Here is a 44,501-nt window from a genome sequence, read left to right as displayed (position 1 = left end):
TGTATTCCTTCAATGGTAACAATCATGGAGATTAGTGTTTACAAAAAAGCGCAGAAGGCTTCCTTTGAGAAACACCTTCTGCGCCTTTTGTTTTACATTGCGATCCAGCCCAGAGCATTTGCCACAGAGCTGATCAGGATAATAGCCGCAAAGATGGGGCACAGATACTGGATCATGAAGTTGAAGATCTTTTTGCGGCGGAAGGGCTTGCCGTCCAGCGTCACCTCTTCTTCGATCTTCTGTACGCCGATCACGCGGGACACCAGCAGGCAGATAGCAATGGCTGCAATGGGCATCATGACAGAGTTGGTGAGGAAATCGAAGAAATCCAGAAACTGCATTCCGAACACCGTCACGCCCGCCAGCGGGCCATAGCCCAGTGCCGAAAGGCTGCCCAGCGCCACCATGATCAGGCCGATCAGTGCCGTTGCGCGCTCGCGGCTCCAGCCCAGCTCGTCCTCAAAGGTGGAGACAGCGCTCTCGGTCAGGGCAATGGAGCTGGTCACGGCTGCAAACAGCACCAGCAAAAAGAACAGGATGCCCACCACATGGCCAAAGCCCATGCTCTCGAACACCTTGGGAATGGTAATGAACATCAGCGCCGGACCGGCCTGCAGGGTGTCCGGGTCGCCGCCGGAGAAGGAGAACACCGCCGGAATGATCATCAGGCCCGCCATAATGGCAATGGCCGTGTCAAACACTTCCACGTTCTCGGTGGATTCCTCAATGGAGACATCCTTTTTCATATAGGAGCCAAAGGTGACCAGAATGCCCATAGCGATGGACAGCGAATAGAACATCTGGCCCATGGCCGTGACCACCGTCATCCAGGAAAAGTTTGCCACGTTCGGCACCAGAAAATACTTCACACCTTCCAACGCACCCGGGCGCGTGACCGAATAGCCCGCAATGACCACCGAAAGCACCACCAGCACCGGCATCATCACCTTGGAAACACGCTCCACGCCGTTACGCACACCTGCAAAGATGATGGCCAGCGTAAAGACCGTGAAGATCAGAAAGCACACCTCTGCCGACAGTCCGCTGGAAATGAAATTGGAAAAGTAGCCGTCCTGCGAAAGCTCACTGCCATGGCCGCTGATATACTCCGACAGATAGCGGATGACCCAGCCGCCGATGACCGAATAGTACGGCACGATCAGAATGGGAATGACCGCATTGATCCAGCCGCCGAACCGCAGGCCGCCCTTTTTGCCAAAGGCTCCAAAGGCACCCACCGGGCTTTTGTGGGTCATGCGGCCCAGTGCCGTTTCGGCCACGATCATCGTGTAGCCAAAGGTGGCGGCCAGCACGATGTACACCAGCAGAAAAATGCCGCCGCCGTATTTCGCGGCGAGGTACGGAAACCGCCAGATGTTGCCCAGACCCACCGAAGCGCCTGCGGCCGACAGCACAAAGCCGATCTTGCCGGAAAAGGCGCTGCGCTTTTGTTTTTGCGTATCCATGATTTAATTCCTCTTTTCCTATATTCCTGTACATAAGTGGTCTTAGTGTACCATATCTGTCCGTCAAATACAACGGTCCCGCCTGTTTGCGTGCAAAAAAAAACAAACAGCGCCCCGCAAGGGAGCGCTGCCTGTTTTTATAAGAGGTATACGCGTTGCTCTCAGAAGATGCTGTAGCCCAGCAGCTGCGGCAGGGCGGTGGTAAGCGGGCCCCACAGGCTGATGGAGATCAAAACGATCACGTTGCAGATCACGTAGGGCGCTGCGCCCTTGAAGATCTCAATGATGGGCATACGGTTGATCTTATTGCAGGCGTTCAGGCACATGCCGACCGGCGGGGTGACCAGACCGATGGCCAGACCGGTGATCATCATGGCACCGAACTGCAGCGGCGAGAAGCCGTACTGCACCATGACCGGCAGCAGGATGGGAGTGAGCAGCAGGATGGCCGGGCTGACGTCGATGAAGGTGCCGATCATCAGGATCAGCACATCGAAGATCAGCGCAATGGCCCATGCGGGCATGTTCAGGGACATGAAGAAGGCACCCACCGTCTGCGGCACCTTCTGCATGGTCAGCACCCATGTGAAGATGGTGGTGAAGCCGATGATGAGCATGATGGAGGAAGAAGAGATCAGGGTCTTTTTCAAAGCCTCCCAGACACCCTTCCATGTCAGCTCCTTGTAGACGAAGAAGCCCACCAGCATGGAATACAGCACGGCCACACCGGCACTTTCGGATGCAGTGCACACGCCGAAGGAAACGCAGATGATGATGAACAGCGGCATGATGAGGGCAGGGATGCCGGAAAGCAGGCTCTTGGCGGCGCGCTTGCCGTCAAACTTGACCTTTTCCGGATGCCAGCCCTTCTTGGCGCTGATGATGTACACCAGCACCAGCTGGGTCAGACCGATCAGGATGCCGGGCACGGCACCTGCCACGAACAGCGCACCCACCGATGCACCGGAGATCATGGAGTAAACGATCATGGGTGTGGAGGGCGGGATGATCATGCCCATGGTAGAGGATGCCACCGTGATACCGGCAGAAGCTTCCGGCGGGTAGCCTTCCTTCTCCATGGCGGGGATCAGGATGGAACCCAGAGCCGAGGTATCGGCCACAGAGGAACCGGAAATGCCGCCAAAGATCATGGAAGCCACAATGTTCACTTCGCCCAGACCGCCGCGGATGGGCCGCAGCAGTTCCATGCAGAAGTTAATAATGCGCTGGGTGATGCCACCGGTGTTCATCAGTTCGCCAGCCAGCATGAACAGCGGCATGGCGATCATCAGCTCACTGTAGGCACCGTTCCACACGCGCTGCGGCAGCATGGTAATAAAGGTAGGTGCATAGATCAGGATGTAGGTCACACAGGAAGCGCCGATGGCGAAAGCCAGCGGGATGCCCAGCGCGGCAAAGAAGATCAGCAGCACCAGAAGAATGAGCATTGCCATAGTTGTGTATTCTCCCCTTTCCGCTTATGCGTCGTCACGGCTCAGCGCCTGATTCTTGGGCGCAAAGTAGGAAATGTCGGCCTTGTAAAGGGTGATGATCTTGATCACGACGCAGATGGCACAGATGATGCCGCACACCGGCATGATGCCGTACATATACATCATGGGGATCTCCATGCCCTGACTGATCTGCTTACCGGCAACGCCCACATACTTGAAGCCCTGATAGGTGAACACCAGCACCACGGCCAGCACGATGAGGTAATTGACGATAGCCAGCCAGCGCTTGCGGGCAGGCTTGACACCGTCGTAAAGGATGTCGATCATGACGTGCTCGTCCTTGATCACGTTGATGCCCATGCCCCAGAAGGTGGTAAAGGCAAACAGGGTGGTGTTGAACTCTGCCAGCTGCTTCCAGCTCAGGGAGAAGCAGTAGCGCGCAATAACGGTAAAGATCACAAGAGCCGCCAGCAGTGCCATGGCGATCACGCCGATGGTAAAATACACGTCGAACAGCTTTTTCCCGAATTTTTTAAGGTTTTCGATGGTGCTCAGCCCCTTTCGGTTATTTTACAACTTTTTCCATCGGCCTGTTACAGCAGAGGGCAGCCCGCAGGCTGCCCTCTCGCCTTTACCGTAACATGGCCGTTTTTGCCTTTGGTCGTTTCTGCTTATGCCTTTGCGACGATATCCTGCATCTCCTTGATCTCGTCGGCGGTGCAGATACCCTCGGTGACACACTGGTCGTACACGGACTGCACAGCGGTCTGGAAGGCCTTCAGCTCATCGGCAGAGGGCTCGTAGACTTCGCAGCCGGAATCCACGATGGTCTGCTTTGCGGCGCTGGAGTTCTTGTCGATCAGCTCGTCGTTGTACTCGCCCATCTTGGTGGCGCACTCGGTAATGATATCGCGGTACTCCTCGGGCAGGCTGTTCCACCATGCTGCGTTCACATAGAAGGGGTCCGGATGGAACTGGTAGTTGACCTCGGTGAAGTACTTCTGCACTTCATAGAACTTCATGCCCTCCACGTTGACCCAGGGGTTCTCCTGACCGTCTGCAACGCCGGTCTTCAGGCCCATGTACAGGTCGGAGTACGGGATGGTGGTGGTGGTAGCACCCATTGCCTGGAAGGTCATGTCAATGGTCTTCATGCCGTTGGTGCGCATCTTCAGGCCCTTCAGGTCTGCGGGAGCCTTGATGGGGTGCTTGGAGTTGGAGAACTGGCGGTAGCCGCCTGCATCGCACAGGTTAATGATGACAGTGCCCGTCTCGCCCTCGGCCTCAGCGCACACCTTCTGTGCCAGATCGCTCTGCAGCAGAGCCGTGACCTGCGCACGGGTGTTGGTCAGGAAGGGCAGGGTGAACATCAGCAGACGGGGGCTGAAGTCGAACTGACCGCCGCGCATGCCCTGCACGGTGCCGGCCACGACCTGCTCCAGCATCTCCTTCTCGGTGCCCAGCTGGCCGTTGCCGTAAACTTCGATCTTCACATGGCCGTTGGTGGCCTCTGCCACATCGGCGGCAAACTGCTCCATGGAAACAAAGCGGGGGTTGCCCTCGGGCTGTGCATGACCCACGGTCATGGTGAAGTCGCCCAGAGAAGCAAACTTGTCCTCACCGGCTGCAGCAGCGCTGGCTGCGGTGCTGGTGGATGCTGCGCCGGAAGCAGCCGGAGTGGATGCACCGGAACCGCCGCAGGCTGCCAGAGCACCTGCAGCTGCCATTGCACCAGATACCTTCAGGAAATTGCGACGAGAGATCTTTTTCATAATCTTCCTCCTTGTTTCAGGGGCACCGTTTTGCCTCATACGCCAGCAAAGTTTTTAGCGATCCCCTGTATACAGCATTTTCATTGCACGCTAATCGTAACAGAAAATTCACATCCGCACAAGAGCCAAACTTCACCAACTTCGCAAAGTTTCTTTGTGCATAACTAACAATCTTATCCGTTTCTCGTGGAAACTGTTACAATCCGATGACACAATTCCGTTCATTTTCATCTGATATATCAATTTTTTGTCAAAAATGATAAATTTCGGAGCTTTTCCTATACTTGTATACAGGCTCTTGTATACTTCATCCTCATGCGTTGACAATCTCTTTTGGGCAGGCTAAAATAGAACTATCTTATCATCAACTGTATAAATGGAGTGTGAGCACATGGCTGAACAGCTGCATCCGGAGGACATCTACCAGACGCTGGAATATGAGATCGTTACGCTGAAGATCAAGCCCGGAGAGACCATCAGCGAAAATCAGCTGTGCAAACGGTTCGGCATTTCGCGCACACCGGTGCGCACTGCTCTGCAGCGGCTGGAGCAGAATGGCTTTGTGCAGATCATTCCCTGCAAGGGCACCATCGTCACCCCCATTGATCTGGATATCGTGGATCAGATCGTGTACCAGCGCACCGCTGTGGAAAGCATGGTGCTGCGCGATTTCATTCAGGTCTGTTCGCCCAAAGAGTACATCGAAATCAAGCACAAATATGACCTACTGGAAGAGATGGCCCAGACCATGACCGACCCGGACAATGTGGATATCAATGCCTTCCTGACGCTGGATTTGGAAATGCACGCCATCTGGTTTTGCAGCATGAACAAGTGGTACATCTGGCAGAACCTGACAAAGCCGCAGCCGGATTATTCCCGCTTTACCCGTCTGGATGTGGTGCGGGCCAACAATGTGCCGGATGTGCTGAGCGAGCACCGGGAAATTTTGCGGGTGATCCGGGAAAAAGATCTGGATGCCATTGAACCGCTGATCCGGCAGCACCTGTACGGCGGCCTGCGCCGCATGGGCACCCAGCTGTACGCAGAAAAGTACAGATCCTATTTTACCGGCATCTGAACCAATGAAAAACAGGCGCATCCGCCAGCCCTTCGGCCTTTGGATGCGCCTGTTTCGTTTTTTTGTATGATTTACTGCTTGTGGTACTTGCGGTCCTCTTCCTCGTAAACAGGGTCACAGGTCAGGTACATTCCCAGCCGGTTCAAGGTGCTGGTATCCACACCTGAGAGCAGCACGGTGGAGTGCACATCGCAGCCCTTGAGGTTGGGCAGCTGATGCATGGCCGCTGCAGCCTGCTCGTTGGAAGCAGCCGAGCTGGAAAGTGCGATCAGGATCTCGTCGGTGTGCAGGCGGGGATTCTTGCCGCCCAGATAGTTGGTCTTGAGGGTCTGGATGGGCTCAATGGAAGCTGCGCTCACAAGGTCGGTCTCCTGCGGGATGCCGGCCAGCACCTTGAGAGCATTCATCAGAGCAGATGCTGCTGCACCCAGCAGCGGACCGGTCTTGCCGGTAACAACGGTGCCGTCCGGCAGCTCAATGGCGGCAGCAGGGGCCCCGCCGGTGCTCTCGCTGCGGGCATGAGCCTGCTTTTCCACTTCGCGCTGGCCCACGGTCAGGTCGGCCTGATTCATCAGCAGTTCCAGCTTGTAGCGCTCGGTCTCCTTGACCGTGCCGGTGATCTTCTGCTCACACAGGCACTTGAAGTAGCGGCGCAGAATCTCCTTGCGGGAGGCTTCGCGGCAGACCGCATCGTCCACGATGCAGTTGCCTGCCATGTTCACGCCCATGTCCGTGGGGGACTTATACGGGCTTTTGCCAGCGATCAGCTCAAACATGGCGTTCACCACCGGGAAGATCTCAATATCGCGGTTGTAGTTGACGGTGGTCACGCCGTAGGCTTCCAGATGGAACGGGTCGATCATGTTCACATCGTTCAGGTCGGCTGTAGCGGCCTCGTAGGCCAGATTCACCGGGTGCTTGAGGGGAATGTTCCAGATGGGGAAGGTCTCGAACTTGGCGTAACCGGCCTTCACGCCGCGCTTGTACTCGTGGTACAGCTGGGAAAGGCAGGTGGCCATTTTGCCGCTTCCGGGGCCGGGGGCCGTGATGACCACCAGCGGGCGCTGGGTCTCGATGTAATCGTTCTTGCCGTAGCCCTCGTCGCTGACGATGCGGGCCACATCGTTGGGATAGCCGGGAATTTTGTAGTGGCGGAAGGTGCGGATGCCCAGACCGTTCAGCCGCTTTTCAAAGGCCTCCACCTCCGGTGCAGCGGCGTACTTGGTCACGCACACGCTGCCCACATACAGGCCTACTTCCTGGAAGGCATCGATCAGGCGCAGCACATCCAGATCGTAGGTGATGCCGTAGTCGCCGCGGATCTTGTTGCTGATGATGTCCTCGGCGCTGATAACGATGACCACCTCGGCCTGATCCTTCAGCTGCAGCAGCATCTGCAGCTTGGAATCGGGCTGGAAGCCCGGCAGTACGCGGGACGCGTGGTAATCATCGAACAGCTTGCCGCCGAATTCCAGATAGAGCTTGTTGTCGAACTTCTTGATGCGCTCACGGATGTGCTCCGACTGCATCGAGAGATATTTGTCGTTGTCAAATCCAATTTTCATCGTTCGTTTCCTTTTTCCTCTTTGCTGTGCCCGGCACACCGCACCGGAACTTTTCCATAACAGAAACAGTATACCACACTCAAAAACCGGGTGCAATCCAAAAGGGCGGCTGCAAAGCTTTTTCCAGCAAATGCGGTGTTTCGCGCTGTTCTTTGCTGCATTTTTTGTGAAAATGGTTCTTGCCGCGTTTTTGACAGCGGGTGTATCATGTTATATCTGATGGCTCATGCTTGGCAAAGTACACACCAGCGTCTACAATGAAGACAGGAAAAGGCACTGCCCGCAAACGGCAGACCTCTTACCGGCAATTAAATTTCAAAAGAAAAGTAACCGCTTGGATTGGAAGTCGTGGGCGGTTACTTTTTCTTTTTATCCTTCTGACCCTTCGCGCGATCCTGCGTAATACAGCAAGCCCCCGGGTCTCCCCGGGGGCTTGCTGCGGCTTTATGAAGTATCTCGAATATGGAAGGAATGGCGTTTATTCTGCGTCGGTACGGTTTTTCTTGAGCAGGCTCAGGATCACAGCACCCAGCACGCTGCCCACAGCCAGCGCCACACAGTACAGAGCGGTATGGTCCACGACTGGGAACACGAAGATGCCGCCGTGCGGTGCACGCAGAGCGCAGCCGAAGGTCATGGAGAGCGCACCGGCCACCGCTGCGCCGGCCACGCAGCTGGGCAGGACGCGCAGCGGATCTGCTGCTGCATAAGGGATCGCGCCCTCGGTGACGAAGCACAGGCCCATGACGTAGTTCACGATGCCGTTGCGGCGCTCGTCGGCAGTCCACTTCTTGGGGCAGAAGGTGGTGGACAGAGCGATGGCGATGGGAGGAACCATGCCGCCCACCATGACAGCGGCCATCACCTCATAGTTGCCGGAGGCAAGGGCTGCCGTGCCAAAGACGTAAGCTGCTTTGTTGAACGGGCCGCCCATATCAATGCTCATCATACCGGCCACGATGGCACCCAGCAGCACCTTGGAGGTGCCGCCCATGGCGTTCAGGCAATCGGTCATGGCAGTGTTGATCATGCCCATGACCGGGTTGATGCCGCACATCACCGCGCCGAGGATGAGCATACCGCCCAGCGGATAGATGAGCATGGGACGGATGCCATTCAGGCTGGCAGGCAGCTTTTCGGTGATCTTTTTCAGCAGCTCGACGATGTAGCCTGCAGCAAAACCGGCCAGCAGTGCAGCAAGGAAGCCGCCGGAAACACCGGTGGTCTCACCCGCTGCAATGCCCGCAAAGTTGGTGCCGTTCATGGCCAGCACACCGCCCACAAAACCGACCGCCAGACCCGGACGGTCCGCGATGGACATGGCGATGAAGGCAGACAGGATGGGCAGCATGTAACCGAAGGCTGCGCTGCCCACCGTCTTAAAGAAGGCAGCGACCGGGGTGTTCATGCCAAAGTTGGAGGGATCGATGGTGTAATCGTCCAGCAGGAACGCCAGTGCGATCATGATGCCGCCGCCCACCACGAAGGGCAGCATGTGGGAAACACCGTTCATCAGGTTCTTGTACAGAGTGCGGCCAAAACTGTCCTTGCCGGAAGCATCCTCGGCGGCCTGTGCGCCGCCCTCGGCGTGGTAAACAGGCACCTCGCCGTGCACGATCTTCTTGATGAGCTCCTCCGGCTTGTGGATGCCATCGTCCACCCGGGTGAACAGCACCGGCTTGCCGTCGAAGCGGGCGGTCTCCACCTTCTTTTCTGCTGCCACGATGATGCCGTCGCAGTTTGCGATCTCTTCTCTGGTGAGGATGTTCTTTGCTCCATCCGAGCCATTGGTCTCCACCTTGGTGGGCAGACCCAGCTTGTCACCGGCCTTGGTCAGGGCTTCCGCTGCCATATAGGTGTGGGCGATGCCGTTGACGCAGGCGGTGACGGCCAGAATGCGGTAACCGCTCTGGGGGATCTCCTGCTGGGTGAAGCTCTCTGCGCCGAACTGAGCCTCCTCCTGTGCATCAATGCAGTCAAGGAACTCTGCAGGGGTCTTTGCGGCCTTCAGCTTTTCTACAAAGTCCTCGTTCATCAGCATCTGCATCATACGGGCCAGCATGTCCACATGCAGGCTGCCGTTTTCCGGAGCCGCAATGGCAAACAGCAGGTCGGTGGTACCGTCGTCCTCGGCATTGTACTGCACAGGGCTGCTCAGCCGCAGCGCCGCCAGACTGGGCCGGGTGACTACATTGGTCTTGGCATGGGGCACCGTGATGCCGTTGTCCACATAGGTGGAGCCCTCCGCCTCACGGGCATAAAGGGCCTTTTTGTAGGCTTCCTTGTCCGTGATGTTGCCATGGGTGGCCTGCAGCTCCACCAGACGGCTGATGATCTGCTCCTGATCGGTCAGAGCCTCATCCAGTGCGATGGACTGCGCGGTGAATAATTCCGTAATACGCATGATTTTTCTCCCTTTGTTCTTATCTCTTAGCGTCCTCGCCCTCTCAGTCCGCTTCGCGTCCAGCTCTCCCAAAGGGAGAGCCTCTGGCGAAACCGGAAACTTTGCATGGACTGCCAAAGCCTCTCCCTTTGGGAGAGGTGGCATTGCACCAGCAATGACGGAGAGGGCGAGCCATCTATCCTTTCAAATTTCCTTCATCAGTTCGTCGATTTTTTCTTTGGTGGCAAGACCCAGACTGAACGCGGTGGCGCTGCCGCAGGCTGTGCCCAGACGCAGTGCAAAGGAATAGCTCCGGGTCTGCATCCAGCCAGCCACAAAGCCGGCCACCATGCTGTCGCCTGCGCCCACGCTGTTTACGACCTTGCCCTTGGGGCAGCCGATGCGGTGCACCTCGCCATTTTCGTCCACCAGCAGGGCACCGTCGCCCGCCATGCTTACCAACACGTTGCAAGCACCCTTTTCCTGCAGGGTGCGGGCCGCAGCAATGATCTCTTCGTCCGTAGTCAGCACCCTGCCCACGATCTCGCCCAGCTCGTGGTTATTGGGCTTGATGAGGAAGGGGTGGTACTGCAGCACGTTCACCAGCAGGTCACGGGTAGCATCCACCACGGCACGCACGCCCCTGCCCTGCAGCTGGGACAGCAGCCGCTCGTAGGTATCCTGCGAAAGGCTTGCCGGGATGCTGCCCGCCAGAATGAGGATATCATCCTCGTTCAGGCTGTCCAGCTTCTTTTCCAGCTCCTGCATGGCGCTCTCCGGAATGTCGGGGCCCGCGCCGTTCAGCTCGGTCTCCTGCCCTGCCTTGATCTTGACATTGATGCGGGTCATGCCCTGTTCCAGATGCACAAAATCGGTCTTTAAACCCTGTGCAGCAAGACCGCGTTCCAGCCATGCGCCGGTCTCACCGGCCACAAAGCCCAGCGCCACGCTCTCGCAGCCCAGCTGTGCCAGCACACCGGACACATTGATGCCCTTGCCGCCCAGCACGCAGTCCTCGCCTTTGGCGCGGTTCACCTCGCCTACTTCCAGCGGTGCATCCAAACGCACCACATAGTCAATGGCCGGGTTGAATGTTACGGTATAAATCATACTTCCGTCTCCTTTACCAGCGTGAATTGTTTGTATTTGGGGTTGGGGCAGCGGTTGGTGAGAATGGCACCGCCCTGCAGGTCGGCAATGACTGCCGGGTAGATGCGGGAAAACTTGGCATCATCCACAAGGAACCAGGCTTCCCGTGCACGGTGCACTGCCGCTGCTTTCACGGCAGCTTCCTCGGGGTCCGGCGTGGTAAAACCGGCATCCAGCGCCACACCGTTGGCACCCATGAACGCCTTGGTAAAATTGTAGCGCTGCAGGCTGGTGACTGTGGGTGCACCCACAATGGCTTCGGTCTCGGGCCGCAGCAGTCCTCCGGGCAGATACACCCGGCAGCCCTTTCGGGCCAGTGCTCGGGCATGGGCCACGCCGTTAGTCACATAGCTGGCTTTGAGGGCATCCCCCGCCAGTGCGCGCACCAGCTCCAGCGTGGTAGAGCCTGCATCGATGAACACAAAATCATCGGCGTTGATGAGCTTTGCCGCCGCCTGCGCGATGCTGCGCTTCTGCTCCACAGCCTGCGACTCCTTGGCCTCCATGGTGGGTTCATCCGCCAGAAAACGGCTGTCCGGCAGGGTGGCACCGCCGTGCACCTTGTTCAGCTTGCCCAGCCGGTCCAGTTCGGTCAGGTCGCGCCGGATGGTGGATTCGCTGGTGTTCAGCGCCTCGCACAGTTCCTGCACCGTCACGGTGCGCTTGCGGTTCAGCTGTTCCATGATCAGGCTGAAGCGTTCTTCTGCCAGCATCGGCATCCTCTCCTTTGGTTTGATCTTATCTTTGACGTTTTATGACCGTTTGTGCGCTGTTTTGGTTGATCGCATCTTTATTATAGCAAATACAGTGCCAAAATCAATCACTTCCAGTCAATTTCGTTCATTTTCGTTCACAAAAATTTGTCTTTAAATTTGTGCAGGGAGCACAAAAGCTGGGATACAAGCATTTTGTGCAAACGAAAAAGCCGCCGTGCGTACCAATCGCACAGCGGCCGGAGAGATGGCTTATTGAGGAATCACTCGGCAGTCCAGTAGAAATCGTCGCCGGGCATTGCGCCGCCCACTGCCTTGGGGTCGGCATCAAACAGCACCTGCAGATAAGCGGATGCGTTGGTCTTGAGTTCGTCGCCGGTCAGGCAGACGATGTTGCAGTTGGGCAGGGCCTTCTTGGCAATGGCAGCCTTGGCCACAACACCCTGCTCCTCGCACAGAGCGGCAGTGCCGTCCAGATCGGTGTTGGCAGCTTCCACGCTCTTGGCGTAATCGGTCAGGAATGCGGCCACAACATCCGGGTGTTCCTCGGCATACTCCTTGCGCACCACGGTCACGCCGGTGATAAGCTGGGTATCCGCGACCTTGTTCCATTCCTCGGTCAGGTCGAGGGCCACACGCAGGGTGTCGTCCTGCAGGCCGGCTGCAGTCACATAGGGCTGGGGCAGAACTGCAATGGCATCCTCGGTATTGGCCATCTGGGCCGTGACCTCAGTGGCCTCGCTGTAGTATTCAATGGTCACGTCCTTGTCCGGGTCGATGCCATTGGCGTTCAGAAGATAGCGCAGCACGTACTCCGGCGTGGTGCCCTTTCCGGTGGACAGGATGGTACGGCCTGCAAGGTCTGCCATGGACTGGATCGTATCGCCGCCTTTTTCCACTACGTACAGCACGCCCAGCGTGTTGACGGCCACAGCCTGAATGCCGCCCTCCGTCTTCTGATACAGGGTGGCGGCCAGATTCGCCGGGATGGCAGCCATGTCCAGCTCGCCCTTCATCAGCAGCGGCACGATCTCATCGGCAGCGCCGTAAAGCTGCAGGTCGTAATCCATGGAAGCGGTGCCATCCTCTTCCATGCTCAGCAGGTTGACAAGGCCCATGGTGGTGGGGCCTTTCAGGCCGGCAATGCGCAGAGCATCGGTGGTGGACAGTTCCTTGGCTTCCTCACTGGAAGCGGCTTCCGAAGCAGCCTCGGAGACAGCTTCGCTGGAAGCTGCACTGGATGCAACAGAGCTGGATGCCGCACCGCCGCAGGCGGCAAGGCTCAGCGCAAGGGCCAGAGCCAGCAGCATGGATGTCAGTTTTTTCATGCGGGGTTCCCTCTTTCCTCACAAGACCGCGCCGTTTTGTGCCTGAAAATTTTGCACAGAACCATGGGTCGGTCTTTTCATATTTTTTACAAGGCAAATTTGCAAAATCATTTGCTTTGCGGGTCTAAGTTTACTATAATAGAGTCAAAAATACCGTTGCGTGTGCAACGGAATTGCAGGAGGGCTGTGGGAAGCCGGATCTTTCCCACGGAATTGTGATGAAAAACTTTCTTCCGCTGTTATGCTCCACCTCTTTATTCAATGGTCTGACCCCTGAAGAGCTGCAGACCCTGCTGGCCCAGCTGGGTTCCGTTATGCGCAGCTACGGCAAAGGCGAAGCGCTTGTTCTGGCGGGCGAACCCAACCGCAGGGTGGGCATCGTGCTGTCCGGTGAGCTGGAAGCCTACCGTCCCGGGCCGCAGGGTGCGCGCATTCCCATCACCCACATGGAACCGGGCGGCGTGTTCGGCGATGTGCTGAGCGGTTCCAGTCTGGCAAGCCCGGTCACGGTGATGGCTTCGGTGCCCTGCGAGGTGCTGCTGATCCCCTACGAGCGGCTGCTGCTTTCGGATGGCAGTCCGGCGCACCAGCAGACATTGCGCAATCTGGTGCGCACCATCAGCGATAAATATTTTTCCCTCTCCCGCCGCATCGACCTGCTGGTGCTCAAAAGCCTGCGGGCCAAAGTGTGCGCCTATCTGCTCAGTGAAGCCGAGCGGGCTGGCAGCCTGACCTTCAGCATCCCGTTCTCCCGCATCCAGCTGGCAGATTACCTGAACTGCGACCGCAGCGCCCTCAGCCGCGAGCTGAGCCAGATGCAGCGGGACGGCCTGCTGGACACCTACAAAAGCAGCTTCAAGCTGCTGGAGCCTGAGGTACTGAAGCAAATGGTGCAGTGACCATTTGAATAGCCGCCGCGTGCGCTTTGGCTGTATTCAGCTTGAATTTTATTTTTATATTTGAGTTTTAGAAAAATCTACGGATTTTCTCAAACTCTTTTTCACTGGAAGGCCGTAACCGTCAGCGGCATCATCTTGTTATTTTTAATATAGGAGTATTTTTAAATATGTCAAAACCGATTTTATGGATCGTGATCCCCTGCTACAACGAGGAGCAGGTGCTGCCCATTACAGCGCCCATGTTTCTGGAAAAGATCAGCGGCCTTGCCGCACAGGGCCTTGTGAGCGAGAAGAGCCGGGTGCTGTTCGTGAACGACGGCTCCAAAGACAAGACATGGGAACTGATCCAGAGTTTTGCCGCACAGGACGAGCACTACATCGGCATTTCCCAGAGCCGCAACCGCGGCCACCAGAACGCCGTGCTGGCAGGCTTGATGGAGGCACTGCACAGCGGCACCTGCGATGTTACCATTTCCATCGACTGCGATGGTCAGGACGACATCAACGCCATGGACGAGATGGTTAAAAAGTATCTGGACGGTGCCGAGGTGGTCTACGGCGTGCGCAGCCGCCGCGATACAGACACCTTCTTCAAGCGCTTCACCGCCGAGGGCTTTTACCATGTGATGAACGCTCTGGGCGCAGACATCGTGTTCAACCACGCAGACTACCGCCTCATCAGCACCCGTGTGCTGGAAAGCTTTGCCGACTACAGGGAAGTGAACATTTTCCTGCGCGGCATGGTGCCGCTGGTTGGCTTCAAGAGCGAGGTAGTCACCTACGAGCGCCACGAACGCCTTGCCGGTGAGAGCCACTATCCGCTGAGCAAGATGCTGGCCCTTGCCTTTGACGGTATCACCAGCCTTTCCAACAAGCCCATCCGCATCATTACCGGGGCGGGCATCGCCGTGAGTCTGGTCGGCTTTATCGGAGTCATCTGGGCCATCGTGTGTGCCGCCATGGGCAGCAGCGTGGCCGGCTGGGCCTCCATCGTGTGCATCGTCTGCTTCATGAGCGGCGTGCAGCTGGTGTGTCTGGGCGTTATCGGCGAATATATCGGTAAGATCTATATGGAGACCAAGGCCCGTCCGCGCTACATCATCAGTGAGCGCACCTGGGCCCCCTATGAAAGGAAGTATCACGGATGAGCAAACAGAGCTGGCGCGGCAGCACCCTGCTGAACCCGGAACCGCCGGTACTGGTGTCCTGCGGCGGGCTGGAAAAGCCCAATCTCATCACCATCGGCTGGACGGGCACCATCTGCACCCAGCCCAGCATGGTGTCCATCAGCGTTCGTCCGGAGCGCTACAGCCACCACCTCATCAAGGAAAGCGGACAGTTTGCCATCAATCTGCCCACCGAAGCGCTGGTGCGTTCGGTGGACTGGTGCGGCGTGAAAAGCGGCCGTGATGTGGATAAATTTGCCGCCTGCGGCCTGCATTCTGCCCCCGGCAGCGTGCTGACCGACTGCCCCATTCTGGAAGAAAGCCCGGTCAATCTGGAATGCAAGGTAACTCAGGTGATTCCGCTGGGCAGCCACGACCTGTTCCTTGCCGAAGTGGTGGCCTGTGATGTGGACGAAAGCCTGCTGGACGAAAACGGCAAGCTGTGTCTCGAAAAGGCAAAGCTCATCGTCTACAGCCACGGTGACTATCTGGCACTGGGCAAAAAGCTGGGCACCTTTGGCTACAGCGTGCGCAAGAAAAAGCCGGTAAGGCGTAAAAAATAATTTACATTTCATCGCTTGACTTTTGCCCAAAACTGCATATACTAAAGATAGGCAATGAGATGAAGGCCTGTTCCGTGGTTACCACGAAAAAACCAAAAGCCCCCCGGTACTGATACTACCGGGGGGCTTCTTGAGTTAGTGCTTACTGCCCTTGAAGAACAGGCTGTCAAGCCACTTGCACAGATAGTAGGCAACTACCTCTGCTCCGACAGTCTGTATAAATGAGATGAAGGCTTCCATTGGTTACCACCTCCTTTCCGCGGTTAGGGGAATGGAGAAGGGCCGCAGGAACAGTATAACATAAAAACCGGTATCGCGCAATTTTGACGCAATACCGGTTTTTGTGCATTTATTCGTGCTTTACGCGCTGGATCTCGCCCAGATCGTAGGGGGTGTTCTGGTAGACGTAGTAGTTCAGCCAGTTCTCATACAGCAGGTGGGCGTGGGCACGCCAGCGGAACAGCGGCGGCTTTGTGGGATCATCGTCTGGGTAGTAATTCACCGGCACATGGATGGGCAGGCCCTTGTCCACATCGCGGCGGTACTCTGAATCCAGCGTATATTTGTCATATTCCGGGTGGCCGGTGACAAAGATCTGCCGTCCGTTCTCGGTGCTCATAAGGAAGGGCCCGGCAGCATCGCTCTCGGCAAGGATGCGCAAAGCCTTACAGTTGTCCACATCCTCGCGGCTGATGCCGGTGTGGCGGCTGTGGGGCGCATAGAACACCTCGTCAAAGCCGCGCACCAAAGGGTTCGACGGGCGGGTGACCCGGTGCTCGAACACGCCGAACATCTTTTCCGGCAGCAGCTGCTTGTGCACGCCGTAGTGGTAGTACAGGCCCGCCTGTGCGCCCCAGCACACATGCAGGGTGGAGTAGACGTTCGTCTCGCTGAAGTCCATGATCTCGCACAGCTCCGGCCAGTAATCCACCTGCTCAAAGTCCATGGTCTCCACCGGTGCGCCGGTGATGATCATGCCGTCGTAGCGGTTGTTCTTCACCTCGTTGAAGTTCTTATAGAACGATTCGAGGTGTGCTGCCGAAACGTGGGTCGCCGCATGGCTGGCCGTCTGCAGCAGGGTCATGTGCACCTGCAGCGGGGTATTTGCCAGCAGACGGGCGATCTGGGTCTCAGTGGTGATCTTGGTGGGCATCAGGTTCAGGATCAGGATCTCCAGCGGGCGGATGTGCTGGGCAAGAGCGCGCTCACGATGCATGACGAAGATATTCTCGTTGTAGAGGGCATCGTAAGCAGGCAAGGTCTTGGGGATGATCAGCGGCATAGTTCGTACTCCTAACGATTTAGAATAGCCTCCGCTGACGCTCTGGCTATCTTCAGCGGAATTTATTTTTTATATTTTGCGTTTGTCGCGCCCTGCGGGGCGCTCCAAACGCGTTTTTACGAGAAGGGCCGGAACCGATAGATGCTGCTGAACTCACCTTTTAGATCTTATCCAGCGCCTGTGCAATATCTGCGATGAGGTCTTCGCTGCTTTCCAGACCGCAGCTCATGCGCACCAGCTCTGCAGGCACACCGGCGGCTTTCAGCTGCTCATCGTTCATCTGGCGGTGGGTGCTGGATGCAGGGTTCAGGCAACAGGTGCGGGCATCGGCCACATGGGTCTCGATGGCTGCCAGCTTCAGGTTCTTCATAAAGATGCTTGCAGCCTCACGGCCGCCGGCCAGACCAAAGCTGACCACGCCGCAGCTGCCGTTCGGCAAGTATTTTTCAGCCAGTGCATGGTACGGGCTGGACTCCAGGCCGCAGTAGTTCACGTAGGCCACCTTGGGATGGCTTTCAAGGAACTCTGCCACGGCCATGCCGTTGGCGCAGTGGCGCTGCATCCGGACATGCAGGCTTTCCAGACCGAGGTTCAGCATGTAGGCGTTCATGGGCGACTGCATGGAGCCAAAGTCACGCATCAGCTGCGCGGTAGCCTTGGTGATAAAGGCACCCTCTTTGCCGAAACGCTCGGCGTAGGTGATGCCGTGGTAGCTGTCGTCCGGGGTGCACAGGCCGGGGAACTTCTCGGCATGGGCCATCCAGTCGAACTTGCCGCCGTCCACGATAGCACCGCCCAGCACCGCGCCATGACCGTCCATGTACTTGGTGGTGGAGTGGGTCACGATATCCGCGCCCCACTCAAAGGGGCGGCAGTTGACCGGCGTGGGAAAGGTGTTGTCCACGATCAGCGGCACTCCGTGGGCGTGAGCAGCCTTGGCAAACTTCTCAATGTCCAGCACGGTCAGGGCCGGGTTTGCGATGGTCTCGCCGAACACCACCTTGGTGTTGGGCTGGAATGCGGCGTTCAATTCTTCCTCGGTGCACAGCGGGTCCACAAAGGTGGCTTCAATGCCCATCTTCTTCATGGTGACGGAGATCAGGTTGAAGGTGCCGCCGTAGATGGTACTGGATGCCACGATGTGGTCGCCTGCTTCGCAGAGATTGAACAGGGCAAAGAAGTTTGCAGCCTGACCGCTGCTGGTCAGCATTGCGGCCGTGCCGCCTTCCAGCTCGCAGATCTTCTTAGCCACAAGGTCGCAGGTGGGGTTCTGCAGACGGGAATAGAAGTAGCCGTCAGCTTCCAGATCGAACAGCTTGCCCATATCCTCGCTGGTGGCATACTTGAAGGTGGTGGACTGAACAATGGGGATCTGGCGGGGTTCGCCGTTGCCGGGGGTGTAACCGCCCTGCACACAGATGGTATCACGATTCATACTACATACTCCTTTACTGGGTTTGTCCATATAGCACAATTCCCCGCAGGAGTGCTGCAGCCTCCGGCGGGGAATTGAAACGTTAAATTTTAGTTCCCGTCCGGGGGCGAAATGAGGAGAGAACTCCTTCCGTCAAAGCCTTTCGGCTTTAGCAATACCGGAAAGTTTTCCTCTTCGCCAGAGGCTCCTTCTCCGAGGGAGCTGGCGCACGAAGTGCGACTGAAGGAGTTACTTCCGCAGCCGCTTATCGCTTCTGGTGGCCCAAGCAGTGCCCAAAGTCTGGAACACCTGAACCATCAGCACCAGCAAAATGACACACACGATCATGATATCGGTCTGGTAGCGGTAATAGCCGTAGGACAAAGCGATCTTGCCCAGACCGCCGCCGCCAATGACACCGGACATGGCCGAGTAGCCCAGAATCGTGGTCAGGGCGGTGGTCATGCTGGAGATCAGGCCGGGCAGGCATTCCGGGATCATCACCTTGGTAATGATCTGGAACGGCGTTGCGCCCATGCTCTGGGCGGCTTCCACCACGCCCTCGTCCAGTTCGCGCAGGCTGGTCTCCACCAGACGTGCCACGAACGGGAAGGCTGCCACCACCAGCGGAACGATGGTGGCTTTGGTACCCACCGTGGTGCCCACGATGGCACGGGTAAGCGGGAATACACAGATCATCAGGATCAGGAACGGAACACTGCGCAGGATGTTGATAACGATGTTGAGAATGTGCATCAGCCAGCCGGGCAGCGGCAGAATGCCGTCCTTATCACCGGCCACGAGCAGCACACCCAGCGGCAGACCCAGTACCAGCGCAAACGCGGTGGAAAGGACCGTCACGTAAAAGGTCTCCCAGATGGCAAAGCCGTAATCTGCAATACTCATTCGCCGGTCACCTCCTCTACCGTAATGCCGGGCTGGGCGCGCATATAGGCCGCAGCCTGCTTTGCCTGCTCCACATCAGCGGGCAGCTTGAGCAGCATGGAGCCGTAGCACTGACCGCTCAGGTCGCGGGTGTCGGCGCTGAGCACCGACACCAGAATGCCTTTTTCTGCGGCAAGGCTTGCCACCAGCGGCTTTGCCGTGGACGAACCGTTGAAGGTGACGCGCACCACATGGTCGTCCGGTGCAAAGCTGGACAGATCCCGTGCGGCGCTGCCGCCGTTGGGTGCCACCAGACGCTTTGCTGCGGGCGTCTTGGGGTTCGAGAAGATCTCCTGCACGGAGCCTTCCTCCACCACAACGCCGCCGTCCAGAATAGCAACGTGATCGCAGATCTCTTCCACAACGCTCATCTGATGGGTGATGACCACCACCGTGATGCCCAGCTTCTTGTTGATGTCCTTGATCAGGGTCAGGATCGCATGGGTGGTGTTGGGGTCCAGTGCGCTGGTGGCTTCATCGCAGAGCAGAACTTTGGGGTCCGTTGCCAGTGCACGGGCAATGGCAATGCGCTGCTTCTGGCCGCCGGACAGCTGTGCCGGGTAGGCGTTAGCCTTATCGGGCAGGCCCACCACTTCCAGCAGCTCTCTGGCGCGCTTTTCGGCATCCGCCTTTTTCACACCGGCCAGCTCCATGGGGAAGCAGATGTTCTTCAGGCAGCTGCGCTGCATCAGCAGATTGAACTGCTGGAAGATCATGGTGATCTCGCGGCGGCGCTCACGCAGCTGGGCTGCGTTTAAAGTCTCCATAGCGGTGCCGTCGATCACAACGCTGCCCTCGGTGGGGCGCTCCAGCAGGTTGATGCAACGCACCAGCGTGGATTTGCCCGCACCGGACATGCCGATGATGCCATAAATGGAACCATCCGGGATGGTGAGGTTGATGTCCTTCAGCGCATTCACCGCGCCGTCCTTCATCTGGAAGGTCTTGGAAAGATGTTTGATCTCGATCACAGAAATTGCTCCTTGCTGTTGAATAAACTCCTTCAGCCAAACCCTTGCGGGTTTGCCAGCTCCCTCATGGAGGGAGCCTGAAACAGAACGGTCAGGCAAAGGCCCCCTTCCCGAGGGGGCTGTCACCGCAAGGTGACTGGGGGAGTTTGCTTAACCCTCGATCGGTGCCAGACTGTCCTGCTTGCCGCCGTAGATGCCCATAGGCTCCACGTGGATGCCGGCAACCGTCACCAGATGGGTGCCGTGCTCTGCATTGAAGTCGTCCAGATACGGCTGATGCTGGAAATAGTTGGTATCGCACTGGCCGTCCTCAACGATGTTGTTGGGAATGATGTAGTCGTCGTACTCCTGAATATCCAGCGTGATGCCCTTTTCGGCCAGAATGTCCTTGCAGATCTCCAGAACCTCGCAGTGAGGAGCCGGAGTAGCAGCGCAGCTGACGGTCTCGCCGTTCAGTGCATCGTAGTCGATAGAGGAGTCATAGCCGTCGGTGGGGTTCTCCACAACGGACACCACAGCACCCTTGTAGTTTTCATCCATGAAGTCCTTCACCTTCTGGCTCTGCAGAGCAGCGGCCAGAGCCTTGATCTTCGGCTCTTCCTGATTGCCGTCCTTGCAGACCAGAATATTGACGTAAGCAGAGGTGCCGTCCTCCATTGCCAGAGCATCGGTCATGGGGTCCAGACCAGCGGAGATGGCGTAGTTGGAGTTGATGACGGCGTAGTCCTCGTCCTGCAGGACGTTGGGCACCTGAGCAGCCTCGACCTCATCGACGGAAACATTCAGAGGGTTCTCCTCGATGTCCTTTGCGGTTGCGGTCAGGCCTGCATCAGCCTTCAGCTTAAAGAAGCCGTTCTTCTCCAGCAGGGTCAGGGCGCGTGCCTCGTTGGTGGTGTCGTTGGGCACAGCCACCTTCACCTTGTCCAGCTTAGCCACAGCAGAAGAAGCTGCGGAAGAAGCAGTGCCGGAAGCAGCAGAAGATGCGGTGGAAGAAGAACCGCCGCATGCGGTCAGGGCAGCTGCAGCAGCTGCAGCTCCGGTAACTTTCAGAAAATCACGACGAGTAATCATAGTTTTGTTCCCTCTCTATTTTCTTATTATAATGTACAGCGGCCCGCACGGCACAGTTCCGTGCTAAGGGCCTTTGACGGATGTATGAAAAAAGCTCCCGTCCTTGACCTTGAGCCAACGCTCAGACAAGGACGGGAGCATAACATACTTCCGTGGTACCACCTTGGTTTACCGCACCCTTGCGGGTACAGCCTCAATGCTGCGGCAGCTTTGCTGCTTACAGCCGGACGCTGTAACGGGCGCATCCCGTTGCAAACTTAGCGCTCATGCACCTCGCCCGCACAGCTCCGAGACCATTTTCAGCTTCCTGTTTCCTGCCCTTTTCCATCGCCCGGGCTTTCTGGTAAGGATCAATGCGAAGGCCTACTCTTCTCTTCACAGCCATTTTTGTGATATTGCATTTATAATAATCCAATCGACCGGATTTGTCAACACCTACAACGAAGTTTTTTAGTAGGAAATTGCGTTTTTTTATCTTGTGCGCCAGCCGCGGACATGGTAGAATAAGACAGCATTATTTATAAAGGGGGTGCGGCAATGAACAGCCGCGAGGTTTTCCCGGATGAAGAACTGCGCCGCCGCATCATGGATTTTATCATGGCGGCGGGCCAGACATTGCTGGAAAACGGTGCCGAGGTGTTCCGGGTGGAGCAGACCATGGAGATCATGGCCCGGTCATTCCACCTGCGGGAGTTCCATGTTTACGTGCTGACCAACGGCATCTTTGCCAGTGCGGGCACCGCCGAGATCAGCGAGGTGCGCAATGTGCCTACCCGCACCACTCATCTGGGCCGGGTGGCGGCAGTGAACGCCCTCTCCCGCGAGATTGCAGAGGGCAGCATGTCGCTGGACGAAGCCGAGAGCCGTCTGGTGCTGGCGCGGCGCATCCCTTTTCCCAAGAACTGGGTGCAGCTGGTCAGCGGCATGTGCGGTGCATTCTGCTTTGCGCTGATTTTCGGCGGCACACTGCGCAGTGCACTGGCGGCGGCACTGGCAGGCTTTCTTGCCAGCGGCTATTTGCTGCTGTGTGAGCAGCACGAGCTGCCCGGCGGCTTTTGCAAGATCAGCTGTGCTGCGCTTATCACGCTGGTGTGCATTCTGGCCTGCCGAGTGCTGGGCACACCGGCCAGTCATTCTATTATTGGTTCGCTGATGATCCTGACCCCCGGCATCGCCTTTACCATGGGCATCCGCGACTTTGTGCACGGAGATTACCTCTCCGGCACCATCCGCATGATCGATGCGCTGCTCATTGCAGCCAGCATTGCCATTGGCACCGGCCTTGTGCTGAGCCTTTATACATTCTTTACGGGGGTGGTCGTGGCATGATGTTGACCAGTACACAAATTGGGGAGCTGGCCGCGCAGTTCTTTATTGCCGGCGCAGGCACCCTGAGTTTTGCCGTTCTGTTCGGCTGTCCGCGCAAAAGCCTGCCCTTCTGCGGGCTGGTGGGTGCCGTGGGCTGGTTCGTCTACGAGCTGGCCGTGATGCTGGGGGCAGACAGTGCCGCAGCCTCCCTGCTGGCGGTGGTTCCCCTCACCCTGCTCACCCGGGTGTTTGCTATCACCCTTAAAATGCCGGTGACGGTGTTCCTGCTGTCCGGCATCTTCCCGCTGGTGCCCGGCGCGGGCATCTACTACACCGCCTACTATTTCATTCAGGGCAACAATGCGCTGGCTCTCTCCAACGGCATCAGCACCTTTAAAGTAGCCGTTGCGCTGGCCATCGGCATCACGCTGGTGCTCAGCGTGCCCATCCCAAAGCGGCACCGGAAACATTAAAAATCATAATTTAAGGGCCGCTGCACATTATTCCCTGCAGCGGCCCCTTCTGTTCTGTGCTATTTTTATTCATCCTCCGCATGTCCCGTTTTCATCTTTCGTCTGCTCCTGTTCCTCTCTCGTCTGCTTCTGTTCCTCTCTTGCCGCCCGCATCAGCCCGGCAAACAAAAAACCCACATTGACCCCCAGAATAAAACCCACGATGCCTGCCGCCAATACCATTGCGCCGCTCCCTTCTTTTACTATATTTTACCATATATCATTCGTCGGATGCAATCGCAGCCTGTCGCAGGAGGCAAGATCACTGCCCAGCGTGCAAGCTTTTTTTGCGCCGGAGCGTTGCAAGACTCTGCCGCATCTGCTATACTTTTGACAGTACTTATACAAAAGAGGTGCTCTTTATGTCTGTTATGGATACTCTTGTCAGCCGCCGCACCTACCGCCGCTTTGCACAGAAAGCTGTTCCGCAGGATGTGGTGGATGATATCGTCGAGGCCGTCCGCCTGTCCTCCTGCGGAGCCAACCGTCAGGCTGTGCGTCTGGTGGTGGTGAACAAGCCCGAGGAGGTGGCAAAGGTGCAGCCGCTGGTCAAGTGGGCTGCCTATCTGCCGCCGGAGCAGGGCACACCCAAAGCCGACGAGCTGCCCACCCTGTATGTGGCCGTAGTGCAGGATACCTCCATCCCCGGCGACCTTGCCACCGATACCGGCATTGCCCTTGCCAACATGACCCTTGCCGCATGGGACAAAGGCGTGGGCAGCTGCATCATGGGCGCGATCAACAAGCCCGCCCTCACCGAACTGCTGGGCATTGAAGAACCGCAGAAGCTGGCATTCATGGTGGCGTTCGGCTACCCGGCCCACAAGGCTCACATTGTGCCGCTGACGGCTGAGACCGGCGTAAAGTATTATCTGGACGAGAACCGGGATTACTGCGTGCCAAAGCGGAGCAAAGAAGAGATCGCAAAATATCTATAATTTGTATATATACATTTCTTCAACGCATTTTTTGTATAATTGTTTTCAATTCGGTTTCAATTGATGAGATTTTTTGCACAAGTATTGACTTTTCAATTTGTACAATCTATACTAAATTCGTTCGCCAGATGTTCGATGAATCGCATCGTTCCGGCGTACCGCAAAAACATACAGTACATTTGAGGAGTGTTTGAATATGAAAAAGATCTCTCGTCGCAGCTTTCTGGCAGCTGCCGGTCTGTCCGTTGCCGCTCTGGCTCTGACTGCCTGCGGTGGTTCTTCCGCAAGCACCGCTTCCTCCGTGGCAAGCTCTGCTGCTTCTTCTGAAGCTGCTTCCACCAGCGCTGCCGCTGGCGAGCTGACCACCGTTGAGGCTGGCAAGCTGACCATGGCTACCAACGCAACCTTCCCTCCGTATGAGATGACCACCGATGCAGGCGAGTTCGAGGGCATCGACATCGAGGCTGCTCAGGCCATCGCTGACAAGCTGGGTCTGGAGCTGCAGATCGATGACATGGACTTTGATGCCGCTCTGCTGAGCGTGCAGCAGGGCAAGGCCGACATCGTTATGGCCGGCGTTACCGTTACCGACGAGCGCAAGGCCGTGATGGACTTCTCCGACAGCTACGCTACCGGCATCCAGTCCGTCATCGTTCCCGAGGGCTCCGACATTGCTTCCCCGGATGATCTGGCAGGCAAGAAGATCGGCACCCAGCGCGGCACCACCGGTTACATCTACTGCACCGATGATTTCGGCGAGGACGCTGTGGTGGCTTACGACAGCGGTCTGACCGCTGTGCAGGCCCTGAACAATGGTCAGGTGGACGCCGTGGTCATCGACAACGCTCCCGCCAAGGAGTATGTGGCTGCCAACCCCGGCCTGAAGGTGCTGGAGACCAGCTACGCCGAGGAGGATTACGCCATCGGCATGGCAAAGAGCTCTCCGCTGGAGGACGCCATCAACTCCGCTCTGGAAGAGCTGAAGGCCGACGGCACCCTGCAGTCCATCGTGGACAAGTACATCACCGCTGAATAATCAGCTGGCTGATAACGGAACCACGGGGAGGCAGCCCCAACTGGGGCACCTCCCCTTTTTTGGAAAAATAAGGTTACAAAATTCTAACAAAACAGGAAAGTGAGGATGCGAATGGCTGCACAGTACGAACTGCTCAAAGAGCTGCTCAACAGCGGCACTACGCTCAGCTTCGGGCAGAATTTCTTCTTCAAGTTTTATCAGGCGTTCATCCTGAAAGACCGCTGGCTCCAGTACATCAACGGCGTAGGCACCACCCTGCTGGTCACTGCCATTGCGCTGGCCCTGGGCATCGTGCTGGGCAGCGTGGTGGCACTGGTGCGTGTGGCGCACGACCAGCAGCGCCCCGGCCACAAGAACCCGGTGCTGGGCTTCTTCAATGCGGTGTGTCAGGTATACACCACCATCATCCGCGGCACGCCCATGATGGTGCAGCTGCTCATCATGAGCATGGTCATCTTTGCCAACAGCCGCAACTTTACCATGGTGGGTGCGCTGGCACTGGGCATCAACTCCGGTGCCTATGTGTCCGAGATCATCCGCGGCGGTCTGATGGCCATTGACCCCGGCCAGATGGAGGCCGGACGCAGCCTCGGCCTGAACTACATGACCACCATGGTGGTCATCATCATCCCGCAGGCCATCCGTGCGGTGCTGCCCGCACTGGGCAACGAGTTCATTATCCTGCTGAAGGATACTTCCCTGATCACGGTCATCGGCGGCAAGGAGCTGCTGTACGCCGCACAGGGCATCATGAACCGCACCTACGAGGCCATGTTCCCGCTGCTGGGCGATGCGCTGATCTACCTTGTGCTGGTCATGCTGTTCACCCGTCTGCTGGCAAAGTTTGAGAGGAGGCTGGCTCAAAGTGACCGATAAAATTCTGGAAGTCCGCGGCCTGACAAAGACCTACGGCGGCGAAAAGAAGCCGGGCGCAAAGCAGCCCACCCCCACTCTGGACGTGCTGAAGGGCATCGATATTGATATTTACCGCGGCGATGTGGTCTGCCTGATCGGCCCTTCCGGCTGCGGCAAATCCACCTTTCTGCGCTGCCTGAACCGTTTGGAGATCCCCTCCTCCGGCAGCATCAAATTTGAGGGCACCGAGGTGGACGAGGCCCACATTGATGCTGTGCGCCAGAAGATGGGCATGGTGTTCCAGCACTTCAACCTCTTCCCCCACCTGACCGTGAAGAAGAACCTTGAGCTGGCCCCCACCCTGCTCAAGCTCAAGGATAAGCAGGCCATTTCCGACAAGGCCGACGAGCTGCTGGCCCGCGTGGGCCTGTCCGACAAGGCCGATGCCTACCCCAAGAGCCTTTCCGGCGGTCAGCAGCAGCGTATTGCCATTGCCCGTGCCCTTGCCATGGATCCGGACGTGATCCTGTTCGACGAGCCCACCAGCGCCCTCGACCCCGAAATGGTGGGCGAGGTTCTGGAACTGATGAAGGAGCTTGCCCACACCGGCATCACCATGCTGGTGGTCACCCACGAAATGGGCTTCGCCCGTGAGGTGTCCAACCGCGTCATCTTCATCGATGACGGCAAGATCCAGGAGGACGAGCCGCCGCAGGAACTGTTCACGAACCCGAAGCATCCCAGACTGAAAGCATTCCTTTCCAAGATGCTGTAATGTAAGAAATGAAAAAAAGAAGGGGCTGTTGCACATGCGACAGCCCCTTCTTTTGTACGAATAGGCGTAAGAATCAAGCGGTATCAACGCCTAAAACAAAAGCATGCGCAACAAATTTTCGATGGATTTGTGATGCACGTGCCCTTTTGAATTGTTTGATTATACGATTGATTTTGAAAGTATCTGCTGCACTTTCGGCTAAAACGATGTGCAACAGTCCCTTTGCTTGTATGTTATTCTTTACTGCGAAACACAAACAATTTGCTAAAAATATAGTTCAACGCCATAACAATAAACTGTACCACAAATTTGGAAATTCTGTCATACCAGTGTAAAATATTTACCAGCAATGTCATGCAGGCCATTTCGATAAGAAGAGTAGAAACTCTCGCATTGAAAAATTTTAGCATTTCGCGCAATTTATCAGTGCTTTTACTTTCAAAAACGAACTTTCGGTTTGTGATATAAGCAAAAGAAACCGCGCAGATCCATGAGAACGTATTGGCAGCCATCAGTTGAAATAGGTCTTGCGGATCCAGAAAAACTGTAGTGAAAAAACAGTAACTTACCAGACTCACTACCGTAGTCAGACCACCTATGATCACATAGTTGATCAATTCCTTATAACGAAAATAAAGCTGCTTTATTGTTTGTATCATACGCAGCGCCCGGAATTGATTTCTTTTTCCACAATATAGATCGGACGGTTTTTCAGCTCTGCGAATGCAACGGAAAATATTCACCCATAATTCCGACCAGCAAAAAGAGAACAGCAAATAAAACATTGAATGCCGCAAGAATCACCTTATACTCGCGGAAGCCGCACAGTGCACTTATAGCAAAAAGCACAGCAGCAAGAAAACTTACAGCACCGGCATAGAGGCCGAGTTTCAGTGGAAAATCAGAAAAACCGACTATGGTGCTGATTGCAAAATTCATCAGTTTTTTCAGCGTATAGTGGCTGGCCCCGCCAGCTCTTTCCGCAGCAGTGTATTCCAGCGTTGTTTTCCGGAAGCCAACGCTTTGTACATATCCACGCAGAAAACGAGTCTTTTCACGGTAATTTGTACGCAGAACATCTGCCACACGGCTACTGATGGCAAAGAAATCCGATGCATTTTCCTCCAGCTTTACTTGATCAGATAAGGCGTTGATCACCCGGTAGAATGCTCTGGATGTAAAGTTTTTGATGGCACCTGCCGATTTGTTGGAGGTTCGGACCATGCTGATAACCTCATAGCCTTCCTCAAATTTCGCCATGATGGGGGCGATGCATTCCAGAGGGTGCTGCAGGTCGGCATCCATGCAAATGATCACATCCCCCGCAGCATGATCGATGCCTGCAATCATGGCAGCCTCGTGGCCAAAATTTCGCGAAAAACTGATTACACGGACATTCTTGTTCTGTTGCGCAATCACTTCCAGAATATTCATACTGGCATCGGTACTACCATCATTTACAAAAATTAGTTCATTTTCCCCCCATATTTCAAATCTTGCTCTATGTTGCAAAAGGCATTATAGAATTTTTCCAGAACGGCTTCTTCGTTATAAACTGAAATGACCAAAGATAATTTTTTCATTTGACCTTCCTGCTTTTTTACAGCGTTTACTGCTCATCCGCAAATTTGACAACGATTTTCCCATTGATACACCGGATCGAGCCCTGTTCCGGGTAGCAAGGCATAGATGCCACCTCTGCATTGCCCTCAAACTCTGCGGCATCTCCTAATTCCGGCGCAAAACCACACCAAAGCTCCATGGTTTCCTTCCATGCGTAATCATTGAAAATAAGTTCCCCTTTATATGTGGGCAGATCCAAATCATCGAAATACTCGCTGACTCCAACAAAATTTTTATCGTGCTTGTCATACTCCCCGATATAAACAACCTGCGCATCTTCAGTATAACCTTCAACACTTTCAATTCGTGTGATCAAAGTTGTGTAATAACTGATCATTTGTGTCTGCATCACGTCTGCTTTTAGGTAGAGGATATTGCTGTAACGAATATTTAGAGTCACAAGTACTCCTAATAGGGCAACAGCGGCTTTACATAGGGCACCTTCTACTTTTGTTCTATCTTCGGGATATTTATCAATAAGCCATACAACCAAAGCAAAGGCAAACGCCTGTCCAAAAGTCATTACGGCATGAACATCCCAAGGCTCTACCATCAGGTATACAAAGCATGCTGCAATAGGATATGCGATTAGGATCAATAGGGTTTGAGATCCTTTTGGAGTCTTAAGAATATACATTTTCCGGAGCACAAATATGGCAATGATCGCAGTAACAACAATCAACAAAGTATAGATATATCTTGCGCTGAAGTCTTCCACAGCAGTGCTTGGATAAAAGAAAGATCCATAGCCGCACAACATCCGATAAATATAATTGCTCAGATTTGTTCTTCCAAAATGATTGATACCTTTGTAATCCGTCAAAACAACGCCAAACTGATTCAGAAAAAATTGATTGACTAGAAAATATTCCGCAATAAACCCAATGCACACAGTTGCATTACACAGAGCCATTTTCCAAAACGCTTTCCAGCTCATATCAGACTGCCGGACATCTTCCATCATATAAAGCAACAATGTACAGATGCAAACCGGGATATTTGCCTGATACACACCAACAGAACAAGCCATCAAAACCGTGCAGAGTAATAGAGCGACAAAATTCTTTTTCTGGTGAAAAATCCATGCTCCAACCACTCCCAGTAGGGACGCAGCGTAATAGTATGGTGCAGTAAACATGTAACTGAATGTTCCCGTCACTGACGGAAATGTCACCATACTTCCGCACAGCAGAATAACAAGAGGCTTTGACTGGATCCTCAAACTATCCGCCAGCAGATATACGATTGCTGCAATGCACAAAATCGTAATCGTACCATTTACCACTGGCAGGCTGTAGTTTTTACTACCCAGCAAATTTGCACTCAGACTTCCAAGAATGCCCAGCATCCACCGTCCAGATTCGTAAGTAGCGCCCACATCGTTGAAATACCGTGCATCATCATGGAATGAGTATTTGTTGAACAGAACCATGCCATGCGCCAACAATCCCCAAAAAGTAGCACTGCACAGTACTGTTTTTAACAGGCTCTCATTTACCTTTAGCTTTTCCGCAGTTTTTTCCATGTCTTCCTCCCAAACAAGGCATCATTCCCGAATTTAGCCAAAACCATACAGTTGTATTATACAATGTCAGCCTATCTCCTGCAACTATTTCTGCAAAAAAACGTGCTCTGTGGTTTCTATTATCCACAGAGCACAGTTCTCATCACTCTATTTTATTGCAGCTTTTACAGCGCATTATTCGTACCATCTGTTCCCTGCTCACTGGTATAAAGCACCATCAGATGGTTGGCGCTTTCTTCCAGCTGGGTCTTGGCCTGACGCAGGGCGGCTTCCTCGTTTTCATTCATCTTTTCGGGCTTATCCTTGCGCAGGCAGCGGCGGAGGTTGGCGAGGTCGGTTTTGATGCGGTTCTTCTCGTCCTTGTCCAGCTCCTTTTTGCATTTGGAAAGAGCCTCGTCCACCTTGTAGGCCAGCACCTCGGCCTGATTGTGCAGGTCCAGCCGCTCCTTGCGGCGGCTGTCCTCGGCCTCATAGGCGGCAGCGTCTGCCATGGCGCGTTGGATCTCATTTTCCGAAAGGTTGGTGCTGCCGGTGATGGTGATGTTCTGCTCCCGGCCGGTGCCAAGGTCCTTGGCAGACACCTTCACCACGCCGTTCACGTCGATATCGAAGGTAACTTCGATCTGCGGCTTGGAAGAAAAGCTTGCCCGGATGCCGGTGAGCTTGAATTTGCCCAGACTCTTGTTGTCGCGGGCAAAGTGTCGCTCGCCCTGCAGCACGTTGATCTCCACACTGGTCTGCATAGGCCGTGCGGTGGTGAAGATCTGGCTCTTGCGGGTGGGGATCATGCTGTTGCGGGTGATCAGCGGGGTGGCCACGCCGCCCAGCGTCTCAATGGAGAGGGTCAGCGGGGTCACATCCATCAGCACAAGGCCTTGCGCCGCTGCGCCGGTGGCACCGGCCAGCTTGCCGCCGCCCTGCAGCAGACCGCCCTGTACCGCCGCACCCATGGCAACACACTCGTCCGGGTTCAGGCTGTGGCTGGGTTCGCAGCCCAGCAGCTCCTTCACCTGACGCTCCACCGCAGGCATCCGGGTGCTGCCGCCCACCAGCAGCACCTTGCCCAGCTGGCTGGCGGAAATGCCTGCATCCCGCAGCGCATTCTGCACGGGAGCCACTGTGCGGGCCAGCAGGTCGCCGGTCATCATTTCGAACTGCGGGCGGGAAAGCGAGATATCCAAGTGGTGAGGGCCGTCCTTGCCCACTGCGATAAAGGGCAGGTTCAGCTGTGCCGACGGCGCGGCAGAAAGCTCCTTCTTTGCCTTTTCGGCTTCCTCTTTCAACCGGCCCATAGCTGCCGGGTCGCGGGAGAGGTCGATGCGATCCGACTTTTTGAACTCGGCCACGGCATATTCCACGATGCGCTGATCGAAGTCGTCGCCGCCCAGATGGGTGTCGCCGCCGGTGGCAAGCACCGTAAAGGTCCCGTCCTCGATCTCGATGATGGACACATCAAAGGTGCCGCCGCCGAGGTCGTAGACGAGGATCTTCTGCGATGCTTCGTTATCCAAACCATAGGCCACAGCGGCAGCAGTAGGCTCGTTGATGATGCGCAGCACGTTCAGGCCTGCAATGCGGCCTGCATCCTGCGTAGCCTTGCGCTGGCTGTCGTCGAAGTAGGCGGGCACCGTGATGACCGCTTCGGTCACCGGCTCGCCCAGATAGCTCTCGGCATCGCGGCGGATCTTGGCCAAGATCATGGCGCTGATCTCCTGCGGGGTCAGGTCTTTGCCGTCGATGTGCACCCGGTAGTCACTGCCCATATGGCGCTTGATGCTGGAGATGGTGCGCCCGGAATTTGTGGCGATCTGGCGCTTGGCCGCACCGCCCACCAGACGTTCACCGTCCTTCGTGAAGGCCACAACGCTGGGGGTGGTGCGCTCACCCTCCGCATTGGTGATGACCACGGGCTTGCCGCCCTCCACCACTGCCACGCAGGAATTGGTCGTGCCGAGATCGATGCCGATTACTTTGCTCATACTGTCTGTTTCCTCTCCGGTGCTGTGCATCTTGGGCGCAGCTCTTCAAATCATTTCCGAGTATATCTTACCGTCCCGATATGACGATTTTTTAGTCCAATTGTAAAGATTCCATGTCGTAAGCTGTGGCTCGGGCAGGCAGTTCACTGGTCAGTTCCCGGATGAGCTGGTCAGCTTCGGCCAGCCACTGCTCTGCGTCCGGCTCGTGTTCACGGGCCTTGATGGAAAAGCCCTGCCTTGCTTCTGCGGCCAGTGCCAGCGCCTTTTTGCGGCTGGTGTAGCGCGTTTCGGTCTGGGCCACACGCAGGCACACCTGCGGAGTGTACTCGATATCCGGCATATGGGCTGCGTTGGCGCGGGCACGGCGGTAATACAAAAGTGCCCGGCCATTGTCGCCCCGGGCAGCGCAGTCATCGCCCAGTGCAATGTTGGATAAGATCTCGCCGCTGTCCGCTGCTTCCTTCCACATGCGGCGGGCCTCGGCACGGTTCGTGCGGGTGCCGCGGCCCTTATAAATGCAGTCTGCCAGCAGGGCAAGTCCCATGGTGCTGCCAAGCTCGGCTGCTTTTTCAAAGCATTCCACAGCCTGCGCCCAGTTGCCCTTGCGGGCGGCTTCCTTTCCGGCATCCGCTTTCTCATCACCGGGGTCTTCCGGCGTATGGCCCGCGTGCAGCAAACCGTTGAGCAGAGCGCCGTCCAGCGTAGCCGAGTGGCTCCACGGGTCCAGCACCACGCCGTCAATCCCCTCAGTGGAAAGGGCCAGCTCCATGGCATCCTGCAGGGTGTAATCCGCCATTGGCCGGGCAGAAGTGCTGCGGTCGGCGCAGGCCGCAGCTGCAGAGGTGAACATAGGCAGCCATGTGCGGCCCTTCTCGTTGCGCAGGGTCCACAGCTGCAGGTCCTTAGCCTTTGCCGTGGGCACCGGATGCTCCGTCCACGGTGCAGGCGTGTTGTGCACCGTCAGTGCCGTGCGCAGCGGCACCAGAACATGGGTCTCCATTTCCAGTGCATAGTTCAAAGCGCCCATCAGCGTCCAGAAGCTTTCTTCGTTCTGGCCTTTATATAAATTTTCCACTGCCTGCTCAAAGGCCGGGCAGCCGGTGCCCGCCGGGCTGTAGGCCGGAGCGTTCTGCCGATGCTTGCGGGTGCCCACCGGGCGCAGCCGGATGCCGCCGTCTTGTCTTTTTGCCATCTGCTCACCATTCTTCCAGTTTCTAGTCAATTTTTAGTATAGCAGGAAATGGCTTTGGGTACAACGCCTATCTGTATGTATCCATTTTTCCCTGCTCAAAAAAAGCGGGGTGCCAGATCAGCTTCTTCTGGCACCCCGTTAAAAATACATTTTTCCTGAAACGCCTTATTCCGCGTCCAGATCTTCTTCGGTCTCAGCAGCAATATAGATTGGTCTGTGCTTTGTTTCAAGATATGTTTTGGCAAGGTACTCGCCCGCAATTCCCGTACACAGCAGCTGCACACCACTGCACAAAAGGATAATGCAGACAAGGCTCGGCCAGCCGGAAGTAGGGTCGCCGAACATCAGTGCACGCACCACCACGATCATGATGCCTACAAACGCCAATACGCAAAAGGCAAGGCCAAGGCCCGCCGCCATCAGCAGCGGAGCTGTGGAAAAGCCCACAATGCCTTCGATCGAATATTTGAGCAGACCCCAGAAGTTCCACTTTGTTGTGCCCGCCACACGCTCTACGTTTTTGTAGTCGATCCACTTCGTTTTAAAGCCGACCCAGCTGAAAATGCCCTTGCTGAAGCGGTTATATTCCGCCATGCTCAGCACGGCATCAGTCATTTTGCGGCTCATCAGGCGGAAGTCTCTTGCTCCATCCACGATCTCTGTATCCGAGAGCTTATTGATGATCTGATAAAACTTTTTGGCAAACCAGCTGCGAACGGGCGGTTCACCCTCGCGTGTCGTGCGGCGGGTGGCCGCGCAGTCATATTCGCCGGAGAGCAGCAGCTCCAGCATTTCCGGCAGCAGCGAGGGCGGGTCCTGCAGATCCGCATCCATCGTTGCTACATAATCGCCCTTTGCCGCTTTTAATCCGGCATAAATGCCTGCTTCCTTGCCAAAGTTCCGGCTGAAGGAGATGTACCGCACACGGACATCTTTCCGGTGCAATTCCCGCGCGATCTGCAGTGTGCGGTCTTTTGAGCCGTCATCCACAAAGATGAACTCAAAATCTGCTCCGTGGGATATTCCCATCTGCTGTGCGATCTTGCTGGCCTCTTTATAAAAAATGGGAAGTGATTCTTCCTCATTGTAGCACGGAACGACCAAACTTATCAGCATTCCTGTTTCCCCTTTTGTGCAATATTTAAAATCATTGTAGCATACCCCCACCCTGGTTTCAACCGTTTTCGGCATTTTGCCCGGCGGTTTTCAGCACACTTTTGCAATAAAAACATTTTCTATGGCTTTTTAAGTTTTTGTACGCTATAATAAGTAGGATTTCATAAACCTTATAATGCAAGAAAGAAGGAGTATCGCCTTGAACAAGATGCTAGGCTATCTGAAGGACTACAAGCGCGAGAGCGTGCTTGCGCCCCTTTTCAAGATGCTGGAAGCCACGTTCGACCTGTTCGTGCCGCTGGTCATGGCGGATATCGTGAACATCGGCATTGCCGCCCACGACTTCCACTATATTCTTGTGCGGTGCGGCATTTTGCTGCTGCTGGCCATGATCGGCCTTGCCTGCAGCCTGACGGCACAGTATTTTTCCGCAAAGGCGGCCGTGGGCTATTCCACAGCTCTGCGCCACGCCCTGTTTGAGCACATCCAGACCCTGAGCTTTACCGAGATGGACACCCTCGGCACCAGCACCCTGATCACCCGTATGACCAGCGACGTGAATCAGGTGCAGAGCGGCCTGAACCTGTTTTTACGCCTGTTCCTGCGCAGCCCGTTCGTGGTGATCGGTGCCATGGTCATGGCCTTTACAGTGAATGCCCGTGCAGCGCTGATCTTTGTAGTGACCATCCCGCTGCTGAGCGTGGTGGTGTTCGGCATCATGGCTGCTACCCGGCCCCTGTACAAGACGGTACAGAATCGCCTTGACCGGGTGCTGGGCCTGACCCGTGAAAACCTGACCGGCGTGCGCGTGGTGCGCGCTTTTGATAAGGAAAAGAGCGAGGTAGAGCGCTTTGAGAATGCCAACGATCTGCTGACCAAGATGCAGCTCCATGTAGGCCATATCTCTGCCCTGATGAACCCGCTGACCTATGTGCTCATCAACATTGCCATTGTGGCACTGCTCTATGTGGGCAGCATTGAGATCAATGTGGGTGGCATGGCTTCCGGCGACGTGATCGCGCTGGTGAACTACATGAACCAGATCCTTGTGGAGCTGGTCAAGCTGGCAAACCTGATCGTGCAGGTGAGCAAGGCGCTGGCCTGCGCAGGCCGCGTGCAGGCTGTGCTGGACACCACGCCCGGCATGGCCTTCCCGGAAAAGCTTCTGGGCGAGGTGCCCGCCGAAAAATCCGGCGATGCCGTGCGCTTTGAGCATGTAAGCTTGACCTATGCGGGTGCCGGTGCACCCAGCCTTTCCGACATCAGCTTCACTGCAAAGCGCGGCCAGACCATTGGTGTCATCGGCGGTACCGGCAGCGGCAAATCCAGCCTTGTCAACCTGATTCCCCGCTTCTACGATGCCACCGAAGGCACGGTGGAGATCATGGGCCGCGATGCCCGGAACTATCCCCGCGAAGAACTGCGCGGCAAGGCAGCCATGGTCATGCAGAAGGCCCAGCTCTTTGGCGGCACCATCCGCTCCAACCTGCTGTGGGGCAACAAGAATGCCACCGATGCGGACCTGTGGGCTGCACTGGAAACAGCACAGGCTGCGGAGTTCGTCAAAGCCAAGCCCCTTGGGCTGGACGAGCCTGTGGAGCAGGGCGGTCGCAACCTGTCCGGCGGACAGAAGCAGCGCCTGACCATCGCCCGCGCCCTTGTGGGCAAGCCGGAAATTCTGATCCTTGACGACAGCGCCAGCGCACTGGACTATGCCACCGATGCCGCCCTGCGCAAGGCACTGGCTGCTCTGCCCGGCAGCCTGACCGTGTTCATCGTGAGCCAGCGCGCTGCCAGCCTGCAGCACGCAGATCAAATTCTGGTGCTGGACGACGGCCATCTGGTGGGCATCGGCACCCACGACCAGCTGCGCCAGACCTGCCCCGTCTACGAGGAGATCTACGAGAGCCAGTTCAAGAAAGGGGATGCGCAGAAATGAGTGCAAAAGCAAAAACAAAGCTGACCCCGCAGCAGCGCAAGGCCACTCTGACCCGTGTTCTGGGCAAGATCAAACCTTATTCCCTGTTTGTGGTGTGCAGCCTGATCGTTGCTGCCGTGAGCGTGGGTGCACAGCTGTATATCCCCATCCTCTGCGGCAGCGCCATTGATATGATGCTGGGCAAGGGTTCCGTAGATTTTGGCGGTGTGATGCGCATTATCATCGAGGTGCTGGTGGTTGCCGGTGTGGCCGCTCTTGCGCAGTGGCTGCTGAGCGTGTGCAACAACCGCATCACCTTCCTTGTCAGCCGCGACCTGCGCAACGAAGCCCTGCGCAAAATTCAGACCCTGCCGCTGTCCTACCTCGACAGCCATCCCTCCGGCGATATCGTCAGCCGCATGGTGGCCGATGTGGACACCTTTGCGGACGGCCTGCTGATGGGCTTTACACAGCTGTTCAGCGGCGTGCTGACCATCCTCGGCACCCTGCTGTTCATGCTCAGCGAGAATGTGCCCATCACGCTGGTGGTGGTGTGCATCACCCCGCTGAGCCTCGTGGTGGCAAGCTTCCTTGCCAAGCGCAGCTATGGTTACTTCCAGAGCCAGAGCGCCGTGCGCGGCGAGCAGACCGCGCTGGTCAACGAGATGATCGAGGGCCAGAAGGTGGTGCAGGCCTTCGGCCACGAGGCCGAGAGCCTTACCGCCTTTGACGAGGTGAATGGCCGTCTGCAGGACGTGAGCCTGAAGGCCATCTTCTTTTCCAGCCTGACCAACCCTGCCACCCGCTTTGTGAATAACATCGTGTACGCAGGCGTGGGCCTTGTGGGTGCCGTGTACGCGGTGCGGGGCGGCATCACCATCGGCCAGCTGAGCGTGTTTTTGAGCTACGCCAACCAGTACACCAAGCCCTTCAACGAAATTTCCGGTGTAGTCACCGAGCTGCAGAATGCTCTGGCCTGCGCCGCCCGCGTGTTCGAGCTGCTGGATGCCAACGATCAGGTGCCTGAAGTCGAGAACGCCTCCGTGCTGCAGCCGGACGGCCATGTGCAGCTGGAGGATGTTTCCTTCCGCTACCTGCCCGACCGCCCGCTGATCGAGGGCCTTTCCCTCGACGTAAAGCCCGGCCAGCGCATTGCCATCGTCGGCCCTACCGGCTGCGGCAAGACCACCCTCATCAACCTGCTCATGCGCTTCTATGATGTGAACGGCGGTTCCATCAAGGTGTCCGGCACCGACATCCGGGATGTGACCCGCGCTTCCCTGCGCGGCAGCTACGGCATGGTGCTGCAGGATACATGGCTGCGGGCCGGTACCGTGCGGGAAAACATTGCCTACGGCAAGCCGGATGCAAGCCTTGAAGAGATCGTGGCAGCAGCCAAAGCCGCCCATGCAGACAGCTTCATCCGCCGCCTGCCGGAGGGCTACGATACCGTCATCGCCGAGGACGGCGGCAACATCAGTCAGGGCCAGAAGCAGCTGCTGTGCATTGCCCGCGTGATGCTCTGCCTGCCGCCGATGCTGATCCTGGACGAAGCAACATCCTCCATCGATACCCGCACCGAGGTGCGTATCCAGAAAGCCTTTGCCCGCATGATGCAGGGCCGTACCAGCTTTATTGTGGCGCACCGCCTTTCCACTATCCGCGAGGCGGACGTGATCCTTGTGATGAAGGACGGCCACATCGTGGAGCAGGGCAGCCACGACGAGCTGCTTGCTGCAAACGGCTTCTACGCCAAGCTCTACAACAGCCAGTTCGAAGGCGTGGAGACCTGAGAGTTCCTGATAATAATAACAAAAAGGAGCGGTGCACTGCATCGCTCCTTTTTATTATTATTTGCTTTCAACTTTCTGCACGATGGGTTCATCGGGCGGCGGAGTGAGGGTGGAATGCTCCACGATGAACTGCTCCGCCCGCTCCCGGGCCAGACGCTGGCGCACCTTGCGTGCATCGTTGGCGGGGAAAGTGCGCTCGCCGTCCAGCTTGGCATCCCAGTGGGCAGCAGCTGCTTCCACCTCGGCGTCCGTGGGTGCAAGGCCCTCCTTTTCTGCCACCAGCAGAAGCCCCAGCCAGCTGCGCAGCTTGCGCTCTGCCTGCGCATGGAGCCATGCACGGAACTCTTCCACCGTCTGGCCGCGCACTTTAAGGAACTGGTCAAAGTTGATGCCATTGGCCTGCAGGCTCAGGTTGAACTGGCGCTGCTCGGCAAAATAGTTACCGCCCACCAGCTGCTTTGGCAGCGGGCCTTTCACTGCATCGCCCAGCTGCCATACCAGCTCCTTGCGTGCCCGCTGCACCGCCTGTGCACAGCGCTGTGCCCAGATCTCGCGGGCCACCTGCTGCCGCAGCGCCGCCTTGCCTGCTGCATCGGCTGCACGCTCCTCGTCGCCGTGGTGACGGTTGATCTCCAGTTCAATGGTCAGCTGCCGGATGGGGTGCGGCTCCACGGCCTGCACGAAACCGGTGTACTGCCCCACTTCCAGCGGCGGCAGCGCATAAAACTGTGCACCCGCCCGGAAGCCCTCGGCCCGGTTCACCGCCAGCAATTCAAAATCCGGGTCGGTCACCGGCACCACATGGTACTCCTGTACCAGCTGCTCATACAGCGCCGAAAAGCCGCCAAGAATGGTGCGATTCACCGCCTCGGTCAGCAGACCGTCCTCTTCCTGCGGCGCGTCCGGCTCCGCCTGCACCTGTGCAACGGCTGCCGCCAGCTCCTCAGCACCGGCTGTGAATACCAGACGGCAGTCGCCCGGCTCAGCCATGCCAAAATGTTCCAGTTTCATCCTCTTTTCCCCTTTCAGCGGGCAATGCCCACGGTCAGCACCAGCAGGGCCACACCCAGCACGGCATACAGCACCTCGGCTCCCAGCGTGGCCCGGTCGCCCTCTACATACATTTTTTCCGGGTTTTCGGGGTCATAATATAAGGTGACGGTGTCCCCCACCGCAAAGCTTTTGCCGTGCGCAGGCTTCGGGTAGTGCAGCCGATGGCTACCGCCTGCGGTGGTAAAGGCCAGCACATAGGCACCGCCATCCCGGCTCTGCACGGTGCCCTCCACCGTGGCCGTGACCTTCTGCCCCTGCGTGCACAGCCTGCGCCGTGCCAGCACACTGCGCAGAGCCATAAAGAACATGATGCCTGCTCCCAGCAGGAAAATAATGATATTGAACATTCTGCATTTCCCTCGTTTTCTCAGTCTGCGCGCAGGACACCCTCCCGGCGCGTCCTGTTTATTGTATCACATTCTGGCAAAAATTTCGCCCTGCAGCTGCCATTCAGAATGCATCAATTTTCAAGCAAAATTTTGTCGAGAAAATCTGAAAATAATGCTTGACATTCTTCGTATATCTGGTATAATAACTATCGTTCCGAGCAACACAGCTCACGAACAAAACAGAATATGCGGATATGGCGGAATTGGCAGACGCGTTAGATTCAGGTTCTAATCGGGGCAACTCGGTGGAGGTTCAAGTCCTCTTATCCGCACCAAACCATGAAAATCCGAACCTTTTCTCGATAGGAGAAGGGTTCGGATTTTTTGTTTTCTTCGGAAAGCAAAATGAAGGCTCCTTCCCGACGGCTGTGTGTCCAAAACCTTATCAGAAGAACCGTATAACAAAAGTCACAACTGTAAAGGTGCCGTAAGGCAGAAAGGACACAAGCATGAAGTACGATGCAAGAGCCTGCCATTTCAACATGGATACCGGCTGCGTGGAGCTGCTGCTCCGGGATGGGAGAATGATCTCCATTGACTGCACTGGGGTCGAGGGTGAATTGGACGTGACCATGGCGCAGAGGTCGGAGTTGGACTACCTCATCTACAATGACCCGCTTGGCTATGCCGATTTGATTCTGAATGGCGATCCGAAGGAATATTTGAAAAATGTAACTGGGAGCCACAGGCTGGAAATCTAAATGAATGCTGGACAATACCATTTTTGAGCTGGTGTTGTCCAGCATTTTTTTGGAGACCATCCCAATAGTTGCGTAAACCTCCGGAGAGGTGTAAAATTGAACCGACCCATAAAAATTAGACAATAGACAAAAAGCCTCCCCGTGTAGGATAATAGAACTACACGAGGAGGTTTTGCTATGTCCGGAAAATACGTAAATCGTTATGCCTCGCACGCCTCCCGGAGAGCAGGCAGCAACTCATCCAGCCGCCCGTCCAGTCCAAAGGACTTCTCTTTGATATTGTCCGCAATGTAGACCTCGCCCAGATTGATGGTCACATAAGTGGCGTTTGGCTCGCTGGCCACCAGACGCATCATCGGAGCCTTGATCAGCTGATTGCGCCAGCCAATGCCCAGCTCCAGAACTACCAGTTTCTTCCCGTGGTAGGTTTTCAGAAAGTTTTGGAACCGTGCTTGGGCAGCGGTATCCGGAATCATTCTCTGACCCGCACCCATGTGGATGTCCATGGGACCGCCGCACTTGGGACAGCGCGGCACCAATTCTGTAGGCACATGGCCGCTCTGTTCAGCAGCCGATAATTTTTCGGCCACCTCTAAACTTGAATAGAGGGTGTCGTGGCAGGGGCGGGCACACTGCATCGTATCGACACCACCGACATCCGGGTGAAACCACGCCGGAGCAGGCCCACGAGATTGGTCGGCAGCTTGCAGATGAAGTCCTGCAAGGCAAATATGATGCCAAGCAGGATCGTAATGCGGAGGCCGCTGTTCTTTCAGAACCGCACGAAGGAGAAATTATGAAAATGCAGTAAAGGTTATCCCATGGTCACCTGCACCTCTACCACAGCGCCTTCCGGTGCCAGCGGCAGCAGGCTGCCCTCAATGGGCTTGCCATCCACAGCGACGCTCTTCACACCGTACTGGACTGCAGCGGTATTATCCACTGCAATGTGATAGGTTGCGCCCCGGTAGCGGCGGGTAACGGTGAAGCCGCCCAGCGTGTGTGGGATACAGGGGTCTACCTTCAGGCCGTCCAGCGTGGGCTGGATGCCAAGGATATACTGGCTCACATTGAAGAAGGTCCATGCGGCAGTGCCGGTCAGCCAGCTGTTCTTTGCTTCGCCAAAGGTGGGGGCATCCTTACCGGCCACCATCTGGCTGTAAACATAGGGTTCGGTGCGGTGGATCTCAGAAATATCCTCGATGTAGGCCGGGCATGTCTTACGGTACACCTCAAAGGCCCGGTCGCCGTGGCCCAGAACGGCTTCGGCACAGCTGATCCACGGGTTGTTGTGGCAGAAGATGCCGGCGTTCTCCTTGTATCCCGGAGGATAGCTGGAAATTTCGCCCAGATTGAGCTGATAACTGGTGTATGCAGGTTGGTGCAGAACCACACCGTACTTGGTATCCAGCCGTTCCTCTACGCTCTTCAATGCCTGCGCGGCCTGACCGGTCTCCTTGCCAATGCCAGCCATGACGCACATGCCCTGCGGCTCAATGAAGATCTGGCCCTCGGTGCACTCCTTGCTGCCAACAGGCTTGCCAAAAGCATCGTAGGCGCGGCGGAACCATGCGCCGTCCCAGCCAGAAGTCAGGGCCGCCTGTTCCACGCCGTCCACGGCCTTGCGGGCCGCAGCGGCTTCATCGGCAAGGTTCAGGTGGTCGCACAGTTCGGCGTACTCGTGGCCATACTTGACGAACATGCCCGCAATGAACACGCTTTCGGCCACAGGGCCTTCGCTGGGACCGGTGATCTGGAAGCTCTCGCCCGGGTGCTCCGAGAAACAGTTCAGGTTCAGGCAGTCGTTCCAGTCGGCGCGGCCAATGAGCGGCAGGCCGTGGGGGCCAAGGTGGGTGACGGTAAAGTTGAAGCTGCGGTGCAGATGCTCCATCAGGCTCTGTGCCTTGCTGGCATCGTTATCAAAGGGCACCTGCTCGTTCAGAATAGACCAGTCGCCGGTCTCGCGCAGATAGGCGGCAGTGCCGGCAATGAGCCACAACGGGTCATCGTTGAAGCCGGTGCCGATATCGCGGTTGCCTTTCTTGGTCAGGGGCTGGTACTGGTGGTAGGCGCTGCCATCCTCAAACTGGGTGGCGGCGATATCCAAAATGCGCTCCCGTGCGCGGGACGGGATGATATGTACAAAGCCCAGCAGATCCTGACAGCTGTCGCGGAAGCCCATGCCGCGGCCGGTCCCGCTTTCAAAGTAGCTGGCCGAGCGGCTCATATTAAAGGTGACCATACACTGATACTGGTGCCAGATGTTTACCATACGGTCCAGCTTTTCCTCGCCGGATTCCAGATGGTAGGTGGAGAGCAGAGCTTCCCAGTGGTCGGCCAGCGCCTTGCGGGCCGCGTCCACCTGTGCATCGGTGGCATAGCGTGCGATCATGGCATGGGCACGCTCCTTGTTGATGACACCGGGAGCCGTGAACTTTTCTTCCTGTGGGTTCTCGATGTAGCCCAGACCGAAGAGGATCTTCTTTTCCTCACCCGGTGCAAGGGTGACATGGATGTGCAGCGCGCCCACCGGTGCCCAGCCGTGGGCAATGCTGCCGGAGCAGTGCCCGGCGCGGACGGCCTGCGGGTCTGCAGGGCCGCCATACACACCGCAGAAGGCATCGCGGGTGGTATCAAAGCTGGTAACGGGCGTATTGCTCCAGAATACCGCATAGTGATTGCGGCGCTCACGGTATTCCGTCTTATGGTAGATGATGGCCGGCTCCACCTCCACCTCGCCGGTGGAGAAGTTGCGCTGGAAGTTGGAGCTGTCGTCAATGGCATCCCACAGGCAGAACTCCACATAGCTGAACACATCCAGCTCTTTTACGGCATCCGTTTTATTTTTCAAAGTCAGGCGGTCCAGCTCACAGGCATCGCCGGTGGGCACGAACAGCTCCTGCGCAGCGGAAACACCGTTCTTCTCACCCTCCAGAATAGTATAGCCCAGACCGTGGCGGCAGGCGTAGCTGTCCAGCTCTGTCTTGGTGGGCTGCCAGCCGGGGTTCCAGACGGTATCGCCATCCTTGATGTAAATGTGGTGGCCGTCCATATCCAGCGGGGAGCTGTTATAGCGGTAGCGGGTCAGGCGGCGCATCCGCGCATCGCGGTAAAAGCTGTAGCCGCCCGCCGTATTTGAGACAAGACTGAAGAAATCCTCGCTGCCAAGGTAGTTGATCCAGGGCAGAGGCGTGCGCGGGGTGGTGATGACATATTCTTTGCGTGCGTCATCAAAATGGCCGAATTTCATAAATGCTTCCTCCTTATCAGCTGCCGGTAGCCCCGGCGGCATCGCTTTTGCGAAAACGATTAAGACAGACGATCAAAGCATTCTCTTTGCTTCTAGCATAGCCCAAGCAGGCCAAAAAAGCAAGAGGATTTTCTAAAAAATTTCTGAAAGTATCTTTCATAAATACGCATGTTTCCATGATTTTCAGAAAATTCATTTCAAGCACGCTTTTTGTGCTTCCTGTAAGCGAAAACGTTGAAACACAATTTATAGGTAATATTATATACGGCGAAAATCGTAACGAAACCGCAACGAAAATCTTTTGATTTTAACCGAAATGTAACGAAATCCATCCGAGATGCACAATTTCGGTTCTTCAGAAACGAACAAAACGCCAAAAATGGGTCAAAAGCAATGGAAGTTATTCTTTTTAGCTTGATTTTTCGTACAGAATACGCTATTATGAGATTGCGAAAACGATTAAGGACTTGATGGTAAACATCCCCCGTAAAACGTTCTTCGGAAGGAGGCAAACGAGCGATGCCGTCCCTGAAAGATCTGGCAAAGGAATGCGGCGTATCGGTGGCAACGGTCAGCAAGGCGCTGAACGACCAGCCGGATATCTCGCCTGCCACACGAGAACGGGTGCGGGCCGCAGCGCACCGTATGGGCTACATGCCAAACGCCGCCGCCCGTTCCTTGAAAACAAACCGTACTTACAATCTGGGCGTTCTGTTCGTAGATGAACGGCAGAGCGGCCTGACCCACGAATACTTTTCCGCCGTGCTGGACAGCTTCAAGGTGGAAGCCGAGAAACACGGCTACGACATCACCTTTATCAACCACAATATCAGCGGCAAGAGCATGAGCTACCTTGAGCACTGCCGCTACCGCAATGTGGACGGTGTGGTGATCGCCTGCGTGAACTTCTACGAGCCGCAGGTGGTGGAGCTGGTGAACAGCGAGGTGCCGGTGGTCACGATCGATCATGTGTTCAATAACCGCATGGCGATCCTCTCGGATAACGTTTCCGGCCTGAAGGCACTGGTACGGCAGGCATGGGCCTGCGGCCACCGCCGCATCGCCTTTATCCACGGCGAAAAGACCGCCGTTACCGAGAACCGTGTTGCAGGTTTCTATCAGGCCTGCGAAGAGCTGGGCCTGAAGATCCCGGAAGCTTATGTGCGGGAGGGTATCTACCATGATGCCGACCGCTGTGCCGCCGAGACCAAAGCGCTGCTGGAGCTTCCGCAGCCGCCCACCTGCATCATCTTCCCGGACGATTTCTCCGCGCTGGGCGGCTACAACGCCATCAGCGAAAAGGGGCTTTCGATCCC

At 56.3% G+C, this 44,501-nt stretch carries 40 protein-coding genes and 1 tRNA gene (1 of these 41 only partly in view); 15 read left to right on the top strand and 26 right to left on the bottom strand.

Annotated features, from left to right (window positions below):
- Window positions 1–92: 92 nt before the first annotated feature.
- The 4 genes from DXA66_RS12065 to DXA66_RS12050 all read right to left on the bottom strand — a co-directional run bounded on the left by DXA66_RS12065 (window position 93) and on the right by DXA66_RS12050 (window position 4,692).
- A complete protein-coding gene (locus tag DXA66_RS12065; RefSeq protein ID WP_118529160.1) occupies window positions 93–1,466 on the bottom strand; it encodes a sodium-dependent transporter in 1,374 nt (457 codons plus the stop codon).
- Window positions 1,467–1,627: 161 nt separating this feature from the next.
- Window positions 1,628–2,920, bottom strand: coding sequence for a TRAP transporter large permease (locus tag DXA66_RS12060; protein WP_097780898.1), 1,293 nt, complete (start codon window positions 2,918–2,920; stop codon window positions 1,628–1,630).
- Between the two features lie 24 nt (window positions 2,921–2,944).
- Complete coding sequence (locus DXA66_RS12055; protein WP_243089099.1) at window positions 2,945–3,427, bottom strand: TRAP transporter small permease; 483 nt, start codon at window positions 3,425–3,427, stop codon at window positions 2,945–2,947.
- A gap of 164 nt (window positions 3,428–3,591) precedes the next feature.
- Complete coding sequence (locus tag DXA66_RS12050) at window positions 3,592–4,692, bottom strand: TRAP transporter substrate-binding protein (RefSeq protein WP_097776663.1); 1,101 nt, start codon at window positions 4,690–4,692, stop codon at window positions 3,592–3,594.
- A gap of 391 nt (window positions 4,693–5,083) precedes the next feature.
- On the opposite strand from DXA66_RS12050, the gene DXA66_RS12045 reads away from it, so the two are divergent.
- Window positions 5,084–5,773 (top strand): GntR family transcriptional regulator, encoded by a 690-nt coding sequence (locus tag DXA66_RS12045; protein WP_118529159.1) that lies wholly within the window; start codon window positions 5,084–5,086, stop codon window positions 5,771–5,773.
- Between the two features lie 71 nt (window positions 5,774–5,844).
- Here DXA66_RS12045 and DXA66_RS12040 read toward each other — a convergent pair whose 3' ends face one another.
- From DXA66_RS12040 to DXA66_RS12020, 5 genes are all read right to left on the bottom strand, one after another.
- Window positions 5,845–7,338, bottom strand: a complete 1,494-nt coding sequence (locus DXA66_RS12040) for a DUF1846 domain-containing protein (protein ID WP_097776665.1) — start codon at window positions 7,336–7,338, stop codon at window positions 5,845–5,847.
- A 478-nt stretch (window positions 7,339–7,816) separates the two neighbouring features.
- Window positions 7,817–9,742, bottom strand: coding sequence for a fructose-specific PTS transporter subunit EIIC (locus DXA66_RS12035; RefSeq protein ID WP_118529158.1), 1,926 nt, complete (start codon window positions 9,740–9,742; stop codon window positions 7,817–7,819).
- A 183-nt stretch (window positions 9,743–9,925) separates the two neighbouring features.
- A complete protein-coding gene (gene pfkB, locus DXA66_RS12030; protein ID WP_118529157.1) occupies window positions 9,926–10,831 on the bottom strand; it encodes a 1-phosphofructokinase in 906 nt (301 codons plus the stop codon).
- Window positions 10,828–11,583, bottom strand: coding sequence for a DeoR/GlpR family DNA-binding transcription regulator (locus tag DXA66_RS12025; protein WP_097773978.1), 756 nt, complete (start codon window positions 11,581–11,583; stop codon window positions 10,828–10,830). The genes pfkB and DXA66_RS12025 overlap by 4 nt, the downstream gene beginning before the upstream one ends.
- 263 nt (window positions 11,584–11,846) lie before the next feature.
- Window positions 11,847–12,911, bottom strand: a complete 1,065-nt coding sequence (locus tag DXA66_RS12020) for an ABC transporter substrate-binding protein (RefSeq protein ID WP_097776668.1) — start codon at window positions 12,909–12,911, stop codon at window positions 11,847–11,849.
- 218 nt (window positions 12,912–13,129) lie between these two features.
- Between DXA66_RS12020 and DXA66_RS12015 the strand changes: the two genes are divergently transcribed.
- The 3 genes from DXA66_RS12015 (at window position 13,130) to DXA66_RS12005 (ending at window position 15,539) form a co-directional block, all read left to right on the top strand.
- Complete coding sequence (locus tag DXA66_RS12015; protein WP_097776688.1) at window positions 13,130–13,810, top strand: Crp/Fnr family transcriptional regulator; 681 nt, start codon at window positions 13,130–13,132, stop codon at window positions 13,808–13,810.
- 167 nt (window positions 13,811–13,977) lie between these two features.
- Window positions 13,978–14,958, top strand: a complete 981-nt coding sequence (locus tag DXA66_RS12010; RefSeq protein ID WP_118529156.1) for a glycosyltransferase family 2 protein — start codon at window positions 13,978–13,980, stop codon at window positions 14,956–14,958.
- Window positions 14,955–15,539 (top strand): flavin reductase family protein, encoded by a 585-nt coding sequence (locus tag DXA66_RS12005; protein WP_118529155.1) that lies wholly within the window; start codon window positions 14,955–14,957, stop codon window positions 15,537–15,539. The genes DXA66_RS12010 and DXA66_RS12005 overlap by 4 nt, the downstream gene beginning before the upstream one ends.
- A gap of 349 nt (window positions 15,540–15,888) precedes the next feature.
- On the opposite strand, the gene metA is transcribed toward DXA66_RS12005, so the two are convergent.
- The 5 genes from metA to DXA66_RS11980 form a co-directional block, all read right to left on the bottom strand.
- Complete coding sequence (gene metA, locus DXA66_RS12000) at window positions 15,889–16,821, bottom strand: homoserine O-succinyltransferase (protein WP_005946493.1); 933 nt, start codon at window positions 16,819–16,821, stop codon at window positions 15,889–15,891.
- A 160-nt stretch (window positions 16,822–16,981) separates the two neighbouring features.
- Entirely contained in the window at window positions 16,982–18,256 is a 1,275-nt protein-coding gene (locus DXA66_RS11995; protein ID WP_118529154.1) for an O-acetylhomoserine aminocarboxypropyltransferase/cysteine synthase family protein, read from the bottom strand.
- Between the two features lie 228 nt (window positions 18,257–18,484).
- A complete protein-coding gene (locus DXA66_RS11990; protein WP_097773982.1) occupies window positions 18,485–19,141 on the bottom strand; it encodes a methionine ABC transporter permease in 657 nt (218 codons plus the stop codon).
- Window positions 19,138–20,151 (bottom strand): methionine ABC transporter ATP-binding protein, encoded by a 1,014-nt coding sequence (locus DXA66_RS11985; RefSeq protein WP_118529153.1) that lies wholly within the window; start codon window positions 20,149–20,151, stop codon window positions 19,138–19,140. The genes DXA66_RS11990 and DXA66_RS11985 overlap by 4 nt, the downstream gene beginning before the upstream one ends.
- Window positions 20,152–20,301: 150 nt before the next feature.
- Window positions 20,302–21,222, bottom strand: coding sequence for a MetQ/NlpA family ABC transporter substrate-binding protein (locus tag DXA66_RS11980; RefSeq protein WP_097773984.1), 921 nt, complete (start codon window positions 21,220–21,222; stop codon window positions 20,302–20,304).
- Between the two features lie 537 nt (window positions 21,223–21,759).
- Between DXA66_RS11980 and DXA66_RS11975 the strand changes: the two genes are divergently transcribed.
- Together DXA66_RS11975 and DXA66_RS11970 are read left to right on the top strand one after the other, a co-directional pair.
- On the top strand, window positions 21,760–22,551 hold the full coding sequence (locus tag DXA66_RS11975; RefSeq protein ID WP_118529152.1) for a threonine/serine exporter family protein: 792 nt from the start codon (window positions 21,760–21,762) through the stop codon (window positions 22,549–22,551).
- Window positions 22,548–23,003, top strand: coding sequence for a threonine/serine exporter family protein (locus DXA66_RS11970; RefSeq protein WP_118529151.1), 456 nt, complete (start codon window positions 22,548–22,550; stop codon window positions 23,001–23,003). Before DXA66_RS11975 ends, DXA66_RS11970 begins: the two co-directional genes overlap by 4 nt.
- A 69-nt stretch (window positions 23,004–23,072) precedes the next feature.
- Here DXA66_RS11970 and DXA66_RS14320 read toward each other — a convergent pair whose 3' ends face one another.
- The gene (locus tag DXA66_RS14320; RefSeq protein WP_158576386.1) at window positions 23,073–23,225 is read right to left on the bottom strand and encodes a hypothetical protein; all 153 of its coding nucleotides are present in this window, start codon (window positions 23,223–23,225) and stop codon (window positions 23,073–23,075) included.
- Window positions 23,226–23,404: 179 nt separating this feature from the next.
- Between DXA66_RS14320 and DXA66_RS11965 the strand changes: the two genes are divergently transcribed.
- The 4 genes from DXA66_RS11965 to DXA66_RS11950 all read left to right on the top strand — a co-directional run bounded on the left by DXA66_RS11965 (window position 23,405) and on the right by DXA66_RS11950 (window position 26,646).
- A complete protein-coding gene (locus tag DXA66_RS11965; protein WP_097776676.1) occupies window positions 23,405–23,980 on the top strand; it encodes a nitroreductase family protein in 576 nt (191 codons plus the stop codon).
- Between the two features lie 196 nt (window positions 23,981–24,176).
- Complete coding sequence (locus DXA66_RS11960; RefSeq protein ID WP_118529150.1) at window positions 24,177–25,016, top strand: amino acid ABC transporter substrate-binding protein; 840 nt, start codon at window positions 24,177–24,179, stop codon at window positions 25,014–25,016.
- A 111-nt stretch (window positions 25,017–25,127) separates the two neighbouring features.
- Window positions 25,128–25,892, top strand: a complete 765-nt coding sequence (locus tag DXA66_RS11955) for an amino acid ABC transporter permease (RefSeq protein ID WP_118529149.1) — start codon at window positions 25,128–25,130, stop codon at window positions 25,890–25,892.
- Window positions 25,882–26,646, top strand: a complete 765-nt coding sequence (locus tag DXA66_RS11950; RefSeq protein ID WP_097776679.1) for an amino acid ABC transporter ATP-binding protein — start codon at window positions 25,882–25,884, stop codon at window positions 26,644–26,646. Before DXA66_RS11955 ends, DXA66_RS11950 begins: the two co-directional genes overlap by 11 nt.
- Window positions 26,647–26,879: 233 nt before the next feature.
- Here the strand turns inward: DXA66_RS11950 and DXA66_RS11945 are convergent, their stop codons facing one another.
- The 6 genes from DXA66_RS11945 to DXA66_RS11920 all read right to left on the bottom strand — a co-directional run bounded on the left by DXA66_RS11945 (window position 26,880) and on the right by DXA66_RS11920 (window position 34,081).
- Window positions 26,880–27,305: a GtrA family protein gene (locus DXA66_RS11945; protein ID WP_118529148.1), complete on the bottom strand. Its 426-nt coding sequence runs from the start codon at window positions 27,303–27,305 to the stop codon at window positions 26,880–26,882.
- A gap of 52 nt (window positions 27,306–27,357) precedes the next feature.
- Window positions 27,358–28,080 (bottom strand): glycosyltransferase family 2 protein, encoded by a 723-nt coding sequence (locus DXA66_RS11940; RefSeq protein WP_347562884.1) that lies wholly within the window; start codon window positions 28,078–28,080, stop codon window positions 27,358–27,360.
- A gap of 175 nt (window positions 28,081–28,255) precedes the next feature.
- Window positions 28,256–29,794: a glucosyltransferase domain-containing protein gene (locus DXA66_RS11935; RefSeq protein WP_118529147.1), complete on the bottom strand. Its 1,539-nt coding sequence runs from the start codon at window positions 29,792–29,794 to the stop codon at window positions 28,256–28,258.
- A 164-nt stretch (window positions 29,795–29,958) separates the two neighbouring features.
- Window positions 29,959–31,773, bottom strand: coding sequence for a molecular chaperone DnaK (dnaK, locus tag DXA66_RS11930; protein WP_097776682.1), 1,815 nt, complete (start codon window positions 31,771–31,773; stop codon window positions 29,959–29,961).
- Between the two features lie 91 nt (window positions 31,774–31,864).
- On the bottom strand, window positions 31,865–32,965 hold the full coding sequence (locus DXA66_RS11925; protein ID WP_005946528.1) for an SseB family protein: 1,101 nt from the start codon (window positions 32,963–32,965) through the stop codon (window positions 31,865–31,867).
- Window positions 32,966–33,130: 165 nt separating this feature from the next.
- A complete protein-coding gene (locus DXA66_RS11920) occupies window positions 33,131–34,081 on the bottom strand; it encodes a glycosyltransferase family 2 protein (RefSeq protein WP_118529146.1) in 951 nt (316 codons plus the stop codon).
- Between the two features lie 199 nt (window positions 34,082–34,280).
- Here DXA66_RS11920 and DXA66_RS11915 point away from each other — a divergent pair, with 199 nt between their 5' ends.
- Together DXA66_RS11915 and DXA66_RS11910 are read left to right on the top strand one after the other, a co-directional pair.
- A complete protein-coding gene (locus DXA66_RS11915) occupies window positions 34,281–36,020 on the top strand; it encodes an ABC transporter ATP-binding protein (RefSeq protein WP_305775257.1) in 1,740 nt (579 codons plus the stop codon).
- Window positions 36,017–37,792: an ABC transporter ATP-binding protein gene (locus DXA66_RS11910; protein ID WP_118529144.1), complete on the top strand. Its 1,776-nt coding sequence runs from the start codon at window positions 36,017–36,019 to the stop codon at window positions 37,790–37,792. The genes DXA66_RS11915 and DXA66_RS11910 overlap by 4 nt, the downstream gene beginning before the upstream one ends.
- A gap of 57 nt (window positions 37,793–37,849) precedes the next feature.
- Here the strand turns inward: DXA66_RS11910 and DXA66_RS11905 are convergent, their stop codons facing one another.
- Together DXA66_RS11905 and DXA66_RS11900 are read right to left on the bottom strand one after the other, a co-directional pair.
- Window positions 37,850–38,803 (bottom strand): FKBP-type peptidylprolyl isomerase, encoded by a 954-nt coding sequence (locus DXA66_RS11905; RefSeq protein WP_118529143.1) that lies wholly within the window; start codon window positions 38,801–38,803, stop codon window positions 37,850–37,852.
- Window positions 38,804–38,817: 14 nt separating this feature from the next.
- Complete coding sequence (locus tag DXA66_RS11900; protein ID WP_118529142.1) at window positions 38,818–39,192, bottom strand: DUF3592 domain-containing protein; 375 nt, start codon at window positions 39,190–39,192, stop codon at window positions 38,818–38,820.
- Between the two features lie 230 nt (window positions 39,193–39,422).
- On the opposite strand from DXA66_RS11900, the gene DXA66_RS11895 reads away from it, so the two are divergent.
- A tRNA-Leu gene (locus DXA66_RS11895) sits at window positions 39,423–39,509 on the top strand.
- 174 nt (window positions 39,510–39,683) lie between these two features.
- Window positions 39,684–39,935, top strand: coding sequence for a DUF6061 family protein (locus tag DXA66_RS11890; RefSeq protein WP_118529141.1), 252 nt, complete (start codon window positions 39,684–39,686; stop codon window positions 39,933–39,935).
- Window positions 39,936–40,135: 200 nt separating this feature from the next.
- Here DXA66_RS11890 and DXA66_RS11885 read toward each other — a convergent pair whose 3' ends face one another.
- The 3 genes from DXA66_RS11885 to DXA66_RS11870 all read right to left on the bottom strand — a co-directional run bounded on the left by DXA66_RS11885 (window position 40,136) and on the right by DXA66_RS11870 (window position 43,390).
- Complete coding sequence (locus DXA66_RS11885) at window positions 40,136–40,573, bottom strand: hypothetical protein (RefSeq protein ID WP_243089100.1); 438 nt, start codon at window positions 40,571–40,573, stop codon at window positions 40,136–40,138.
- 176 nt (window positions 40,574–40,749) lie between these two features.
- Window positions 40,750–43,185, bottom strand: coding sequence for a GH36-type glycosyl hydrolase domain-containing protein (locus DXA66_RS11875; RefSeq protein WP_118529140.1), 2,436 nt, complete (start codon window positions 43,183–43,185; stop codon window positions 40,750–40,752).
- A gap of 16 nt (window positions 43,186–43,201) precedes the next feature.
- Window positions 43,202–43,390, bottom strand: coding sequence for a hypothetical protein (locus DXA66_RS11870; RefSeq protein WP_097776694.1), 189 nt, complete (start codon window positions 43,388–43,390; stop codon window positions 43,202–43,204).
- 314 nt (window positions 43,391–43,704) lie between these two features.
- Between DXA66_RS11870 and DXA66_RS11865 the strand changes: the two genes are divergently transcribed.
- On the top strand, window positions 43,705–44,501 hold the 5' portion of the coding sequence (locus tag DXA66_RS11865) for a LacI family DNA-binding transcriptional regulator (protein WP_118529139.1). It continues 211 nt past the right edge of the window; 797 of the gene's 1,008 nt are visible here — the first part of the coding sequence; the start codon lies at window positions 43,705–43,707; the stop codon falls past the right edge of the window.

It is taken from the genome of Faecalibacterium sp. OF03-6AC, from assembly GCF_003478175.1.
GTDB classification, from domain to species: Bacteria; Bacillota; Clostridia; order Oscillospirales; family Ruminococcaceae; genus Faecalibacterium; species Faecalibacterium taiwanense.
Note: the sequence above shows the minus strand (reverse complement) of the source record. Positions and strands in the feature narration are given on the sequence as shown.

What these genes read in the sequence shown, in the direction of transcription:
- DXA66_RS11885 (WP_243089100.1), bottom strand. Translation starts at nt 40,573, where the DNA reads ATGCAGTGTGCCCGCCCCTGCCACGACACCCTCTATTCAAGTTTAGAG.
- DXA66_RS12015 (WP_097776688.1), top strand. Translation starts at nt 13,130, where the DNA reads ATGAAAAACTTTCTTCCGCTGTTATGCTCCACCTCTTTATTCAATGGT.
- DXA66_RS12045 (WP_118529159.1), top strand. Translation starts at nt 5,084, where the DNA reads ATGGCTGAACAGCTGCATCCGGAGGACATCTACCAGACGCTGGAATAT.
- DXA66_RS14320 (WP_158576386.1), bottom strand. Translation starts at nt 23,225, where the DNA reads ATGGTATTGGCGGCAGGCATCGTGGGTTTTATTCTGGGGGTCAATGTG.
- DXA66_RS11975 (WP_118529152.1), top strand. Translation starts at nt 21,760, where the DNA reads ATGAACAGCCGCGAGGTTTTCCCGGATGAAGAACTGCGCCGCCGCATC.
- DXA66_RS12025 (WP_097773978.1), bottom strand. Translation starts at nt 11,583, where the DNA reads ATGCTGGCAGAAGAACGCTTCAGCCTGATCATGGAACAGCTGAACCGC.
- DXA66_RS11890 (WP_118529141.1), top strand. Translation starts at nt 39,684, where the DNA reads ATGAAGTACGATGCAAGAGCCTGCCATTTCAACATGGATACCGGCTGC.
- DXA66_RS11960 (WP_118529150.1), top strand. Translation starts at nt 24,177, where the DNA reads ATGAAAAAGATCTCTCGTCGCAGCTTTCTGGCAGCTGCCGGTCTGTCC.
- DXA66_RS11910 (WP_118529144.1), top strand. Translation starts at nt 36,017, where the DNA reads ATGAGTGCAAAAGCAAAAACAAAGCTGACCCCGCAGCAGCGCAAGGCC.
- DXA66_RS11955 (WP_118529149.1), top strand. Translation starts at nt 25,128, where the DNA reads ATGGCTGCACAGTACGAACTGCTCAAAGAGCTGCTCAACAGCGGCACT.
- DXA66_RS11875 (WP_118529140.1), bottom strand. Translation starts at nt 43,185, where the DNA reads ATGAAATTCGGCCATTTTGATGACGCACGCAAAGAATATGTCATCACC.
- DXA66_RS12010 (WP_118529156.1), top strand. Translation starts at nt 13,978, where the DNA reads ATGTCAAAACCGATTTTATGGATCGTGATCCCCTGCTACAACGAGGAG.
- DXA66_RS11990 (WP_097773982.1), bottom strand. Translation starts at nt 19,141, where the DNA reads ATGAGTATTGCAGATTACGGCTTTGCCATCTGGGAGACCTTTTACGTG.
- DXA66_RS12020 (WP_097776668.1), bottom strand. Translation starts at nt 12,911, where the DNA reads ATGAAAAAACTGACATCCATGCTGCTGGCTCTGGCCCTTGCGCTGAGC.
- DXA66_RS11970 (WP_118529151.1), top strand. Translation starts at nt 22,548, where the DNA reads ATGATGTTGACCAGTACACAAATTGGGGAGCTGGCCGCGCAGTTCTTT.
- metA (WP_005946493.1), bottom strand. Translation starts at nt 16,821, where the DNA reads ATGCCGCTGATCATCCCCAAGACCTTGCCTGCTTACGATGCCCTCTAC.
- dnaK (WP_097776682.1), bottom strand. Translation starts at nt 31,773, where the DNA reads ATGAGCAAAGTAATCGGCATCGATCTCGGCACGACCAATTCCTGCGTG.
- DXA66_RS12060 (WP_097780898.1), bottom strand. Translation starts at nt 2,920, where the DNA reads ATGGCAATGCTCATTCTTCTGGTGCTGCTGATCTTCTTTGCCGCGCTG.
- DXA66_RS11925 (WP_005946528.1), bottom strand. Translation starts at nt 32,965, where the DNA reads ATGGCAAAAAGACAAGACGGCGGCATCCGGCTGCGCCCGGTGGGCACC.
- pfkB (WP_118529157.1), bottom strand. Translation starts at nt 10,831, where the DNA reads ATGATTTATACCGTAACATTCAACCCGGCCATTGACTATGTGGTGCGT.
- DXA66_RS11980 (WP_097773984.1), bottom strand. Translation starts at nt 21,222, where the DNA reads ATGATTACTCGTCGTGATTTTCTGAAAGTTACCGGAGCTGCAGCTGCT.
- DXA66_RS11940 (WP_347562884.1), bottom strand. Translation starts at nt 28,080, where the DNA reads ATGAATATTCTGGAAGTGATTGCGCAACAGAACAAGAATGTCCGTGTA.
- DXA66_RS11945 (WP_118529148.1), bottom strand. Translation starts at nt 27,305, where the DNA reads ATGATACAAACAATAAAGCAGCTTTATTTTCGTTATAAGGAATTGATC.
- DXA66_RS12050 (WP_097776663.1), bottom strand. Translation starts at nt 4,692, where the DNA reads ATGAAAAAGATCTCTCGTCGCAATTTCCTGAAGGTATCTGGTGCAATG.
- DXA66_RS11965 (WP_097776676.1), top strand. Translation starts at nt 23,405, where the DNA reads ATGTCTGTTATGGATACTCTTGTCAGCCGCCGCACCTACCGCCGCTTT.
- DXA66_RS11920 (WP_118529146.1), bottom strand. Translation starts at nt 34,081, where the DNA reads ATGCTGATAAGTTTGGTCGTTCCGTGCTACAATGAGGAAGAATCACTT.
- DXA66_RS12005 (WP_118529155.1), top strand. Translation starts at nt 14,955, where the DNA reads ATGAGCAAACAGAGCTGGCGCGGCAGCACCCTGCTGAACCCGGAACCG.
- DXA66_RS11905 (WP_118529143.1), bottom strand. Translation starts at nt 38,803, where the DNA reads ATGAAACTGGAACATTTTGGCATGGCTGAGCCGGGCGACTGCCGTCTG.
- DXA66_RS11900 (WP_118529142.1), bottom strand. Translation starts at nt 39,192, where the DNA reads ATGTTCAATATCATTATTTTCCTGCTGGGAGCAGGCATCATGTTCTTT.
- DXA66_RS11995 (WP_118529154.1), bottom strand. Translation starts at nt 18,256, where the DNA reads ATGAATCGTGATACCATCTGTGTGCAGGGCGGTTACACCCCCGGCAAC.
- DXA66_RS12065 (WP_118529160.1), bottom strand. Translation starts at nt 1,466, where the DNA reads ATGGATACGCAAAAACAAAAGCGCAGCGCCTTTTCCGGCAAGATCGGC.
- DXA66_RS12040 (WP_097776665.1), bottom strand. Translation starts at nt 7,338, where the DNA reads ATGAAAATTGGATTTGACAACGACAAATATCTCTCGATGCAGTCGGAG.
- DXA66_RS11935 (WP_118529147.1), bottom strand. Translation starts at nt 29,794, where the DNA reads ATGGAAAAAACTGCGGAAAAGCTAAAGGTAAATGAGAGCCTGTTAAAA.
- DXA66_RS12035 (WP_118529158.1), bottom strand. Translation starts at nt 9,742, where the DNA reads ATGCGTATTACGGAATTATTCACCGCGCAGTCCATCGCACTGGATGAG.